54 protein-coding genes and 1 pseudogene (1 of these 55 only partly in view) are annotated in these 53,441 nt (G+C 64.3%); 32 read left to right on the plus strand and 23 right to left on the minus strand.

The window, feature by feature from the left end:
- Both DFO50_RS13140 and DFO50_RS13145 read left to right on the plus strand, forming a co-directional pair.
- A protein-coding gene (locus DFO50_RS13140; protein ID WP_112692696.1) for an ABC transporter ATP-binding protein crosses the window boundary here: on the plus strand, positions 1-824 show its final stretch. The gene continues 976 nt to the left of window position 1, outside the view; 824 of the gene's 1,800 nt are visible here — the last part of the coding sequence; its start codon lies beyond the left edge, outside the window; it ends in the stop codon at positions 822-824.
- A 32-nt stretch (positions 825-856) separates the two neighbouring features.
- The gene (locus DFO50_RS13145; protein WP_146745090.1) at positions 857-1,516 is read left to right on the plus strand and encodes a 4'-phosphopantetheinyl transferase; all 660 of its coding nucleotides are present in this window, start codon (positions 857-859) and stop codon (positions 1,514-1,516) included.
- A 66-nt stretch (positions 1,517-1,582) separates the two neighbouring features.
- Here DFO50_RS13145 and DFO50_RS13150 read toward each other — a convergent pair whose 3' ends face one another.
- The 3 genes from DFO50_RS13150 to DFO50_RS13160 all read right to left on the minus strand — a co-directional run bounded on the left by DFO50_RS13150 (position 1,583) and on the right by DFO50_RS13160 (position 4,436).
- Positions 1,583-2,665, minus strand: coding sequence for a macro domain-containing protein (locus DFO50_RS13150; protein WP_028499365.1), 1,083 nt, complete (start codon positions 2,663-2,665; stop codon positions 1,583-1,585).
- Positions 2,665-3,315, minus strand: coding sequence for a DUF4433 domain-containing protein (locus tag DFO50_RS13155; protein ID WP_028499364.1), 651 nt, complete (start codon positions 3,313-3,315; stop codon positions 2,665-2,667). Before DFO50_RS13155 ends, DFO50_RS13150 begins: the two co-directional genes overlap by 1 nt.
- Before the next feature lie 254 nt (positions 3,316-3,569).
- Positions 3,570-4,436 carry a YicC/YloC family endoribonuclease gene (locus DFO50_RS13160; RefSeq protein ID WP_028499363.1) on the minus strand — a complete coding sequence of 289 codons (867 nt, stop codon included), beginning with the start codon at positions 4,434-4,436 and terminating at the stop codon, positions 3,570-3,572.
- A gap of 318 nt (positions 4,437-4,754) precedes the next feature.
- Between DFO50_RS13160 and rbsK the strand changes: the two genes are divergently transcribed.
- The 5 genes from rbsK to rbsB are packed head-to-tail and all read left to right on the plus strand — an operon-like array spanning position 4,755 to position 9,458.
- Complete coding sequence (rbsK, locus tag DFO50_RS13165; protein WP_028499362.1) at positions 4,755-5,648, plus strand: ribokinase; 894 nt, start codon at positions 4,755-4,757, stop codon at positions 5,646-5,648.
- Between the two features lie 5 nt (positions 5,649-5,653).
- Positions 5,654-6,049, plus strand: coding sequence for a D-ribose pyranase (gene rbsD / locus DFO50_RS13170; RefSeq protein WP_028499361.1), 396 nt, complete (start codon positions 5,654-5,656; stop codon positions 6,047-6,049).
- A gap of 9 nt (positions 6,050-6,058) precedes the next feature.
- Complete coding sequence (locus DFO50_RS13175) at positions 6,059-7,561, plus strand: sugar ABC transporter ATP-binding protein (protein WP_374755040.1); 1,503 nt, start codon at positions 6,059-6,061, stop codon at positions 7,559-7,561.
- Positions 7,555-8,493, plus strand: a complete 939-nt coding sequence (locus DFO50_RS13180; protein ID WP_233495262.1) for an ABC transporter permease — start codon at positions 7,555-7,557, stop codon at positions 8,491-8,493. The genes DFO50_RS13175 and DFO50_RS13180 overlap by 7 nt, the downstream gene beginning before the upstream one ends.
- A gap of 41 nt (positions 8,494-8,534) precedes the next feature.
- The gene (gene rbsB, locus DFO50_RS13185; protein WP_028499358.1) at positions 8,535-9,458 is read left to right on the plus strand and encodes a ribose ABC transporter substrate-binding protein RbsB; all 924 of its coding nucleotides are present in this window, start codon (positions 8,535-8,537) and stop codon (positions 9,456-9,458) included.
- Here the strand turns inward: rbsB and DFO50_RS18940 are convergent.
- The 6 genes from DFO50_RS18940 to DFO50_RS13210 all read right to left on the minus strand — a co-directional run bounded on the left by DFO50_RS18940 (position 9,448) and on the right by DFO50_RS13210 (position 20,429).
- Positions 9,448-9,663 carry a hypothetical protein gene (locus DFO50_RS18940; RefSeq protein WP_146745091.1) on the minus strand — a complete coding sequence of 72 codons (216 nt, stop codon included), beginning with the start codon at positions 9,661-9,663 and terminating at the stop codon, positions 9,448-9,450. The genes rbsB and DFO50_RS18940 overlap by 11 nt on opposite strands.
- 27 nt (positions 9,664-9,690) lie before the next feature.
- Positions 9,691-10,662: a hypothetical protein gene (locus DFO50_RS13190; RefSeq protein ID WP_028499357.1), complete on the minus strand. Its 972-nt coding sequence runs from the start codon at positions 10,660-10,662 to the stop codon at positions 9,691-9,693.
- A gap of 214 nt (positions 10,663-10,876) precedes the next feature.
- A complete protein-coding gene (gene recD / locus DFO50_RS13195; protein ID WP_051528875.1) occupies positions 10,877-12,700 on the minus strand; it encodes an exodeoxyribonuclease V subunit alpha in 1,824 nt (607 codons plus the stop codon).
- Positions 12,697-16,347, minus strand: a complete 3,651-nt coding sequence (locus tag DFO50_RS13200) for a UvrD-helicase domain-containing protein (protein WP_051528874.1) — start codon at positions 16,345-16,347, stop codon at positions 12,697-12,699. The genes recD and DFO50_RS13200 overlap by 4 nt, the downstream gene beginning before the upstream one ends.
- Positions 16,348-16,355: 8 nt before the next feature.
- Complete coding sequence (recC, locus tag DFO50_RS13205) at positions 16,356-19,676, minus strand: exodeoxyribonuclease V subunit gamma (RefSeq protein ID WP_112692699.1); 3,321 nt, start codon at positions 19,674-19,676, stop codon at positions 16,356-16,358.
- Between the two features lie 72 nt (positions 19,677-19,748).
- Positions 19,749-20,429 (minus strand): OmpA family protein, encoded by a 681-nt coding sequence (locus tag DFO50_RS13210; protein ID WP_028499355.1) that lies wholly within the window; start codon positions 20,427-20,429, stop codon positions 19,749-19,751.
- Between the two features lie 35 nt (positions 20,430-20,464).
- Between DFO50_RS13210 and DFO50_RS13215 the strand changes: the two genes are divergently transcribed.
- Positions 20,465-24,859 carry an RHS repeat protein gene (locus DFO50_RS13215; RefSeq protein WP_084300071.1) on the plus strand — a complete coding sequence of 1,465 codons (4,395 nt, stop codon included), beginning with the start codon at positions 20,465-20,467 and terminating at the stop codon, positions 24,857-24,859.
- Between the two features lie 30 nt (positions 24,860-24,889).
- Here DFO50_RS13215 and trpC read toward each other — a convergent pair whose 3' ends face one another.
- The 5 genes from trpC to DFO50_RS13240 all read right to left on the minus strand — a co-directional run bounded on the left by trpC (position 24,890) and on the right by DFO50_RS13240 (position 28,435).
- The gene (trpC, locus tag DFO50_RS13220; RefSeq protein WP_028499353.1) at positions 24,890-25,681 is read right to left on the minus strand and encodes an indole-3-glycerol phosphate synthase TrpC; all 792 of its coding nucleotides are present in this window, start codon (positions 25,679-25,681) and stop codon (positions 24,890-24,892) included.
- A 49-nt stretch (positions 25,682-25,730) separates the two neighbouring features.
- Positions 25,731-26,684 carry a YheT family hydrolase gene (locus tag DFO50_RS13225; protein ID WP_107889956.1) on the minus strand — a complete coding sequence of 318 codons (954 nt, stop codon included), beginning with the start codon at positions 26,682-26,684 and terminating at the stop codon, positions 25,731-25,733.
- Between the two features lie 25 nt (positions 26,685-26,709).
- Complete coding sequence (mog, locus tag DFO50_RS13230; RefSeq protein ID WP_028499351.1) at positions 26,710-27,318, minus strand: molybdopterin adenylyltransferase; 609 nt, start codon at positions 27,316-27,318, stop codon at positions 26,710-26,712.
- Positions 27,296-27,853 carry a ribosome biogenesis factor YjgA gene (gene yjgA / locus DFO50_RS13235; protein ID WP_028499350.1) on the minus strand — a complete coding sequence of 186 codons (558 nt, stop codon included), beginning with the start codon at positions 27,851-27,853 and terminating at the stop codon, positions 27,296-27,298. Before yjgA ends, mog begins: the two co-directional genes overlap by 23 nt.
- A gap of 117 nt (positions 27,854-27,970) precedes the next feature.
- Positions 27,971-28,435, minus strand: coding sequence for a universal stress protein (locus DFO50_RS13240; RefSeq protein WP_028499349.1), 465 nt, complete (start codon positions 28,433-28,435; stop codon positions 27,971-27,973).
- 112 nt (positions 28,436-28,547) lie between these two features.
- Here DFO50_RS13240 and DFO50_RS13245 point away from each other — a divergent pair, with 112 nt between their 5' ends.
- From DFO50_RS13245 to map, 16 genes are all read left to right on the plus strand, one after another.
- Positions 28,548-29,117, plus strand: a complete 570-nt coding sequence (locus DFO50_RS13245) for a thioesterase family protein (protein WP_308417833.1) — start codon at positions 28,548-28,550, stop codon at positions 29,115-29,117.
- Positions 29,095-29,511, plus strand: coding sequence for a hypothetical protein (locus tag DFO50_RS13250; protein WP_028499348.1), 417 nt, complete (start codon positions 29,095-29,097; stop codon positions 29,509-29,511). The genes DFO50_RS13245 and DFO50_RS13250 overlap by 23 nt, the downstream gene beginning before the upstream one ends.
- Positions 29,512-29,694: 183 nt before the next feature.
- Entirely contained in the window at positions 29,695-30,294 is a 600-nt protein-coding gene (gene rpoE / locus DFO50_RS13255) for an RNA polymerase sigma factor RpoE (RefSeq protein ID WP_028499347.1), read from the plus strand.
- A 6-nt stretch (positions 30,295-30,300) separates the two neighbouring features.
- Positions 30,301-30,804 carry a sigma-E factor negative regulatory protein gene (locus DFO50_RS13260; protein ID WP_028499346.1) on the plus strand — a complete coding sequence of 168 codons (504 nt, stop codon included), beginning with the start codon at positions 30,301-30,303 and terminating at the stop codon, positions 30,802-30,804.
- Positions 30,801-31,760: a MucB/RseB C-terminal domain-containing protein gene (locus tag DFO50_RS13265; protein ID WP_107889954.1), complete on the plus strand. Its 960-nt coding sequence runs from the start codon at positions 30,801-30,803 to the stop codon at positions 31,758-31,760. Before DFO50_RS13260 ends, DFO50_RS13265 begins: the two co-directional genes overlap by 4 nt.
- Positions 31,757-32,227, plus strand: a complete 471-nt coding sequence (locus DFO50_RS13270; RefSeq protein WP_028499344.1) for a SoxR reducing system RseC family protein — start codon at positions 31,757-31,759, stop codon at positions 32,225-32,227. The genes DFO50_RS13265 and DFO50_RS13270 overlap by 4 nt, the downstream gene beginning before the upstream one ends.
- 63 nt (positions 32,228-32,290) lie before the next feature.
- On the plus strand, positions 32,291-33,706 hold the full coding sequence (locus DFO50_RS13275; protein ID WP_028499343.1) for a DegQ family serine endoprotease: 1,416 nt from the start codon (positions 32,291-32,293) through the stop codon (positions 33,704-33,706).
- Positions 33,703-33,948 (plus strand): glutaredoxin family protein, encoded by a 246-nt coding sequence (locus tag DFO50_RS13280; RefSeq protein ID WP_028499342.1) that lies wholly within the window; start codon positions 33,703-33,705, stop codon positions 33,946-33,948. The genes DFO50_RS13275 and DFO50_RS13280 overlap by 4 nt, the downstream gene beginning before the upstream one ends.
- A gap of 68 nt (positions 33,949-34,016) precedes the next feature.
- A complete protein-coding gene (gene lepA / locus DFO50_RS13285) occupies positions 34,017-35,810 on the plus strand; it encodes a translation elongation factor 4 (RefSeq protein ID WP_028499341.1) in 1,794 nt (597 codons plus the stop codon).
- 63 nt (positions 35,811-35,873) lie between these two features.
- Complete coding sequence (gene lepB / locus DFO50_RS13290; RefSeq protein ID WP_028499340.1) at positions 35,874-36,836, plus strand: signal peptidase I; 963 nt, start codon at positions 35,874-35,876, stop codon at positions 36,834-36,836.
- A gap of 152 nt (positions 36,837-36,988) precedes the next feature.
- Entirely contained in the window at positions 36,989-37,702 is a 714-nt protein-coding gene (gene rnc, locus DFO50_RS13295; RefSeq protein WP_051528872.1) for a ribonuclease III, read from the plus strand.
- A gap of 4 nt (positions 37,703-37,706) precedes the next feature.
- Positions 37,707-38,612 (plus strand): GTPase Era, encoded by a 906-nt coding sequence (gene era / locus DFO50_RS13300; RefSeq protein WP_107889952.1) that lies wholly within the window; start codon positions 37,707-37,709, stop codon positions 38,610-38,612.
- A 33-nt stretch (positions 38,613-38,645) separates the two neighbouring features.
- A complete protein-coding gene (gene recO, locus DFO50_RS13305; protein WP_028499337.1) occupies positions 38,646-39,365 on the plus strand; it encodes a DNA repair protein RecO in 720 nt (239 codons plus the stop codon).
- A gap of 77 nt (positions 39,366-39,442) precedes the next feature.
- On the plus strand, positions 39,443-40,177 hold the full coding sequence (pdxJ, locus tag DFO50_RS13310; protein ID WP_028499336.1) for a pyridoxine 5'-phosphate synthase: 735 nt from the start codon (positions 39,443-39,445) through the stop codon (positions 40,175-40,177).
- Positions 40,174-40,551, plus strand: coding sequence for a holo-ACP synthase (gene acpS / locus DFO50_RS13315; protein ID WP_028499335.1), 378 nt, complete (start codon positions 40,174-40,176; stop codon positions 40,549-40,551). Before pdxJ ends, acpS begins: the two co-directional genes overlap by 4 nt.
- A complete protein-coding gene (map, locus tag DFO50_RS13320) occupies positions 40,493-41,413 on the plus strand; it encodes a type I methionyl aminopeptidase (protein ID WP_373280116.1) in 921 nt (306 codons plus the stop codon). Before acpS ends, map begins: the two co-directional genes overlap by 59 nt.
- Positions 41,414-41,486: 73 nt before the next feature.
- On the opposite strand, the gene DFO50_RS13325 is transcribed toward map, so the two are convergent.
- The 6 genes and pseudogenes from DFO50_RS13325 to DFO50_RS13350 all read right to left on the minus strand — a co-directional run bounded on the left by DFO50_RS13325 (position 41,487) and on the right by DFO50_RS13350 (position 45,885).
- The gene (locus tag DFO50_RS13325; protein WP_028499333.1) at positions 41,487-42,581 is read right to left on the minus strand and encodes a porin; all 1,095 of its coding nucleotides are present in this window, start codon (positions 42,579-42,581) and stop codon (positions 41,487-41,489) included.
- A 373-nt stretch (positions 42,582-42,954) separates the two neighbouring features.
- Positions 42,955-43,248: pseudogene (locus DFO50_RS13330) on the minus strand (DUF3579 domain-containing protein); the annotation flags it as partial.
- A gap of 142 nt (positions 43,249-43,390) precedes the next feature.
- Entirely contained in the window at positions 43,391-44,200 is an 810-nt protein-coding gene (locus DFO50_RS13335) for an alpha/beta hydrolase (protein ID WP_107889951.1), read from the minus strand.
- A gap of 103 nt (positions 44,201-44,303) precedes the next feature.
- Positions 44,304-44,762, minus strand: a complete 459-nt coding sequence (locus DFO50_RS13340; protein WP_112692700.1) for a cytochrome c — start codon at positions 44,760-44,762, stop codon at positions 44,304-44,306.
- Positions 44,763-44,948: 186 nt separating this feature from the next.
- Positions 44,949-45,404: a cytochrome c gene (locus DFO50_RS13345; RefSeq protein WP_028499330.1), complete on the minus strand. Its 456-nt coding sequence runs from the start codon at positions 45,402-45,404 to the stop codon at positions 44,949-44,951.
- Between the two features lie 136 nt (positions 45,405-45,540).
- Positions 45,541-45,885, minus strand: coding sequence for a hypothetical protein (locus DFO50_RS13350; RefSeq protein WP_051528871.1), 345 nt, complete (start codon positions 45,883-45,885; stop codon positions 45,541-45,543).
- A 116-nt stretch (positions 45,886-46,001) separates the two neighbouring features.
- Here DFO50_RS13350 and DFO50_RS13355 point away from each other — a divergent pair, with 116 nt between their 5' ends.
- From DFO50_RS13355 to DFO50_RS13375, 6 genes are all read left to right on the plus strand, one after another.
- The gene (locus tag DFO50_RS13355) at positions 46,002-46,436 is read left to right on the plus strand and encodes a transcriptional repressor (protein WP_028499328.1); all 435 of its coding nucleotides are present in this window, start codon (positions 46,002-46,004) and stop codon (positions 46,434-46,436) included.
- Positions 46,433-47,362 carry a GTP-binding protein gene (locus DFO50_RS13360; protein WP_112692701.1) on the plus strand — a complete coding sequence of 310 codons (930 nt, stop codon included), beginning with the start codon at positions 46,433-46,435 and terminating at the stop codon, positions 47,360-47,362. Before DFO50_RS13355 ends, DFO50_RS13360 begins: the two co-directional genes overlap by 4 nt.
- Before the next feature lie 35 nt (positions 47,363-47,397).
- The gene (locus DFO50_RS19815) at positions 47,398-47,523 is read left to right on the plus strand and encodes a hypothetical protein (protein WP_255420231.1); all 126 of its coding nucleotides are present in this window, start codon (positions 47,398-47,400) and stop codon (positions 47,521-47,523) included.
- The gene (locus DFO50_RS13365; protein WP_028499326.1) at positions 47,520-48,266 is read left to right on the plus strand and encodes a metal ABC transporter ATP-binding protein; all 747 of its coding nucleotides are present in this window, start codon (positions 47,520-47,522) and stop codon (positions 48,264-48,266) included. The genes DFO50_RS19815 and DFO50_RS13365 overlap by 4 nt, the downstream gene beginning before the upstream one ends.
- Positions 48,263-49,135 carry a metal ABC transporter permease gene (locus DFO50_RS13370; protein ID WP_028499325.1) on the plus strand — a complete coding sequence of 291 codons (873 nt, stop codon included), beginning with the start codon at positions 48,263-48,265 and terminating at the stop codon, positions 49,133-49,135. The genes DFO50_RS13365 and DFO50_RS13370 overlap by 4 nt, the downstream gene beginning before the upstream one ends.
- Before the next feature lie 87 nt (positions 49,136-49,222).
- Positions 49,223-50,128 (plus strand): metal ABC transporter substrate-binding protein, encoded by a 906-nt coding sequence (locus tag DFO50_RS13375; protein ID WP_028499324.1) that lies wholly within the window; start codon positions 49,223-49,225, stop codon positions 50,126-50,128.
- A 57-nt stretch (positions 50,129-50,185) separates the two neighbouring features.
- Here the strand turns inward: DFO50_RS13375 and DFO50_RS13380 are convergent, their stop codons facing one another.
- A complete protein-coding gene (locus DFO50_RS13380; protein WP_051528870.1) occupies positions 50,186-50,518 on the minus strand; it encodes a hypothetical protein in 333 nt (110 codons plus the stop codon).
- A gap of 93 nt (positions 50,519-50,611) precedes the next feature.
- On the opposite strand from DFO50_RS13380, the gene DFO50_RS13385 reads away from it, so the two are divergent.
- Together DFO50_RS13385 and DFO50_RS13390 are read left to right on the plus strand one after the other, a co-directional pair.
- Complete coding sequence (locus tag DFO50_RS13385) at positions 50,612-51,082, plus strand: hypothetical protein (RefSeq protein WP_051528869.1); 471 nt, start codon at positions 50,612-50,614, stop codon at positions 51,080-51,082.
- On the plus strand, positions 51,063-51,479 hold the full coding sequence (locus tag DFO50_RS13390; RefSeq protein WP_028499323.1) for a YchJ family protein: 417 nt from the start codon (positions 51,063-51,065) through the stop codon (positions 51,477-51,479). The genes DFO50_RS13385 and DFO50_RS13390 overlap by 20 nt, the downstream gene beginning before the upstream one ends.
- 6 nt (positions 51,480-51,485) lie before the next feature.
- Here DFO50_RS13390 and DFO50_RS13395 read toward each other — a convergent pair whose 3' ends face one another.
- Together DFO50_RS13395 and DFO50_RS19210 are read right to left on the minus strand one after the other, a co-directional pair.
- Complete coding sequence (locus DFO50_RS13395; protein WP_112692702.1) at positions 51,486-51,905, minus strand: hypothetical protein; 420 nt, start codon at positions 51,903-51,905, stop codon at positions 51,486-51,488.
- 209 nt (positions 51,906-52,114) lie between these two features.
- Positions 52,115-53,441 (minus strand): hypothetical protein (locus DFO50_RS19210; protein WP_158537462.1); only part of this gene is annotated, 1,327 nt, incomplete at its 5' end.

Below are 53,441 nucleotides of genomic sequence, written 5' to 3' on the forward strand. Positions count from 1 at the left end.
CCCTGCTGGCGGTCGAACCGCTGCCGCAGCAGTTGCCGGTCGCCAGACCCGGGGCTTTCGACGTGCACTTCGATGACGTGTCCTTCCAGTACCCCCGGGCGGGCGACAAGACACTGGACCGCTTCAGCGCGACGGTGCCGGCGCGAAGCCTGACCGCCATTGTCGGCCCGTCGGGGGCGGGCAAGAGCACGGTCGTGCGCCTGCTGATGCGCCATTTCGATCCCCAGCAGGGTCGCATTACCCTCGGCGGGGTCGATCTGCGGCAGATCCCGGCAGAAGAACTGAACAGCCTGATCTCGGTGGTGTTCCAGGAGGTCTACCTGTTCGATGACAGCATCCTGGCCAATGTGCGCATGGCCCGTCCGGATGCCAGCGACGAGGCCGTGCAGGCCGCCCTGCACCAGGCGCAGTGCACGGCCTTCATCAAGCGCCTGCCGCAGGGCTGGCATACCCGGCTGGGCGATATCGGTGGTCGCCTGTCCGGTGGCGAGCGGCAGCGGATCTCCATTGCCCGTGCGCTGCTGAAGGAAGCGCCGGTCGTCATCCTCGACGAACCGACTGCCGCACTGGATACGGAAAGCGAGGTCGCCGTGCAGCATGCCATCGATACCCTGGTGCGGGACAAGACCGTCATCGTTATCGCCCATCGCCTGTCCACCATTGCCGGGGCTGACCAGATCCTGGTGCTGGACCCCGGCCTGCCGCCGGTGCAGGGCCGCCACGCCGAGCTGCTGAAACGCTCCGCCCGCTATGCGGCCATGTGGGCGGCCCAGCAGTCGCTCAAGGTCTGGCGAGCCGACGGGGCCCGCCCCGCGCCACAGTGAAACCGGCGCCGGGCGGATTCGTGGACCGGGCGGTGCCGCTGTTGCCCTTGCCGGCCGGCGAGGCCGTGTCGTGGGCCGCGGTGTCGTTTGCCGGCGAGGCGCCGTTCGCCGCATTCGCGGCCCGGTTGCCGGTGGCGCTGCAGGACGCCGTGCCCCGGCGACGCAACGAATTCCTGGCCGGCCGCTATTGCGCCGTGCGTGCCCTGGCCCGTGCCGGCTGCATGGACGCCGCGTGGCCGGCGCGGCGTGATGACGGTCTGCCGGTCTGGCCTGCGGGCTGGCTGGGCAGCATCAGCCATACCGCGGACGGCGCGCTGGCCGCCGTGGCGCCGTGCAGCGCATGCACGGCGCTCGGCGTGGATATCGAGCGGATCATGAGCGCGAACCAGGTGGAAGCGGTCCGTTCGCTGGTGGCAATGCCCGGCGAACTGGAGCAGTTGACGGGGCTGACGCCGGCACAGGCGCTGACGCTGCTGTTTTCGGCCAAGGAGGCACTGTACAAGGCGCTGTATCCGCAACTGCGGCGCTTCGTCGATTTTTCCGCCGCCTGTGTCAGCGGCTGGCAGGGCCACGCGCTGTCGCTGCGGCTGGCGCAGCACTGGGGCCCGGACTGGCCGCAGGGCCGCTGCCTTCCGGTCGCACATGCGTTCGTCGGGCCGCATGTGCATACCGCCGTCTGCGTACCGGCATGAAAAATGCCCTGACCGGAGGGCAGGGCTGAGGGGGGATTGCCGGGGACTGGGGCCGGAATGGAGAACTCAGGTGCATGCCGTAACCGGAGCATGCTGAGTCAGCCGCTCCAGTGCAATGCCCAGCATCCGGTCAGTAAACAGGCGGTTCTTGCGTTCGGCGGCATTGGCGCTGCTCCGCCAGTGCTGCAAGCCTTCCCGCAAGCCCGGCACCGTGGGGGGGGCGGCTTCCCGGGTCAACAACCAGTCAACGGTGGCCAGCAATTCCATGCCGAACGGCGATTCGAAGCCATCGATCAATGCCGAAGTGTATTCCAGCGCAGCAGTGTAGGCCCTGGCGTCCTCCCTCAGATACCTGTGCACACAGTCCTTGCGCGTGTCATCGAACCAGATGATGTCGAGCGGGTCGGCATCGCTGATGTGCTTGTCGCAATGCAAATAGCTGCCATCCAGGTCGTTCAGCAGATGATCCAACCGGTTCGCGTAAGGACCGTACTGGTGTGCCACGAACTGGAGTTTCAGCGGGTTGTCTCCGGGGTTGCAGCGCTCGAGTGCGCGCTCGAGAAACCACGCCAGTTTCTGAATCTCCAGCAGGCTGCATTCCATGCCCAGCACCCAGTAGCGGCGCACCAGCTCGGCAATCAGGGCGCGGGAAGGCGTCAGCTTTTCCACTCCGGCGCGCTTGGCCGCGTTCTGGTACTGCAGGGTTGGCTGGAACACCCGTACCTCGGTATCCAGGTCCGCCAGTATGGCCTCGATCTGTTCACGCACTGCAGCCCACGCCAGACCGCCGTTACCCGCTCCCAGCGGAGGGACGGCAATCGATTTCACTTTGTTTTCGATCAGAAAACGGCGCAGGTCCTGCAGGCCCTCCGTTATCCAGGCCAGTTGCGAAGGGGCGCGCCAATGCTGCTTTGTCGGGAAGTTCACGATCCAGCGCGGACCGTCCAGTTCGTTTACCCCGGTGATGAACATCTTGCCTGTCTGCACTTCACCGGCCTTGCAGGCAGCGGCGTACAGGCGGAAGTTCTCGGCAAACCGTTCCTTGAACATCAGTGCGATGCCCTTGCCCATCACCCCGACGGTATTGACGGTATTGACTAGTGCTTCGGTTCGGGCTTCGAGCAAATTGCCTTGCGTGTAGGTAATCATCAGAAATACCACCCTGTACGGGCATGAACCGGCAGGCTCAGACGGCGAGTCTGAATTTCCTGCTCAATGCGTTGTTTCACTGTGCCGGTGTAACACACGATGCCAAGCAGCCCGGCTACTGGCAACTGCCGGTGAACCAGCGCTTCGGCCTGGTAGCGCTCGAATCTGGCCGGGTCTTCCGGATCGCGCTTGAAGTCCCGTCGCTGCAACAGCGGCCAGTCAATCCGGTCGAGATCAGCCAGGTCCGAATAGAAGTTTGCCCACTGATAGTAGGCATGACTGTCGGTGAACAGAAACGGCACGCCCAGATTCGCCAGATGCGGCAGGCTGGACACCAGAATCACGATTTCCTCGTTTGCCCGTTTCTGGATGCCACCCCAGCCGGTGTGGATATTGCGCAGCATGGGCGAGAATGGCGTGAAATAGAACGGTATATAGTCATTCAGTCTGCCGCCGGGCGGCAGGGGCACCGGATGGCGGGCGCGCCTGTCGCTCAGTTCCGGGTTGCCGATCGTCACCCACCCTGGTGCCTGCATGGCGCTGTTGCCGCAGTGCAGGCCGTTGTCCAGAATCCACGGCAGATTGTTGCAGTGGACGATGCGCCAGATCAGCGCTTTTTGAGGATTCAGGCCGGGGTAATGGCTGGCCATCGATTGCCTCCGTGGTATCGACCTGTGACGGAGCTTTGCCCGTGGGCAGGTCTCGCTGCGGACGGAATCGTCCACTGGCGCCCGGCCCCTTCGCGATGCCACCTGAACGTCGGGTCATGAATGCGCCAGCCGTATTGTCGTGCAGGCTTGCTGCCGATTCCACCACTCCGCCAGCTCACGCAGCATGCGTGTGGCTGGCGGTCGCGGTCACAGACCGAGGGACATGCGCGTCTGGCGAGACGCGTGCGGAACCCTTACTCGATATTCTGAATCTGCTCGCGCATCTGCTCGATCAGCACCTTCAGCTCGACCGAGGCCTGAGTGGTTTCGGTCGATACCGATTTCGAGCCGAGCGTGTTCGCTTCGCGGTTCAGTTCCTGCATCAGGAAGTCCAGTCGCTTGCCGACCTGGCCGCCCTTGCCGAGGATGCGGCGTACTTCGCTGACATGGGTCGACAGCCGGGCGAGTTCCTCGTCGACGTCGATCTTCTGTGCGAACAGCGCGAACTCCTGCTTCAGGCGGTCGTCGTCGATGCTGCCGATGGCTTCGACCAGTCGGGCGGTCAGTTTGTCGCGCCAGCCGGCGAGGATCTCCGGCAGCCGCGGGCGGATGCGGGTGACGATGTCCTCGATCTGGGTCAGCCGGTCGATCAGCACCGCCTTCAGTTTTTCGCCTTCGCGGGCGCGGGTGGCATTGAAGTCGTCCAGCAACTGGCCGACGGCGCCGAGCACCAGGTGCTGCAGGCTTTCGGCGTCGATGTCGTTGGCGGACAGCAGGCCGGGCCAGCGCAGCAGTTCACCGGTGGACAGGTCGCGGATGCCGGGTGCACGCTGCTTCAGCTGGGCGACGGCATCGAGCAGGCCGGTCAGCACGTCCTGGTCGATTTCCATTCGCGGCGCGGTGTTTGCGGCCTGGCTGATGCCGATGCGGCATTCGATCTTGCCCCGGGTCACGCGGGCGGCAATCTGTTCGCGCAACTGCGGTTCGATCACGCGCAGTTCTTCGGGCAGGCGCAGCTGCAGGTCGAGGTAGCGGTGGTTGACCGCGCGCAGTTCCAGCGCGATCAGGCCACCGGGAAATTCGCGGCTGGCAGCGGCGAATCCGGTCATGCTGAGGATCATCGGAGAAGCTCCATGAGGAAGGGAATGCAGGGTCGATGAGCCCGGAATGCTGTGGCTGGCAGACATCCGTGGCCATGGTGGAATATAACACTGCCAGTGGCCTCCCATCCGTACGGGATTTCCCGACTGCTGTATGAGTCAAAACTTATGCGTAGGCGACGAAAAATGTATCAATGCGTCGGATGGTATTGTGTTGGCGACGTCCGTGTGGACAATCGCGCCCTTGATTCCGGTACGCGGGCGCAGCTGCATGGCTGGCGCCCTTGATGTTCTGGGCGGGAAAGACCCCGGTGCCGGATGGATCACTCAGGAGCAGACATGCCGAAAATCGTAGTCGTCGGCAGCATCAACATGGATCTGGTGGTGCTGACGCCGCGCTACCCCGGGCTCGGGGAAACGCTGACCGGCGAACGCTTCGCCAATTTCGCCGGTGGCAAGGGTGCCAACCAGGCGGTCGCCGCCGCACGGCTGGGCGCCGACGTGACACTGATCGGCTGTGTCGGCAACGACGCGTTCGGCCGCGAGCTGTCGGCGCGCCTGCTGGCCGAGAAGGTCGACACCACCTGGATCGACATCGCCGATGACGTGGCGACCGGCGTGGCGGTGATTACCGTTGCCGGCCATGACAACGCCATTGTGGTGGTGCCGGGCGCCAACCATCGCCTGCGGCCCGAGCATGTCGCCGCTGCCGAGCGGGTGATCCGTGATGCCGACGTGGTGCTGTCGCAACTGGAAGTGCCGATGGACACCGTGCTGGCCGCCGCGCGCATGGCACGCAAATACGACAAGCCGTTCATTCTCAATCCGGCACCGGCGCAGCCGCTCGACACCGAATTGCTGGACTGCCTGACCCTGATCACGCCGAACGAGTTCGAGCTGGCCCGCTCGCTGGGCCGGGAACAGGCCGATCTGGCCGAGCTGCTGACGCGGTTGCCGGGCCGGGTGATCATGACCCGCGGCGTCGATGGCGCAAGCTATTGCGATGCGGCCGGCCAGTTGCGCCACCAGCCCAGTTTCAAGGTCGATGCTGTCGACAGCACCGGCGCCGGCGATACCTTCAACGCGGCGCTGGCAACGTTCTGGCACCTCGGCATCGGGGAAGCCGCCCGTCGTGCCTGCGCTGCCTCGGCCCTGTCGGTCACCCGTCTCGGCGCGCAGGGCGGCATGCCCACGCTGGCCGAGCTTGACCAATTCCTCGCCTCAAGGAGCTGAAACAGATGAAAAAGCACGGAACGCTGAATGCCGCGCTGTCTCGGGTCATTGCCGAGCTTGGCCATACCGACTACATCGTCATTGCCGATTGCGGGCTGCCGGTGCCGCCCGGCGTCGAGCGCATCGACCTGGCGCTGAAGCCGGGCATGCCCGGATTTCTCGACACGCTGGCCGTGGTGCTGGAAGACATGCAGGTCGAACGGGCTCTGCTGGCGAATGAAATCAGCCAGCACAACCGGGATCTGGAACATACCGCCACCGCCATGCTGGAGGGCCGTCCGCTTGCCCATGTCCCGCATGGCGAGTTCAAGCAGATCACCCGTGGCGCCCGCGCCATTATCCGCACCGGCGAAGCCACGCCGTATGCGAACGTGATCCTGTACTCCGGCACGACGTTCTAAGGAGTGCGGGTGAGTACAACGCTGGTAGACATGCGCGGGATCTGCAAGTCGTTCGGGCCGGTCGAGGTGCTGCGCGATGTGGCGTTCTCGCTGTATGCGGGCGAGATCCACGCACTGATGGGCGAGAACGGCGCCGGCAAGTCCACGCTGATGAAGATCCTGACCGGGATCCATGCCGCCGACGCCGGCGAGATCCGCATCAATGGCCAGCCGGCCGTCGTGCGCGGCACCCGCCAGGCCGAGAAGCTCGGCATCGCCATCATCCATCAGGAGCTGAACCTGATTCCGGAACTGAGCGTGACCGAGAACCTGTTTCTCGGTCGCGAGCTGACCTTTGCCGGTACCGGCATCCTGCGGCATGGCGAAATGCGCCGCCGGGCGAGCGTGGCGCTGGCACGGCTGAACGTGACCGGCATCGACCCGGACCGCGAGGCCGGCAGCCTGTCCATCGGTCAGCAGCAGATGGTCGAGATCGCACGGGCGCTGTCGCTCGATGCGCGGGTGCTGATCATGGACGAGCCGACGGCAGCACTGACCGAGCGCGAAATCGATGCGCTGTTCCGCCTGATCCGCGAGTTGCGCGCGTCCGGGGTCGGCATCGTCTACGTGTCGCACCGGATGGAAGAGATTTTCGCCCTGTGCGACCGCATTTCGGTGTTGCGCGATGGTCAGTTTGTCGGCTGCGAGGCCATTGCCGATACCGATCTCGACCATGTGGTGCGGATGATGGTCGGGCGCGAGATCGGTGAGCGCTATCCAAAGCGCGAGGTCAGCCATGGCGCAGAGCGGCTGCGGGTCGAACACCTGTCCGACGGCGGCACCATTGCCGACATCAGCTTCTCGGTCCGTTGCGGCGAGGTGCTCGGCATTGCCGGGCTGATGGGCTCGGGCCGGACCGAAATTGTCCGCGCACTGTTCGGCGTGACGCGCAAGAACGGCGGCCGCATCCACCTGGACGGCCAGCCGGTCGACATTGCCTCGCCTGCGGATGCCATCGCGGCCGGTATCGGCTACGTGACCGAGGACCGCAAGAGCCAGGGCCTGGTGCTCGGGCTGTCGGTGCGGGAAAACATGACGCTGACCCATCTGGCCGGCTTCTCGCGCGGCGGGGTGATCACCGCGGCCAGGGAAAAATCCTTTGTCGCGCGGATGATCGAGCGGCTGAACATCCGTACCCGGGACGCCGACCTCGAGGTCAGGGCGCTGTCGGGCGGCAACCAGCAGAAGGTGGTGCTGGCCAAGTGGCTGGCGATCCGTCCGCGGGTGCTGATCCTCGACGAACCGACGCGCGGGGTCGACATCGGCGGCAAGGCCGAGATTTACCACATCATCAATCAACTTGCGTCCGACGGCGTGGCCATTGTCATGATCTCGTCGGAACTGCCCGAGGTGCTGTCGATGTCCGACCGCATCCTGGTCATGCACGAGGGGCGGATCGCCGCCGACCTGGACGCACAGACGGCAACGCAGGAGCGCATCATGCATGCCGCCACCGGAGACACCCAGTGCTGAGTGAAAAGAACCGTAACCTGTTGCAGAAACTGGCGCCGCTGGTCGCGCTGGCGCTGATCAGCGTGGTGCTGTCGGCGTTGTCGCCGAACTTCCTGACCCTGAACAACATCCTCAATGTGATGCGCCAGGTGTCGATCAATGCGCTGATCGCCTTCGGCATGACCTTCGTCATCCTGACCGGCGGCATCGACCTGTCGGTCGGCTCGATCCTGGCGCTGTCGGCCGTGCTCGGCGCCGGCTGGATGTCGGCCGGCATGGACCCGATCCTGGCCACGCTGCTCGGCGTCGGTGCCGGCGCGCTGATGGGACTGGCCAATGGCCTGATCATCTGCCAGGGCCGTGTCGCCCCGTTTATCGCCACGCTGGCGACCATGACCATTTTCCGCGGCCTGGCGCTGGCACAGACCAACGGCACGCCGGTCACCGGCATTTCCAGCCCGTTCTTCGATCTGCTCGGACGCGGCTATGTCGCCCATCTGGTGCCGGTACCGGTGGTGTGGATGCTGCTGTCGTTTGCGGTGCTGTGGTTCATTGCGCGCAAGACCACCTTCGGCCGCCATGTCTATGCCATCGGCGGCAACGAGGAAGCGAGCCGGATCTCCGGCGTCCGCGTGTCCACGGTCAAGACCTCGGTCTATGTGCTGACCGGTGCGCTGTCGGCGATGGCCGGCGTCATCCTGACCTCGCGACTGAATTCGGCCCAGCCGAACGCCGGCATGGGCTACGAGCTGGACGCGATTGCGGCCGTGGTGCTGGGCGGCACGTCGCTGGCCGGTGGTCGCGGCTGGATCGTCGGCACGCTGATCGGTGCGCTGCTGATCGGCGTCCTGAACAACGGGCTGAACCTGCTCGGCGTATCGTCGTTCTATCAACTGGTCATCAAGGGCGCCGTCATCCTGCTGGCCGTACTGCTGGACCGGCGGCACAAATAAGCCACCGGCCGGAACCTTATTCAAACACGAGAAAGATCATCATGAGCAAACTGATGCAATCCCTGCTGGCCGGCGCGTTCGCCGTGGTCGTGGCGGCCTGCTCGCAGCAGGGCCCGGAGGCCGAACAGCCGGCAGCGCCGGCCAGTACCGGCCCGACCATCGGCCTGGCGGTATCGACCCAGTCCAATCCGTTCTTTGTCTCGCTGAAGAGCGGCGCCGAAGCTGAAGCCCGGGCGCTGGGCATGACCCTGATTACCGTCGATGCCCAGGATGATCCGGCCAGACAGATCTCCAGCATCGAAGACCTGATCCAGAAGAAGGTCAAGGTCATTCTGGTCAACCCGACCGACTCGGCCGCCGTGGCCAGCGCGGTGAAGGAAGCCAATGCGGCCGGCATTCCGGTCATCACCCTCGATCGCTCGGTCGATGGCGGCACCGTCGCCAGCCATGTGGCCAGCGACAATGTCGCCGGTGGCAAGATGGCCGGCGAGTACGTGCTGGAAAAAATCGGCGGCAATGGCGCGGTGGTCGAGCTGGAAGGTATTCCGGGCGCCAGCGCCGCACGCGAACGCGGGCAGGGCTTCCATTCGGTGATCGACGCAGCCGGCGGGGTCAAGGTCGTTGCCCGTCAGCCGGCCGACTTCGATCGTGCCAAGGGGCTGTCGGTGATGGAAAACATCCTGCAGGGCCACAAGGACGTGAAGGCGGTGTTCGCCCATAACGACGAAATGGCGCTCGGCGCAGTGCAGGCGCTCGAAGCCGCCGGCCTGAAGGATGTGGTCGTGGTCGGCTTCGATGCGACCGATGACGCGGTCAAGGCGGTCAAGGCCGGCAAGATGAGCGCAACCGTGGCCCAGAAGCCGGAACTGATCGGCAAGACGGCCGTGCAGACCGCCAAGCAGATCATCGACGGTCAGGCGGTCGACAAGGCGATCCCGGTACCGCTGGAACTGATCAAGCAGTAACGCCTACGGACTGCTCATGAAGGTGTGCACCGACGGCCGCAGCGGCGTCGGTGCACACCAGCATCCGGGGAAACCCCGCTTCGTCCGTTCTTCGCCGGTGGGGAGCCTGATGCCGCCGCTTCGCACCAGCAGTTTCACGGCGAACTTGATCACCTTGTCGACGGCTTTGGCGAATGCCGGTGCGCAGGTTGGTGGTGTCGGCCATGCTGTATTTCCTCCGTTGAATGCGTCGCTATTTCCCCGCCAGGGCGACGCTGTCCTGAAACGCCTGAACCGATTTGACATAGGCCTGCAGTTCGGCCAGCGTCTGTGCCAGCCCGGCCGAACTCATGGCCTTGCTGTCCACCGCCCTGACCAGTTCGGCGTGGGCCTTCGCCATGGCCCGGGTGCCCTTGCTGACATCGGCGAACAGGGCCCCGGCGCCCTGTTGCGCGCGATACAGGGTCCGGATCTGCTCCAGCCGTGCCAGCCGGTTGTCGAAGGTGGAATCGGGGCGGGTCCGGTCGCGGTTGTAGGCGATCTGCAGCGCACCGCGCGAGAGGCCGGCGGCATTCTGCGCATACTGGGCCAGTCCCGAGTCCGGCCCCAGATCGGTGGCGATCAGGGCGGCCGCTTTCTGGACGGCCGGGTCGGCGGCCCGCACGACCGCGCGAATGGCGTCGCGCTGCCGGGCCATCGCATAACCCTTGCCTGCGGCATTGACCGCGGTGGCAATCAGGCCGAAATCCGCCGCCGTCAGGCCGATATCGTTGCCGGTGGCGGCCTGATAGGTCTTGCCCAGCGAGACCAGGGCGCCATTGAGTTCTCCGGATGCGCTATCGATGTCCGCAGCGTAATTCGCGGCAGCCAGCGATTGCAGTGCACTGGCATAGCTGGCCAGTCCGGCCAGCAAATCGAGGCGGAGGGCCAGCGCCTGCTTGCGCGGGTCTTTCTGCCCGGTCTGCCGGTCGGGAAGCGTTTCAAAGAAACCGGTGAAGGTACTGTCGGTCGGCCCGTCTTTCGGATCGGACGCCAGCGTATACAGCTTGCGCTGGATTTCGAGCTGGTCGAGATAGGTGAAGGCATGTTTCGCACTGGCCGACAGCGTGGCGCTTTCCGTGCCGAACTGCCGGACTTGGGTGAGGGATGGCGTACTGCAGGCGGTGATCAGAATGACTGCCGAGACGATCACTGCACTGCGGGTCGCGGGACAGGACGGACGCATGGAGGAACCTCCGGTCAAAGGGGCGCGTGGTATTTCCTGACAAGACGGGCAGGGGATTGCGCTGTGACGGACAGGTTTTCATGACCGCCTGTTACGACATTGGCATAGATCATGAGCCAAGACTAGCAGTACCTGTTTCAGGGTAAAGGTGAAAAAAGCGCCGGATGACAGCCGGTCTGTTATCCGGCGCGACCCCCCTGCCGGGGGAGGCGGTTCATGCCGGCCCGGGCGTGACCTGCAGGCGGCGCGCCAGCCCGGACTGTCGCGTCGGTACCTGCATGACCGCGGCCCGCGCGGCGGCCGGGTCGCCCCAGACGCAGACGGCGTGGCGGGCGCGGGTGACGGCGGTATAGAACAGCGCGCGGGTCGCCAGCGGCGAGTCGGCCGGTGGCAGCACGCACAGCACACGGTCGAATTCCGAGCCCTGTGACTTGTGCACTGTCATCGCGAAGGCGGTGTCGTGCGCCGGCAGGCGGGCCGGAGACAGGTGACGCACGCCGCCGTCGGCCTCGGCAAAGTGGGCGCGCAGGCCGGCCGGGGTGTCGAGCAGGATGCCGATATCGCCGTTGAACAGCCCGAGGGCATAGTCGTTCTCGCGCACGATGACTGGCCGGCCGGGGTACTGTGGCCGGTCGGCCGGCAGATGCAGTGCGCGTTCGATGCGGGCATTCAGCTGGGTCACGCCGTCCGGCCCGTCGCGGTGAGCGCTGAGCACGCGGAAACGGTCGAAGGCGGCGAGTACCGCGGCCGGCTCGTCGCCGTGGTGCACGCAGGCCAGATAAGCGCGGTAGCCGTCGGCGGCGATCCGCTCCAGCGCGGCCGGTGTGCCATTGCCGGCGCTCAGCGCGTCGTCGCCACCGGGCGCCGGTGCCGCGGCAAGGCGGCCGGCGACCGCTTCGCCGTTGCCGGTATGGATGTCGCGCGCCAGCTGGCCGATGGCGCTGTCGGCGCCGAAACGATGGCTGTGGGTCAGCACGGCGACCACCTGACCCAGACGCGACGCCGGCAGCGGGCCGTCCGGCGGTGTCTGGCCGGTGACCGTCGCCAGCATGGCCCGGGTGTCGGCCTCCAGGCCACGGCCGGCGCACAGCGCCGGGAACACGCTGCCGGCCTCGACCGCATCGAGCTGGTCCTTGTCGCCAAGCAGGATCAGCCGCGCGTCTGGCGGCAGCGCATCGACTACCCGTGCCAGCAGCGCCAGGTCGACCATCGACGCCTCGTCGATCACCAGCACGTCGAGATCCAGCGGCCGGCCGGCATGGTGGCGGAAACCGCCGCCATTCGGCTGCACGCCGAGCAGGCGGTGCAGGGTCTGGGCGCTGTCCGGCAGTTGTGCGAGCAGGGCCGGCGGCAGGGGCAGGCGCGCCTTCTGCTGGCGAATCGACTCGCTCATCCGCGCGGCGGCCTTGCCGGTCGGCGCTGCCAGGCGCAGGCGCAGCGGCGGCTGACCGCCCAGTTCGACCAGGGCCGCCATCAGCCGGGTGACGGTGGTGGTCTTGCCGGTGCCGGGGCCGCCGGAAATGATCGCGAACGACGATGCCAGCGCGCTGGCCGCCGCCAGCCGCTGCCCATCGTGCGCAGCCGGCGGCGGGCCGAATACGTGGTCGATGGCGGCCCGGGCACGCTGCGGGTCGAAGCCGGCCGGCGGCCGGGCGCGGGCCAGCAACTGTTCGGCCAGCCGCTGCTCGAATTGCTGATAGCGGGCCAGGTACAACCAGCCATGATCGAGGATCAGCGGTGCGACTTCGCCCGGTGCCCCGACCAGTGCGCTGGCGCGCAGCCGGCTCTCGGCATCGGCCGGCCGGTCGGCACGGCTGCCGGGATGCAGGCAGACGTCGCCGTCGTACAGCGCACGCACACAATCGGCCAGCAGTTGTTCGACCCAGCTGTCGCGCTGTGGCGCCAGCGCGCCGAGTGCGGCGGCCAGGTGGCCGGGCAGGCGCGGCATGGCGGTCGGCGCGATCGCTGCCGGGGGCGCGACCGGTTCTGCCGGGGGCGGCAGGTCGGGCAGGTCGTCGAACAGGTCGGGGGTCATCATGCCGGCGTCTCCTCTCGCGGGGTGGCCAGCCGGTCCAGCGCCTCGATCAGTGAACGGGCCGGTCGCCAGCGATGGACGCCGTGCTCGCCGCTGCCGTCGATGCCACGCAGGAACAGGTACAGCACCCCGCCGATATGGCGGTCATAGTCATAGTCGGCCAGCCGCACGCGCAGATGGCGATGCAGTGCCAGCGTGTACAGCAGCGCCTGCAGGTAGTAGTGCGAGCCGGTCATGGCCGCGGTCAGTGTGGCGTGGTCGTAGTCGGCAGGCTGGTGGCCGAGGTGGTTCGATTTGTAGTCGGCCAGCCAGTAGCGGCCGTCATGTTCGAAGACCAGGTCGATAAAGCCGGTAATGAAACCGTCCACGACGCCGAAGTCCAGCTGGGCTGCCGCCGCAATGAAGGCCGGGTCGACCTGATGGACCGGGTCGGCCAGGGTGCGGGCCAGTGCCCGGGCGGCAAAGGTGCGGCTGGAGAAAGTGAAGCCCATTTCCACCAGCCGCCTGTGGCGTGGCAGCGCCGACAGCGTCAGGCCGTCGGCCAGCAGCGGCGTGGCCAGAATCTGCGCCAGCCAGTTGGCCAGCGGCACCTGCCACTGCGCCAGCTCGTCGTCGCTGAACAGTCCGCTGCGGCGCAGTTCGGTGGCGATGATGTCATGGTGTGCGCTGGCCGGCGCGCTGAACTCGATGCGCTCGAACAGCGCATGCAGCAGGTCACCGGCACGCGCGCCGCGCGGAAAGGCGGCCGGCGACAGCGGATCGGGCGCAGCCGGCGCGTCGGCCGGGGCGGGTGCCACTTCACTGCGGTCGCGTTCCGGTGCCACGTCGACCGGTTCGCCGGCATGTGCCAGAGAGGTAAAGCTGGCGCGCCGCCACGAGGGGCGTACCCGGTCGCGCAGGAACGGCTGTGCGGCCAGCGGGACGGTCGTGTCGCGGGTGCGCGGGGCGACGACGACCGGGGCTGGTGCGGCATCAATGTGCTGCTGGCCGACGCCAGGCCAGCTGGCGATGGCCTGATCCAGGTCGGCGGTTTCCAGCGGGCGCCAGACCGTCTCGTACCAGTCCAGCAGGCGCGGAAAATCGAGATCGGCCTGATCGCTGCCGGCCGGTGGCGGATGCAGCAGCCAGGCCAGGGCCGGCGCGAAGGCTTCCGGGGCGCTGTTTTTCGCCGTACCGTGCTTGTCGAGCAGCGACGGTTGCTTGCCGGCCTTGCCCCAGACCAGATGACAGCGATGGCGGGCCCGGGTCAGGGCGACGTACAGCAGGCGCAATTTTTCGGCGAACAGTGTGACCGAGGCCAGCGCCTGCCGTTCCGCCAGCGCATCGCTGCCGTAGTCGTACAGGGTGCCGACGCGCACGGTCGAGCGGGCATGGGCATGCCACAGCGCGCCATTCCAGGCGAACGGCAGGAACACGACCGGGTATTCCAGTCCCTTGGACGCGTGCACGGTGACGATGCGCACGCGCTGGGCATCGCTTTCCAGCCGCAGCAGGGTTGATTCGCCGCCCCGGGCCGCATCGCGTTCGCGCGCCAGCCAGTCGATGACGGCATTCAGTCCGTGCAGGCGTTCGCTTTCGCCGGCAATCAGTTCGCCAAGGTGCAGCCAGTTGGTCAGCCGGCGTTCGCCATTGCCGAGTGCGACCAGACGCGCGGCGTGGCCGGTAGCGAACAGCCAGTCGCGGAACATCGACATGAACCCCTGTTCCTGCCAGCGCGTGCGCCAGTCGGCGTAGCGGGCCAGTTCGGCATCGAGCGCCTCGCCATCCTCGTGCAGGCGGTACAGGCCGCCGGCATCCAGCGCCGAGCCGGTCAGCGCGGCGGCGCGACGCACCTTGCCGGCATTGGCCGGGTCGGCCACGGCCTCCAGCAGCAGCTGCAGTTCACCGGCCTCGGCGCTGGCCAGTACGCTGTCGCGCGTCTGCAGCACGCTGGGCACGCCGCGCACGGCCAGGGCGGCGGCGACCTGGGCGCCCTGCCAGTGGGTATCGACCAGCACGGCGATGTCGCCGGCCTGCAGTGGCCGCGGTCCGACCGTCAACCGGCCGTCGAGACCGGCGGCGACCTGGCGTGCTATCTCGTTGGCGACGGCGGCCACCGCCAGTGCGGTGGCGTCACCCTTGTTCAGCGCGGCATCGTCCGGCAGCGACCAGACCGTCATTGCCGCATGGCCATCGCCGGCCATGCCGTCATCCGCCCCCGGGCGGGCGTGGACCGGCTCGAACGGGATGCCGCGAAAACCGAACGGGTTGCCGGTGCGCGCAAACAGCGCATTGACGGCTTCGATCAGCGCACGGTCCGAGCGCCAGTTGGTATCCAGGTGATGGCGGGCCCGGGCGGTATCGCGCGCCTGCAGATAGGCGTGGATGTCGGCGCCGCGAAAGCCGTAGATCGCCTGCTTCGGGTCACCGACGTAGAACGCTGCGCCGCGCTGGCCGTAGATGGCGTGGAAAATGCGGAACTGGGTGGGGTCGGTGTCCTGAAATTCGTCGATCAGCGCCAGCGGATAGCGCTCGGCCAGCCGTGCCGCCAGCGTATCGCCATGGGCCGGATCGGCCAGCGCCGCATCGAGCTTGCCGAGCAGGTCATCGTAAGACAGCAGCCGGCGCTCGGCCTTCAGCGCCGGCAGCCGGTCGCGGCATTCGCGCGCGGCAGCGGCCAGCAGGCCGGTGCGTGCGTCGTCGAGCCAGTTCCAGTGGCCGAGCAGGCGTTCGACCGCGGCAAAGAATGGATGGGCAGGTACATCAGCGCCGGCCTTGACGCTGGCCGCCAGCACCGCCGGCGTGAAATAGCCGAGTTTGTCGCCGGGCGAGCGGGTCGGGGCGATGCGGCTGGCGAACAGCTGGTCGACGGCAAGCAGGCGCGCTTCAACATAGTCGGCGCGGTAGATATTGGCTTTCAGCGCGCCGCCGAGCAGCAGCGAGCGCACGCTGTCGCGGGTGCCGTCGGCATGCCACAGCTGCCAGGCGGCGTCAAAGTCGGCTTCCAGCGCGGCCAGTGCCTGGCGATTGGCCGGTGCCCGGGTTTCGCCGTCGGCTGGCAGGATCTCCATGTCCGGGCGGGCGACGGCCGGGGCAATCAGCCGCCGCCAGACATCGGCGTTTTCGCCCTGTTCAGCCAGGTAGCGGGCGATCAGCGGATGGCGGTCGACCACGGTGGTCCGCCACGCATCGTCGACCAGCTCGGCGATCAGCGCATTCTCGTCCGGCACCAGCTCGGCGTCGAACGGCATCGCGCACTCGAACGCGCGATCGGTCAGCACGCGCTGGCAGAAGCTGTGAATGGTGTAGACCGCCGCCTCGTCCATGGTGCGGATGGCGTAGGTCAGCCGCCGCAGCGCACGCTCGCGGCTGACGCCGGCCGTGTCCAGTGCGACCGGCAGCCGTGACAGGAAGGCATCGCTGCCGGGTTCGCGCTCGCCGCCGAGCACCGCGTGCGCATCGACCATGCGCTGGCGGATGCGGTCGCGCAGCTCGGCCGTTGCCGCCTTGGTGTAGGTGACGATCAGCAGCTCACTGACCGCATGGCCGTGCTCGGCCACCAGCCGTACCGCCAGCGAACTGAGGGTCCAGGTCTTGCCGGTGCCGGCGCTGGCTTCGATCAGTTGCACGCCCTGCGGCTGCAGGGCGAACAGGTCGAGGGCTTCGGACATGTCGGGGCCTATTTCCATGATTCCAGATGGTCCAGCAAAGGCAGCACGATGCGCCCGGCCCAGTGTTCGAAGCCGTCGGGTGGCGTGTCGCGCTCGCCGAAGGCCGCGCGGGCATACGGGTTGTCGCCGTCGCCGTGCCGGTCGCCATCGCTGTTCCAGCTCTTCTGCGCGACTGCCGCACCGGGCTTGTCGCCCCGGACGGCTTCGCCCCAGGCCAGCGCGGTGCGCGGAAAGAACGGCAGGGCGGACTGCTGGCCTTGCAGAAAGCCGTCGACCAGTTCGCCCAGCCGGGCCCGGGCATCGGCGGCAGCCAGCGGCCGCAACCGGCGCGCATCGACCGCCTCCTTGCCCCGGGCCAGCACGCCGGTGACCGGTGCCGGCAGTGTGTCCGGCCAGCCGGCGCACAGCGCCAGATGCTCGATCCACAAGACAATCAGGTCGGACGGGAACAGCCCGCCCGGGCGCAGCACGGTGCGGTTGGGGCGGCCGTCCGGATGCTGTTCGACATCGCCCAGCCGGCCGCTCAGGCGCAGGGTCTGGCCGGTGCCGGCAGGCAGCGGCAGATTGATGTCGAACGGGGCGGTGTTGCCACCAGCGACTTCCCGGGCCCGGCTTTCCAGTACGTCGACCACGCGCTGTTCCTGGCGCAGCAGCGCGCTGCCGTACTCGCCATGCGGCAGCAGCCCGCCGGCGCGGGCGCGATCGAGCAACTGGTGGCCGTCATCGCCATCGGCAATGGCGGCGAACAGGGTGCGGGTCAGCTGCTGGCGGTCATTGAAGTCCAGGGCGAACGGATCGCGACCGTCCAGCGGGCTGCTGTCGTGGTCCAGCCACAGGCCGAGACGCTGGCGCAGCAGCCAGCGGGCCGGGTGGCGCCAGAAGCGGACCAGTGTGTCGAGTTCGAGCAGGGCCGGGATTTCGACCGCCGGCAGCACGATGCCGTTGGCGAACAGCCCGGCGGCCGGGCGGCCGGCCTGCCCTGCATGCAGCAGGGTGGCCAGCTCGGCGTGGATGGCCAGATGGCCGGGTGGCAGAGGCGGGGCGGCGCCAAAATAGCGCGGGCTGAACGGCTGCAGCGCATGGCGCACACACAGCGCCGGCAGCAGCGGTGCGCCGGACGCCAGCCGGTAGCCGCGTTCGATGACATCCATCAGCTCGGCGACGACCGGCGATGGCGGCAGCTCGGCCAGATCGCGCTCGTTCTGGCCGATATAGCTGATCAGCAACCGTTCGCGTGCGGCAAGCAGGGTTTCGACAAACAGCGAACGGTCATCATGCCGGCGCGAACGGTCGCCAGGACGCGGGTGGCGGGCGATCAGATCGAAACCGGGCGCGCGTGGCTGACGCGGGAAGTCGCCGTCGTTCAGGCCGAGCAGGACGATGACCCGGAACGGCACGCCGCGCAACTGCACCAGCGCACCGACGGTCATGCCGCCGGCCAGGTGGCGGCTGTGTTCGGGTGTACCGCTCAGCCGCGCTTCCAGCCGGGTGCGGGCCAGTGCATACGGCACGGCGGTGCGGTCGCCGGCGGCGCGGCTCTCTTCCTGCAACGCCGCCACTGCCGCCTGCACGCGCTCGAACGGCAGGGCCTCGTCGTCGTCAGCCTGCAGCAGGTCGTCGAGCAGCGCTTGCAGCAGGGCGAACCACTGCGGTGCCGGACGGTCTTCGCGGCAGGCATCGTCGAATGCCGCCAGTCGTGCAAGCAGTTCGCACAGGCGGCCCAGGGTTTCCCCGTCGGCGCCTTCCGGCCCCGGGCTCGGCAGCCAGGCCACGTCGTCGGGCGTGTACAGCGCGGCCTCTTCGCTGCTGGCCGGCGGCAGGGCGAAGCCGAGCAGCAGCCGGGTCAGCCCGAAAGCCCAGGTGTTCTGCTGTTCCGCCGGCTGGCCGAAGCGTTCGCGGTGCGCGGCATCGCGGCCCCAGCGCACGCCGGCTGTCGCCAGCCAGTGGGCGATGCGGTCACCGTCGGCGGCGGACAGACCGAAACGGCGTCGCAGCGCCGGCAGGGCGAGCAGATCGGTGATGCGCTCGACCTCGAAGCGGCTGCCGGGCAGGGCAATCAGGCCGAGTACGGTGGCGTACAGCGGGTGTTCGCGCGCCAGCGCGCGGTCGGCGATCGAGTAGGCCAGTCGCGGCCGCTCGTCGACGCGATCGGTGCCGAACACGGCGTCGATGCATGGTGCATAGCGGTCGATATCGGCCGCCAGCAGCGCGACGTCGCTGGCAGTCAGGGTTGGATCGGCGTCGAACAGGGTCAGCAGGCGGTCATAGACGGCCTCGACCTCGCGCATCGGGCTGGAGGCTGCATGGAATTCGATGCTGCGGTCGTCGTCGGCCACGACCAGGGTATTGTCGTGGGCACGGCTTCGGTCGGTCAGATGCAGCAGGTCGTCCTGCAATTCAAGCAGCAGCGGGCGGGGTGGCTCGTCGGCGTGGCGGTTGCTGATGAACACCGGGGTCGATTCGGCCGGTTCCAGGGTCAGGATCTGGCCGAGAAAATCGCGCCACTGCTTGCCGAGCGAGGCCAGCAGCGGGTGGCCGACATCGAGGTGCAGCGTGTCGGCGTCGTCGGTTTCGGTGATGCCGGCGCGCAGTTGCTCACTGTAGTCGCGCACGTCGCCCCACCATTGCGACGACGGGTCGAGCAAATAGAAATCGACGGTACGGTGGCGGGCGATGGCCTGCAGCAGGCGCTGGTACATCGGCGGCAGGCTGGCCGGGGCGAACACCGACAGCCGGGGCGGCAGATCCTCCGGCAACTGGCCGGCCTCCAGCGCCTGCAGCGCCAGGCCCAGCGATTCGGCCCGGTGCGGCGCTGGTTCATCAGCCACCAGCGTGGCCCACAGCGTGGCCTGCCATTCCTCGTGCGGGCCGAGGTCGCAGCGCTCACCGCGTTCCCAGGCCGCGACCCACAGTGGCCGGTACAGCAGGTACTGGTCGAATACATCGGCAATGCGCGCGGCCAGATCGAAGCGGAACACCGCATCGCCCTGGCCGAGATAATGCGCCAGCAGCGGATCGGCGGCCGCGCCGTTCCCGCGCTCCAGCAGGTCGAATACCCGCCAGCTCAGCACCTCGGGCGTATACGGCGACAACGGCTCGGCCGCATGCCGCTCGGGCCGGGTCAGCTGCCAGGCCAGCCGTGCCGGAAACAGAAACTGGAAATGGGCGGCGATGCCGCACTGGCTGGCGATGCGCTGGGTCAGCCAGCGCTCGACCGCGCGCCCCTGCACCAGCACGACCTCGGGCGCCAGCGGGTCGCCATGACCGAACTGGGCGATCAGGATCTGGGCGAGAACTTCGAGGCGGTTGGAACGATAGAGCGTCAGCATGGGCAGGAGGCAAAAACGACCGGAGCGGCCATCTTACATGGCCGCTCCGGGGGATGCCGGCTTGCCGTCAGCTCAGTTGGCGACGACCGGTTCGATCAGCACTTCCACCCGGCGGTTCATCTGCTTGCCGTATTCGGTGGCATTGCTGGCGCGCGGGCGGCTGGCGCCGACACCCTGGTAGCCGAGGCGCTGGCTGTTGACCTGCTTGCCGAGGAAGTAGTCATACACCGATCTGGCACGGTTCTGCGACAGCGGCACGTTGATGCGGTCGTTGCCGCTGGAGTCGGTATGGCCGGTGATGACCAGCGTGGTCTTGCCGTACTTGTTGACGATGCGCGAGATGGTGTCCAGCGTCGGCATGAAACCCGGCTTCAGTGCCGCCGAATTGGTATCGAAGGCGGTGGCGCTGGTCATGGTGACCATGATGGTGTTGTCGGCACGCTTCTGCACGTCGATGGCCCCGGCCTGGATCTGCGAGGCGAGCTGTTTCTGGAAATCCCTGGCCTGCTGGTCCATGTAGTAGCCGACCCCGGCACCGGCCAGCCCGCCGCCGACCGCACCAATCAGTGCGCCCTTGCCGCGATTCTTGTGATTGATGGCGGCACCGACAGCGGCACCGCCGAGGGTGCCGATGATGGCGCCCATGGTGGTGTCGTTGGTTGGCAGGCGATTGCCGTATTCGTCAGTGGCGCAACCGGTGAGGGTGACGGCCGCGATCAGGGCGGCGAGGAGAGCGGGGCGACGGAACGACATGAAGATCCTTTGGTGCTGAGTCAATACAGCCGGAAATGGTACCACTTCAGCCGGGGCTGGCCCATGCGCCGACAGCAGCTGCCATTCATCCATCCGCTTGCCGCGATGGAGTACCGGAGGCTTATAACGAATGGATACATGAAGCCGAACACCCCTTTCCGTGCCTGGCGGCCCGCGCCTGCCAGCGGCCCTGGCTCATACGATTTTGTGATGGTGCAGGAGGCGTTATGCTTTTCTTTTCCAATGTTTTCAGCCTGATGGACTGGTCGGACGATGGGGTGAATAACTGCACGCTGATGTATCTCAGGAATATAGAGATGGCCCGGTTCTCAGCCAATAAACTGCAGGGGCCGGAAATAACGCTGGTTTTGCGATTCAACCAGTTCAGTGTGCATGATTACGGCTACGGGATCGGCTGGGATTTCAATCTCACCCGCATAGAATCCGAATATGACCAGGGGGCACAGATCAGGACGCTGGTCCTGTCTGATGGCAGCCGGTACCGGATTGACAGTGAAACGGCAGAGACGGTTACACTGAAGTACAAAAAAATCAGCATATTCAAATTTGAGAAAAATGGCAATGAGTATACGGTAACTTACAAAAACGGCATTGTGGAAACGCTGACATTTGGCCGGTTGAGTCGTATCCAGTACCCGAATGGAAAAGGGGTCGGGGTCGCTTCGTATATTGATGGTTCATTCACCATAACCGATGATGATGGCGTCGTAATGGTTGCGACCGAGGCCAAAAACGGAACGCACAGGGTGACAACGCCACGTGCCACCTTTGTTTTCAATTTTGCTGGGGATAATCTGTCTGAACTCGCTTCCATTACTGTTGATGGAAGTTCGTCCGGAGAAAAATTATATCAATTTTCCTACGTGTATCATAATAACGGGCTGTGTCTGGAAATGACGTCATGCGAATCGTGGCTGGATTTCTATCAAAAAGAGTCCATAAGCTATGTGGATTTGCCGGCGCCCGCCGGGCTTGCGGCAACGGTGCGAGCCGTATCCACAGTGGACAGTTATGTCTCGACCGACACAGATGGCACCATCAAATCTGTCCATAAAACATATGGATACCAAAAAGAATCTGGCAGCGGCAAGGAAAGAAATTACCTGGGGTACCCGGATGTGGCTGCCTGGAATAACGAGGCTGATAATCTTGAACTATTGCCGGATGACTATCAGTTTGTCAGCTATGAAAAAGTGGGGGCGGCGAAAAACCCATCAAGAACCACAGAGACTGCATATAATAAATATTATTTAATGACCAGCCTGAAACCATTCTATTCATTGCAGGAAAGAACGATATTTGAAATATACGATTACAATCTTGTTGCTGGCTCGAATATTGATGGGCAGTCAAGCACTTTCATGCTGCCAGTGCAAAAGGAATACAAACAATCCAGCCCAGGTTCCAGTGGGAAAATTATTGAACACTCTGATGTTGAGAATTATGAGTATGATGTCTATGCCAACCTGATTCGCTATACCAATATAGAAGGCATGACAGAGTGGAGTGAATATTATGATGCCGCAGGAGAAAAAGACAGTGCGGGGAATTTGCTTTGCCCGGCAAGTCCGTCCGGCATGGCCGATTATTTAAAAAGAAAAATATTGTCGCCAGGCATGGAAAAGGATAATTACCCGAGAAAAGTCTGGGACTACACCTACGTCCAGCTGGATAAAACACAGTTGATTCTGATTGCAGCAGAATATTTTCATGTCGAGAAGCCGTCGCAATCCACGCCTGCACCGGTGTTGCAAAAAACCGCATACAGTTATGAACCGAATGGGCGACCAGGCACGACGGTGGTCAGTGTTGGTACCATTGGGGACGATGGGGTGGTGAGTTATTTGTCCACCACGAAATCCGCTTCCTATGCCGAGGATGACAGCAATAAACAGCTGACCATGACGGAGACCCTTGCAGGCTACGATGGTGCCGGTTCGCAGAGCCTCACACGGCAGCTGTATGTGACCGCTGACATCGTGCAGACTCAGGATAAAAACAAACTGGTGTCCAGTTATGAGTACGACACTCTGGGGCGAGTCATAAAAACAGACTATGCAGTAGGGGGGCGGTTCCCCGTAACGGAAACGATTGTCTTCAATGCTGCCAAAAATACAGTGACGCGCCAGAAAACATCGGACAAAAAGACATCCATCTCGCTGTATGACGGTCTTGGTCGCCTTGTCAAAGAATCCATTTCCGTAGACGGGGAAAACACGCTCTGGGTAATGGCTGAGCAGGAATATAATGACCTTGGCCAGTTGGTGGTCGAGAATAAATATGATTATGCTGCTGATGGAAATATTATCAGCAAGCAGGTCAACACCTTCGTCTGGAATGTATTTGACGAGATGATCAGCCAGTCCAACTGGGATAAAAGCTCGCAAAAATACGGTTACGATTCTCATGAAAATGCATTGTACAAAAAAAGCATTACCGTGACCAAATATCCTGGCGATATTGCAGAAATCATGTTTTACGATAATCATAACCGGCTCAGACTGAAAGAGCAGCGCAGCCCTTCATCAAATACCTTGCCAGATATAAAGGAAACATTTGACTACGATGCTTTGGGACGATTGATACGTCACACCGAGACAGATAGAGAGGCACTGGTATATTCCTACGATGATTTTGACCGGCAGATAGAGAAGAAAGGGACGTCAAGTGGTACGGTAAAAATGACCTATGCGCCCCATAGCACTGACGAACTGGTAGCGTCAACACAAATTGATGCAGCGCTGATGAGCCTCTATTCATACGATGGTCTGGGCCGTGTAAAAGAGTCAAAAGTTTCTGGCGTGGCTACGCGCTACGATTACACCGGGAGTGCGATACTCACGCGACCGAGTCAGGTCACGGTTGCGGCAGATACGGAGCCTGCTGTCAACAAGGGGCGGGTGTGGAAGTATGAGTACGTGGCAGAAATGGATGATATTTCCCAATTCCAGATATGTGACCTTGCAAGCGGCAAGGCGTATTCAGCTCGAAAATTCAATCATGATGCCACTACCGGATTGCTGACCAGTAGCAGTGCCGAAGCATATTCGAGGACTTTTTCCTATGATGACTACGGGCATTTGCTTACGGAGACCGGGCAGTGGATAGACCTGGTGATGGGAAGCTACAAGACGGTTTTTGTGAGGACAAAGTCGGGGAATATCGAGTCGTTGACAGTGACAATGAAATTTGGTGGTGGAACAGGTTATGTGGTAAGGAAACGTTACCGTTATTACCCGGACGGAAAGATAAAATCGGTCGTCCTCGAATTGAACAATGCCATTGTCAGCCAGTGCAATATGGTGTGGGATGGCGCTTCCGGCAATCTGGTGCAGCAGCATCTTTGGGGGCGCCTGATGTGGGATGAAAAATTTGCGGCTCTCTCCATTTACAAGCACTATGGGAAAAATAATCTGGTCAACAAATTCAGCTACTCTGATAAAAATGGGGAATTTTTAAAATCAAGGGTAACATATGATGCGCATTGCCATGTCAGGGACACACATTATTATTTTGCTGGCAGGCAGCATTTTGTGTGGGGGGAAAATTTTGAAATAAATGACCGGGGGCTGGCCTCGAAGTGGGCGAGAAGAGGGAGCATTGTTTATATGAACGAGTATGAAGACAAGGTCATTTCCCAGTCATTCTCCATCGATTCCATGGGTAATATAAGCGAGAAAAAAAGTGAAACAGAAGGCGGGGAAATTATTGAAAAATACAGCTTTGTCAATAATTGTGTATTGAAAAAAATTGAGAAAACAAAAAAAGGTACCAGCGTGGCAACGGTGGCCTTTGCAACGAGTCCGGAGGGAAACTTTACAGAGAAAACCTATACGGCCGGATCTGATGTTGTCTCTGCTCATTACCAGTATGCCGGAAGTGAAAATTTTTCCAGATTACAGGTAGAGTCGATATTGAGTGGCCGTGTGCCGGAGACGCGCACTGCAGACTATTACTATGATGACTTGATGAGGAATGTGTGGGTCACGACAAGGAGCGAAGCGCTTTCGCTGTCACAGAAAACCGCCAGAATTTATGCTGAGAATGAGCTGCTTGTTGAGCAGTATCAGAATGACAGCACCGGGGGGGAGACCTCTCTGATGCTTTTCCTGCGTGTGCAGGGGCAGGTCCTCTATATCACACATGTTAATGCGAAAGGCAGTTGCAGCACCAACCCCTGCCTGTGTGATATTAATGGCAACCAGATTGCGGAGGGATTTTTCAGCGTGCAGTCCGGTTATTCGGACATGCACACCGTAAAAACGTTGACGTATAAATACTATGATTATGTGTTCAGTGGGCAAAACGCCTACGGTCTGACATTTTCGCTGGCGCGCGGGCAGCGCATTTGCGAGACCCAGCTCCTGAAATTCGCAATTCTCGCCAGGCCTGCTGCGGCAGGCCATTGATGCCGGCAGCAGGGCTGGGCCCTGCTGTCGTCAGGCGAACAGGCCGGCCAGTGCGGCGCCGGGCGACGCTTCGCGCATGAAGGCTTCGCCGACCAGGAAGGTCTGGACATGGGCCGCACGCAGCCGCTGTACGTCGTCGACCGTGGCAATGCCGCTTTCGCTGACCGGAATGCGCCGTTCCGCCAGCAGGGTCGGCAGCAGGGCCAGCGTGGTATCGAGGCTGACGTCGAAGGTATGGAGGTTGCGGTTGTTGACGCCGATCAGCGGCGTGTCGAGACGCAGCGCGCGGTCGAGTTCGGCCGCGTCGTGCACTTCGACCAGCACTGCCATGCCGAGGCCGGCGGCCACGGCTTCGAAGTCGCGCAGTTGCACATCGTCGAGTGCGGCGGCGATCAGCAGCACGCAATCGGCGCCCATCGCGCGCGCTTCATACAGCTGGTAGCTGTCGACCATGAAGTCCTTGCGCAGTACCGGCAGTGAGCAGGCAGCGCGGGCGGCTTCGAGGTAGGCCGGCAGGCCCTGGAAATAATCACGATCGGTCAGGACCGACAGGCAGGCCGCACCATGGCCGGCATAGCTGGCGGCGATATCGGCCGGATCGAAATCCGCGCGGATAATGCCCCGGGACGGGCTGGCCTTCTTGATCTCGGCAATGACGCCGGCCGCGCCGGCAGCATGCTTCGAGCGCAGCGCATCGACAAAGTCGCGGATGTCGCCACGGCTTTCGGCATCGCGGCGGAGCGATTCGAGCGGGCGTGCCTGGCGGGCGGCAGCGACTTCGGTCTGTTTGGTATCGAGGATGCGGGCGAGGATATCGGACATGGGAACGTTTCGTGGGCGTGGGCGGACTGGCCGGAGCGCGCGGTAGGGCTTACCCGCCGTTTTGCTGGAAGAAATCCAGTAACCGTTCCGGCAACCAGTCGATGTTACCCGGAAAGCGGCCGCAGACGAAGCCGACATGGCCGCCATGTTCGGGAAATTCGCGACAGACCCAGCGGCTGACGTCGTGTTCGGCCGGCAGCGCGCGCGCCGGCATGAACGGATCGTTGCGCGCGTTCAGCAGCAGGGTCGGCCGGCCGATGTCCTTCAGCAGCGGCTTGCTGCTGGAACGGGTCCAGTAATCGAGGGCGCCGGCAAAGCCGTGCAGCGGTGCGGTGACCGCATCGTCGAAGTCGCTGAAGGTGCGGCTGTGTTCCATGCGCTGGCGGTCGAACAGGTCCGGATAGCGTGCCAGCGTGATGCGGCTGGTCCGCTTCAGGGTCTTCAGGAACATGCCGGTGTACACGGCGCGGGAAAAACCGCGGTCAAGATTTTCGCTGGCCGCGTGCAGGTCCACCGGCACGCTGATGCCGGCAGCCGCGGCCGGGATGGCGTGGTGGCCGGCCTCGCCGAGGTATTTCAGCAGCATGTTGCCGCCGAGGCTGACGCCAGCGGTGTAGACCGTGGCGTGACGGGCGGCGAGCCGGTCGAGAATCCAGGCGATCTCGGCCGAGTCGCCAGCGTGATAAGCACGCGGCAGCGGATTGTCCACGCCACCGCAGCCGCGGAAATGCGGCACCACGCCATGCCAGCCGCGCGCCCGCACCCGACGCATCAGCGCGCTGGCGTAGTGGCTGGCGCTGGAGCCTTCCAGCCCATGGAACAGCACGACCAGCGGAGCGTCCGGGCTGGCCGCATCGGTAAAATCGAGTGCGATGCGACCGCCGTCCGGCGTGTCCCACAGTTCGCGGCGGTAATGCGGATGGCGATCTTTCAGCACCAGGGCCGGCCAGATGGTCTGGCTGTGGCCTTCAGGCAACCAGCGGGGCGGGCGATAGCGTGGCATGCGGCAGGGCAGGAACAGGGCCGGTTCAGGCGGTGCCGGCCGGGCGGAGGGCCGATTTTGGCCGGAATGCCCTGACGATATCGTCGCGGGTTTCCAGGTACGGACCACCGATCAGGTCGAGGCAGTACGGGATGGCGGCGAAGATGCCGGGCACCACGCTGTGGCCGTCCGCATCGCGCAGGCCTTCCAGCGTTTCGCGGATCGACTTCGGCTGACCGGGCAGGTTCAGGACCAGCGCGCGGCCGCGGATGACGGCCGTCTGCCGCGACAGGATCGCCGTCGGCACGAAGCGCAGGCTGATCTGGCGCATCTGTTCGCCGAAACCGGGCATTTCGCGCTCGCCGATGGCCAGCGTTGCGTCCGGGGTCACATCGCGCGGGGCCGGACCGGTGCCACCGGTGGTCAGCACCAGGTCGCAAGCGGCATTGTCGACCAGGTCGATCAGCGCGGCCTCGATCAGCGGCTGTTCATCGGGAATCAGCCGGGTCTCGAACTCGACCGGATTGCACAGCGCGGCGGCGAGCCAGTCACGCAGCGCAGGGATGCCCTTGTCTTCGTAGACGCCCTGGCTGGCGCGGTCGCTGACCGACACCAGGCCGATGCGGACCGGTTCAGGCGTCCTCGTCGTCGTCACCGTCGCGCTCCTGCTTGTAGTTGACCAGCGGCGGTTCCGGATACAGCGCCTTCAGCGCCTGGAACAGTTCGCGGAACGATTTTGGCGGCCGGCTCTCGGCCTGCTCGCGGCGGGCATTGCGGATCAGCGTGCGCAACTGCTGTACATCGCAGCCCGGGTGCTCGGCGACCAGTTCGGACAGCACCTTGTCGTCGGCCAGCAGCCGGTCGCGCTGGCGTTCGATGCCGTGCAGCCAGTTGTTGTGATGGGTGTTTTCACCGCGCAGGGTGGCAAGCTGGATGCGGATCGGCTCGGGATCGACATTGCGCATGATCCTGCCGATGTACTGGCGCTGGCGGCGCTGGGCGCCGTGCGCATTGAGGCGTTTGTACTCGACGACGGCGCTGCGCAGGTCGTCGGGCAGCACCAGGTGCTTGAGCGTGTCGCGCGACAGCTCCGTCAGCGCCTGGCCGAGTTCCTGCAATTCGTCCATCTCGCGCTTGATCTGCGATTTGGAAGGAATCAGGTCGTCGTCGTTATCGGGGGTGGCTTTCAAGGACTGGCTCTCGGCGGAAATGACAAGGCCGGCGCAGAGGCCGGCAGGGGAATCAGGCCGGATTCTAGCAGACGCCGGCCATTGCGCGCGCGACCCCGCGTCCCGGGGCCGGCGGCATCAGGCCTTCTTGATGTCCTCGGGACGGCCGCGCAGCAGCATGACCGGGATCTCGGTCCGGCGCATGACGCCCTCGGCGACGCTGCCCATGATCAGGGTCATGATCTCGCCCCAGCCATGCGTGCCCATCACGATCAGGTCGGCGTTCCACTTCTTCGCGTCCTCGATCAGCACTTCGGCGATCTTGTCGCCCCAGCTTTCCAGCATTGCCGTCTCGCAACTGGCGCCATGTTCGGCCAGCACCTCGATCGCGTCCTTGAGTACATGTTCGCCGGCTTCGCGAATATTCTTTTGCAACTCGGTCGCATCAAGAAATTCCGCGCCGCCCCAGCCGTACTGGGCCAGGTCGACCACATGGACCACTTTCAGGCTGGCGCCGCTTTCCCGGGCAAAGCGCGAGGCTTCTTCCAGTGCGCGCCGGGCCGTATTGCTGTCGTCGACCGGTACATAGAGTCGCTTGTACATGATCTCTCCTATCCGGGGGTTTCTAAACTATAGACTTCTGCCGTCACCAAATGTGCAGCTAGTGGCTTGCCGTTGCCGCGAACGCAAAAAATGTCCGCGAACCGGCGCCGCCATGACCGGCGCAGTGTATCGCGCCGCACCATTGGCACTGATTGATTTGGCGCAGGGTAGTGAATACACTCGATCGAACTTTATCGCGTATCTGGCCATCATGTCGCGTCTGTCCATCGAATTGCCGTCGCATTTCCCGTTCTCCACCACGCTGACCATCGGCATCGGCGACATCAACTATGGTGGCCACATGGGCAATGATGCCGTGCTGCGCCTGGCGCACGAGGCGCGGCTGCGCTTCCTGAAATCGCTCGGCCACACGGAAATGGACGTTCATGGCTGCGGGATCATCATGAGCGATGCCGCAGTGGTGTATCGTGCCGAAGCCTTCCACGGTGACGAACTCGTCGTCAGCGTGGCCGTGGCGGATTTCAACAAATATGGCTGTGACCTGCTGTATGCGATGGTGCGCAAGCGTGATGGCACCGAGATCGCCAGGGTCAAGACCGGGATCGTGTTCTTCGACTATCAGGCGCGCAAGGTTGCCCGCGCCCCCTCCGCCTTCGTCTCCCGCTTCCAGCCGACAACCGATACCGATGGAGAACGTCATGAGGGATTACCCACCGAATAGCCCGGAGGCCATCGCCCGCCTGCTGACCATGTTCATGCTGGGCGACGGCGAGGCGCACGATCACGAATTCGACGTCCTCGACCAGTTGCATGTCTATGACCTCGTCGGCATTGGACGCAAGCAGTTCATTGACGTGTTCCGGACCTACTGCAACGACATCAGCGATGACGCCGACCAGGATGGCGCCATCCACCTGATCGACCGCCAGCGCGTCGACCGCCTGCTCGAAGATGTGACCGAACGCCACCTGCGCGTGCTGGTGTGCGCGCTGGCCATCGACCTGTGCAAGGCGGACGAGGCGATGGGCGACGGCGAAGTGGCCTTGCTGCAGCACATGATGCGAAGCTGGAACCTGACGCTGGCCAATATCGAGGGCGAGTTCGTTCGCTCCTGACCTGGCAGCGCTGACAAAAAAACTGCCGTTGCTGCCGAACTTCCGCCCCTGTCGCCTGTCCATGGCAACAGGTACCCCTGATACGGGTGGGGTCTCCCGCCGGTCGCTGCTGGCAGAGCAGGGCCCGGGCGGAAGCTACACTCAGACAGTGGCATTGCGGCCGCACAGGGGGTTGTTCAACACATGAGCGAAAGGGATGCGGATCTGGAGCTGGTCCGGCGGGCGCAGCGCGGGGACCGGCATGCATTCGACTTGCTCGTGCTCAAGTACCAGCGCAGGCTGGCGAGACTGCTGTCGCGCTTCATACGCGACCCGGCTGAAATCGAGGATGTCACCCAGGAGGCCTTCGTCAAGGCGTATCGCGCACTGGCCAATTTCCGCGGCGACAGCGCGTTCTATACCTGGCTGTACCGTATCGGCATCAATACCGCCAAGAATCACCTGAGCGTCAGTGGCCGGCACGTCGTGCTGCACACGGACAATCACGATGAGGACGGGGAACCGTACGATCCGGCCGGACAGATTGCCGACAACAACACGCCGGAAACCGAAATGGCATCGCGGCAGATTATCGCCACTGTCAATGCGGCGGTTGAAGCGCTGCCCGAAGAGTTGCGGACGGCCATTACCTTGCGGGAACTCGAGGGATTGTCGTACGAAGATATTGCCGTGGCCATGCAGTGCCCGGTGGGGACAGTGCGTTCCCGCATTTTCCGCGCACGGGAAGCGATCGCGGCCCAGCTCAAGCCATTACTGGATACACCGAAGAACAAAAGGTGGTGAATCAAGATGGACAAACAACAGTTATCCGCGTTTCTCGATGGAGAATGGCCGGACGGCAAGGGCACTGTGCCCTGGAATGACCCGGACGGCGCATCCGAGCGGTGTGATGACTGGCAGTGCTGGCATGTAATCGGCGACGCCATGCGCCAATCGCGCTGCCTCGATGTCGACGTGGCCGACCGCGTGCGTCAGCGACTGGCAGAGGACGCGCCGGTTGCGGCACCGGTGTCGGGCCGGCAGGTGCGGCGCTCGCACCGCTATGCCGGCTGGGCCGTGGCCGCCAGCCTGCTCCTGGCCGGCATCATTGGCTGGAGCCCGCTCGACTCCGATAGCCCGGATACCGGCAAGATCCCGCTGAAAGTGGCTGACGGCGGGCCGGCGACGGTCATGCCGGTGGCGCGACCGCTGGCGACCGCTGGCGATGCCAATCCGTATATCGCCGCTCACCATGAGCTTGCATTCGAATCCGGTATCCAGACCGTCGCCATGGCGACGGAGGGGAAGCCATGAGCGGCTGGCGTGCCGCTTTGTGCGTTCTTGTGGTGCCGGTCTGCGCGGCGGCGGTACCGCTGGGCGGCAAGCAGGCGGTCGCACTGCTCGACCGTGTGGCCGCTGCTGCCTATCGCCAGTCGTACAGCGGCATCTATCAGCATCAGTATGCGCGCAGCCTGATGACCTATCGGCTGGCCCACGCTTCCGGCCTGGGCAATCCGCTGGAAAAACGCGAGTCGCTGGATGATCCGCCGTGGGAGGTGGTGCGCGACAACCAGTCGCTGACCGTCTACGCACCGGACCGTCAGGCGCTGAAGGCGGCCCGGACCGGCGCGTTCCAGACCTTTCCGTCGCTGTTCGGCGACAACCGGGCCGAGATCGCCCGCCACTATGCGGTCGAGCGCATCGGCAAGGACCGGGCTGCCGGGCGCGACTGTGTCTGGTGGCAGCTGACGCCGCGCGATGCGCAGCGCTATCCGCGTCGTTTCTGTGCCGACATCCGCACTTCGCTGATCCTGAAATCGGCCATCCTGACGGCAGACCGCCAGATCATCGACCGGCTGAGCTTCAGCGAGCTGAAACTGGGCAAGCTGGGTGACCTCGGCCAGTTGCAGCCGCAATACCGCGACGGCGCCGTCTGGCGGATGCCGGTTGCCGCCGGCGACCGGGGCGATGGCGGTCGCGGCATCCAGATTCCGGGCCTGCCCGAAGGCTTTTCCCTGCAGCGCGACGTCAGCCGTCGCCTGCTGTCCGGCCAGCAGGCGGTCAGGCACCTGGTGTACAGCGACGGCGTCGCCTCGCTGTCGGTCTTTATCGAGCGGGTGCCGGACGCGGTCCAGCCGACGGCGATGCAGAACGGCGCCATTACCCTGCGCAGTCGCAAGATGGGCGATATCCTGGTGACCGTGGTCGGCGATCTGCCGGATAATGCCGTCCAGTCCGTTTCCCACTCCATCATCCTGCTCCGCCCATGATAGAAACCGAAGCCAGCGTCCTGTCCGTCGAGCATGACGGCGCCCATGCGTGGGTCGAAACCCGGCCGCACGGCAGTTGCGGCGCGTGCGCCGGCAGCGGCGGTTGCCACTCCGTGTCGATTTCGCGGCTGTTTTCCGTCGGCCGCCAGCATTACCGGGTCGCGAACCCGGTCGGCGCGCAGGCCGGCGACAAGGTGATCGTCGCCGTGGCCGAGCGCGCGCTGCTGCACGGCTCGCTGCTGATGTACCTGGTGCCGGTGGCGGCCCTGTTTGCCGGTGCGTCGCTGGGGGCGCTGGCGGGCGAGACCGCGTCCGTCGTCGGCGGCGCGGCGGCTTTTGCCTTGTCGCTGTTGATCATTCGTCGCCTTGCCACCAGATACGCCGGACGGGCCGACTACCAGCCGGCCATTGTTCGCCGCCGCGCCGCCTGTGCCGGCGGCCACTGTTCCGGGCACAATAAAACATAGCATTCTTGCCGCGCCGGGCATTGACCGGGCGCGACCGTTACGCATTCAGGGGGATTCCTAACGATGAAAAAATCGATTGTCGCCGTTTCTCTGGCGCTGGGGCTGGCGCTTGGCCAGGCGCCGGTGCTGGCCGCATCGCTCGCCAACCTGCCGGACTTCACCCAGCTGGTGAAGAAAGAGGGCAGGGCGGTCGTCAACATCTCCACCAAGCAGACCGTGCGCCAGAATGTCAGCCCGATACCGGACGACATGGCAGGCGACCCGTTCTTCGAGTTCTTCCGCCGCTTTGCCCCGCCGCAACAGCGCGAGTTCCAGGCCGCCTCGCTCGGCTCGGGCTTCATTCTGTCGCCGGACGGCTACATCATGACCAACGCACACGTGGTGGCCCGTGCCGACGAGATCACCGTCACGCTGACCGACAAGCGCAGCTACAAGGCCAGGCTGGTCGGCGCCGACGCCCGCACCGACGTGGCACTGCTGAAGATCGACGGCAAGGACCTGCCGGTCATCGATCTTGGCGACCCCTCGTCGCTGGAAGTCGGTGAGTGGGTGGTGGCGATCGGCTCGCCGTTCGGCTTCGACAACTCGGTGACCGCCGGCATCGTATCGGCCAAGGGCCGCCAGCTGCCGGATGAAAACTATGTGCCGTTCATCCAGACCGACGTGGCGGTGAATCCGGGCAACTCCGGGGGCCCGCTGTTCAACATGCAGGGGCAGGTGGTCGGCATCAACTCGCAGATCTACAGCCGCTCCGGCGGCTTCATGGGCATCAGCTTCGCCATCCCGATCGATGTGGCGGTCAAGGTCTCCGACCAGCTGAAGGCCTCGGGCCGGGTCAGTCGCGGCCGCATCGGCGTGCAGATCCAGGAACTGACCAAGGAACTGGCGGCCTCGTTCGGCCTGCCGCGTGCGTCCGGCGCCCTGGTCAATGCGGTCGAGCCCGGCGGTCCGGCCGAAAAGGCCGGCCTGAAGGCCGGCGACATCATCCTGAAGGTCAACGGCTCGGCCATCAATTCGACCTCGGACCTGCCGCGGCTGATCGGCAGCATCAAGCCGGGCCAGGCAACGGCAGTCGAGGTGTGGCGCAACCGCGGTGCGCAGAGCGTGACCGTGGTGCCGGACGAGCTGAGGGAAAGCGACGATACCCAGGCCGAACGTGCACCGGCCAGGCCGCGCGAAGCCGCGCCGAAGAGCCAGCCGGTCACCTCGCTCGGACTGGTGCTGGCCGATGCGCCGCCGGCCCTGCTCGGACATCTCGGCGTGCGCTTCGCGCTGGTCGTCCAGCGTGCGACCGGGGCGGCCGCCCGGGCCGGCCTGGTGCCGGGCGATGCCATTGTCGGCATCGGCAATGACAATCTGACCTCGTTCGCGCAGCTGAAGGGCCGCGTCGACAGTGCGCCGTCCGGTTCGGCGCTGCCGCTGCGCATCGTGCGCAATGGCGCGACGCTGTTCCTGGCACTGCCGATCAGCAAGCCGTGACCCGGCTGACACTGTATTTCCGCGAATACTGCAGCCTGTGCCACGCCATGCGCGCGGCACTGGCGCCGTATGTGGAACGCGGGGCGGTCGAACTGACCGTGATCGAGGTCGATGACGACCCGGCGCTGGTGGACAAGTATGACGAGCTGGTGCCGGTCCTGTGCGGTCCGGACGGGCGCGAAGTCTGCCACTGGCATTTCGATCAGGCCAAGCTCGCTGCCTGTCTCGCGGAATTCGGGTAGAATCCGCGCGATATTCCGAACTCCAGTAGGGCGCGACGTGCGCCCTTCTTTATTGCTTGCAGGAACGAATGAAGCACATCCGCAATTTTTCGATCATTGCCCATATCGACCATGGCAAATCCACGCTCGCCGACCGGTTCATCCAGTTCTGCGGCGGCCTCGACATGCGGGAGATGTCCGCACAGGTGCTCGACTCGATGGACATCGAGAAAGAGCGGGGCATCACCATCAAGGCGCAGACCGCGTCGCTGACCTACAAGGCGCGTGACGGCCAAGTGTACAACCTGAACCTGATCGACACCCCGGGGCACGTCGACTTCAGCTATGAAGTCTCGCGCTCGCTGTCCGCCTGCGAAGGCGCGCTGCTGGTGGTCGACGCGTCACAGGGGGTCGAGGCGCAGACTGTCGCCAACTGCTATACCGCGATCGACCTCGGGGTCGAAGTGGTGCCGGTGCTGAACAAGATCGACCTGCCGGCCGCCGAACCCGAACGCGTCAGCCAGGAAATCGAGGACATCATCGGCATCGAGGCGATCGATGCCGTGCGCGCCTCGGCCAAGTCCGGCATCGGCATCGAGGACATCCTCGAAGTCGTGGTCCGGCGCATCCCGGCGCCGACCGGCGACCCGACCGCGCCGCTGAAGGCGCTGATCGTCGACTCGTGGTTCGACAACTACGTGGGCGTGGTCATGCTGGTGCGGGTGATCGACGGCGCACTGAAGCCGAAGGACAAGATCAGGTTCATGGCCACCGGCGCCGAGCACCTGTGCGAGCAGGTCGGCGTGTTTACGCCGAAGTCGGTGCAGCGGACCCAGCTGAGTGCGGGTGAGGTCGGTTTCGTCATCGCCGGCATCAAGGAACTGAAGTCGGCCAAGGTCGGCGACACCATCACCCTGACCTCGCGTCCGGCCGCCGCCGCGCTGCCGGGTTTCAAGGAAGTGAAGTCGCAGGTGTTCGCCGGGCTGTATCCGGTCGAAAGCCATGACTACGAGTCGCTGCGCGATGCGCTGGACAAGCTCCAGCTGAACGACGCGTCGCTGAACTTCGAGCCGGAAGTCTCGCAGGCGCTGGGCTTCGGCTTCCGCTGCGGCTTCCTCGGCCTGCTGCATCTGGAAATCGTCCAGGAACGTCTCGAACGCGAGTTCGACATGGACCTGATCACCACCGCGCCGACGGTGGAGTACGAACTGCTGCTGAAGGATGGCACGGTGGTCGAAGTGGCCAACCCGTCCAAGCTGCCCGACCTGAGCAAGGTCGACGAGATTCGCGAGCCGATCATCACCTCGACCATCCTGGTGCCGCAGGACTATGTCGGCGCGGTGATGACGCTGTGCAACCAGAAGCGCGGCGTGCAACGCAACATGCAGTACATGGGCCGGCAGGTGATGCTGACCTACGAAATGCCGATGAACGAAGTGGTGATGGACTTCTTCGACAAGCTGAAGTCGACCAGTCGCGGCTATGCGTCGCTGGACTACGAGTTCAAGGAATTCCAGGCGGCCGACCTGGTCAAGCTCGACGTGATGGTCAATGGTGAAAAGGTCGATGCGCTGAGCCTGATCGTCCACCGCCAGAACGCGATCTACCGTGGCCGCGAGCTGGTGTCGAAGATGCGCGAGCTGATTCCGCGCCAGATGTTCGACATTGCCGTGCAGGCGGCGATCGGCAACAACATCATTGCCCGCGAGACGGTCAAGGCGCTGCGCAAGAACGTGCTGGCCAAGTGCTACGGCGGTGACATCACCCGCAAGAAGAAGCTGCTGGAGAAGCAGAAGGCCGGCAAGAAGCGCATGAAGCAGGTCGGCAATGTCGAGATTCCGCAGGAAGCGTTCCTCGCCATCCTGCAGGTCAGCGACAAGTAAGGCCCGAAGCCGGCCGCGGCCGGCTTCCCGTCGCCCCGAATAAAAAAACCGGAAGGAAAAACAATGAACTGGCTGTGGATTTTCGCCGTGCTGCTCGTACTCGGCATCGTGCTGATACTGGCGGCACCGAAAAAGAAGCCGGAAGACAAGGATCAGCCGATCCTGAACCAGACCGGCTACCTGGCGCTGGTCATCGGCGTGTTCGGACTGCTGGCCCAGTTCATGAGCTTTACCGCGGTCATGCTGGTCTTCGTGCTGGTGACCGGCCTGATTGCCGCACTGAACCGCTTCGTGCTGGTGAAATCGCGCCCGGCCGAACAGCTGGAACCGTCCTGGATCGAGTATGCCCGCGGATTCTTCCCGGTCATCCTCGCCGTGTTCGTGCTGCGCTCCTTCCTGGTCGAACCGTTCCAGATCCCGTCATCGTCGATGCGGCCGGGCCTGGTGGTCGGCGACTTCATTCTGGTCAACAAGTTCGCCTACGGCATCCGCACGCCGGTGCTCAACAATGTGCTGGTGCCGGTCGGCACGGTGCAGCACGGTGACGTGGTGGTGTTCAACTTCCCGCCGAACCCGCAGGTCAACTTCATCAAGCGCATTATCGGCCTGCCGGGCGATACCGTCGAATACCGCAACAAGCAGTTGCTGGTGAACGGCAAGCCGGTCACCGACAAGCCGGTCGGCAGCTACGAGTACAGCGAAAGCAATCTGCAGTTCGTGGCCACCCAGCGCTACCGCGAAACCTTCGGCAGCAAGGAATACGACGTGGCCAGGGTCGAAAATTCGCCGACCCTGTACCTGGCGGCCGTGCGTTCGTTCCCGGGGCGCGAGAACTGCAACTACGACGATGACGGTTTTGTCTGCAAGGTGCCGGCCGGGCAGTACTTCGCCATGGGCGACAACCGCGACAACAGTGACGACAGCCGTTACTGGGGCTTCGTGCCGGACAATATGCTGGTCGGCAAGGCCTTCCTGATCTGGATGAACTTCGGCGATTTCGGCCGGGTCGGCAGCAAGATCCACTGATCCGTGCGGCGTGCGGACTGCGGTATCGCGCCGGGATGCGTAGAATAGAAGCGTAGCGGGCGCCCGGCGCCCATCTTTCCTCGCGTGGGCCCCGGCCCGCGCGATCTCCGACTTTCCCCGGTCGCGCGTTGCGCGGCCGCCTCTGCGACGCTGTGAAAACACCTTTACCCATTACCAGGCTGACGCAACGCATCGGCCACGACTTCTCCGACACGGCGCCGCTCAAGGAAGCGCTGACCCATCGCAGCTATGGGCAGCCGAACAATGAGCGGCTGGAATTCGTCGGTGACGGCATCCTCAACTACACCGTGGCACGCATGCTGTTCGACAGTTTTCCGGAACTGCCGGAAGGCAAGCTGTCGCGGCTGCGCGCCAATCTGGTCAACCAGAGCACGCTGGCCGAAATCGCGCGCGAGCTGAACATGGGCGACTGCCTGTTCCTCGGCGACGGCGAGCGCAAGAGCGGCGGCCACGACCGGCCGTCCATTCTCGCCGACGCGATGGAAGCGCTGTTTGCCGCGGTCAGCGTCGACGCCGGCTTTGCCGCCGCCGAGGGCGTGGTCCGCCGGCTGTATGCGTCGCGCATCGCCGGCATCGACCTGAACCGGCAGGCGAAGGATGCCAAGACCCATCTGCAGGAAGTGCTGCAGGCAAGGCGCCTGCCACTGCCGGCCTACCGGATCGTCAACCAGACCGGCGACGCCCACCTGTCGCACTTCGACGTGGCCTGCGACATTCCTGCCCTTGGCATTGCCAGCCGCGGCGAGGGCGCCAGCCGCCGCGCCGCCGAGCAACTCGCGGCCGAACGTGCGCTCGACCTGATCGCCGCGCACGATGATGCCGCCAAACCCCGACACAAACTGTGACCGCATGACCGATCTTACTGAAAACCTGCCCGACAACTTCCGCTGCGGCTTCGTCGCGATTGTCGGCCGCCCGAACGTCGGCAAGTCGACGCTGATGAACCACATGATCGGACAGAAAATCTCGATCACGTCGGAAAAGGCACAGACCACGCGGCTGCGGGTGACCGGCATCGAGACGCGCCGGGACGTGCAGTACATCTTCGTCGACACCCCGGGCTTCCAGACCCGCCACCGCAATGCGCTGAACGATGCGCTGAACCAGAGCGTGCGCAGCACGCTGTCCGACGTCGATTGCGTGCTGTTCGTGCTCGAGGCCGGCAAGTTCGGCCCGGCCGACCTCGAAGTCATGGCGCTGCTGCCGAAACACCGGCCGGTGATCTGCGTGATCAACAAGGCCGACCAGCTGAAGGACAAGGCGGAAATGGCCGGCTTCCTGGTCAAGATCAGCGAAGCGCATCCGTTCGTCGACATCATTCCGGTCAGCGCCAAGCATGGTCAGCGGCTGGACGAACTGATGGACCTGATCACGCCGCACCTGCCGGTCGGCGTGCCGCTGTACCCGATCGACATGGTCACCGACAAGAACGAACGCTTCCTCGCCGCCGAAATCGTGCGCGAAAAGCTGTTCCGCTACCTCGGCGAGGAACTGCCGTACGCGATGAACGTCGAGACCGAGGCCTTCGAGCTTGACGGTGCGATGCGTCGCATCCACGTACAGGTGCTGGTCGACAAGCCGGGACAGAAAGCGATCGTCATCGGCAAGAACGGCGAAAAGCTGAAGAAGATCTCGACCGAGGCGCGGATGGACATGGAACGGCTGTTCGACGGCAAGGTGTTCCTGCAGGTCTGGGTCAAGGTCAAGGGCGGCTGGGCCGACGACGTCCGCTTCCTCAAGCAGTTCGAACTCTGATCGTGCCCCGCCGTTTCGTCAGTGGCTGACACCATGTCCAGCCCGGGAAAAGTCACCCGCCAGCCGGCCTATGTACTGCATGCCATGCCGTACAAGGAAACCAGCCTGCTGGTCGAAGTGCTGACGCGCGACTACGGCCGGCTCGGGCTGGTGGCACGCGGCGCCCGCCGCCCGCGGGCGGCAATCCGTGGCGTGCTGCTGCCGTTTGCACCGCTGGAAATCGGCTGGTTCGGCAAGGGCGAGGTCAAGACCCTGGCCGACGCCGACTGGCTGGGCGGGCTGCCGCAACTGGCGGGCGGCCGGCTGATGGCCGGTTTCTACCTGAACGAGCTGTTGCTGAAGCTGCTGGCGCGCGAGGACCCGCATGAAACGGTGTATGCCGACTATGCGGCGACGGTACGCGAACTGGCCGCTGCCGATGCCCGGCTGGCGCCGGCGCTGCGCCGCTTCGAGCTGCGGCTGATCGCCGCGCTCGGCTATGCGCCGCAGCTGGATGCCGACCGCGACGGCCAGCCGCTGGACCCGGAGGCCGAATACGGCTTCGTGGCCGGCGAGGGCGCCTGTCTGGATGGCGACGCCGGTTGTCGCATCAGCGGCGCGACGCTGCTGGCGCTGGCGGTGGAAACCTTCTCCGATCCGCGCGTGCTGCGCGAAGCGCGGCAGCTGAACCGGCATTTGCTGGGCCATATCCTCGGCGAGACCGAACTGGCCACCCGGCTGCTGCTGAACGAAGTCACCGCGCTCGGCGACTGAGCCGGCGGGTGGATCGAAAACGTCGCCCGGCTTCGGTACAATCGGGGCCGTCATCCAATCCTGTCCGGGACCGCAACATGCTTCTCCTCGGTGTCAACATCGACCACGTCGCCACGCTTCGCAACGCCCGCGGTACCCGCTATCCGAGTCCGGTCGAGGCGGCCCTGGTCGCCGAGACGGCCGGCGCCGACCTGATCACCCTGCATCTGCGCGAAGACCGCCGCCATATCCGCGATGCCGATCTGGCCGTGATCCGCGCCTCGATCAAGACGCGCATGAATCTCGAAATGGCGCTGACCGACGAAATGCTCGACAACGCACTGCGGGTCGCCCCGCAGGACGTCTGTCTGGTGCCGGAAAAGCGCGAGGAACTGACCACCGAGGGCGGGCTGGACGTGATCCGCTACTTCGAGACCATCCGCCACTACACCCGCCAGCTGCAGGCCAACGGCACCCGCGTGTCGCTGTTTATCGATCCCGACGACGAACAGATCAAGGCCGCACAGGAAACCGGCGCCACGGTGATCGAGCTGCATACCGGCCGCTACGCCGATGCCGAGGGCGAGGCGGTCCATCAGGCCGAACTGGTCCGCATCCGTCATGCCGCGCTGTATGGCGACGAGCTGGGTCTGGTGGTCAACGCCGGCCACGGGCTGAACTACCACAACGTCAAACCGATCGCGGCCATCCGCGAAATCCGCGAACTCAATATCGGCCATGCCATCATCGCCCAGGCGCTGATGACCGGGCTGGCGCCGGCAGTGCGCGAGATGAAGACGCTGATGCTCGAAGGCCGGCACGACGCGCGATGATTGTCGGCATCGGGACCGACCTGGTCGAGATTGTCCGTTTCGACGCGCTGCTGGCGCGGCATGGCGCGCGCGCGGGCCAGCGCATCCTCGCACCGGAGGAACGCGACGAATGGGCGCGTGCGGCGCTGCCGGCGCGCTTTCTGGCCAAACGCTTCGCCGCCAAGGAAGCGTTTGCCAAAGCCGTCGGCACCGGCGTGCGTGCGCCGGTTCTGCTGACCGCCATCCGCATCGGTCACGATGCGCTTGGCAAGCCGGAACTGGCATTCGAGCCGGTACTGGCCGCGTGGCTGACCGCGCGCGGCATCCGCCGTACCCATCTGTCGATCAGCGACGAACGCAGCCTGTGCTCGGCCTTTGTCGTGCTGGAAGGGTGAGCGGCGGCCGACCGCCGCCGGACGTGATACCATTCATGGTTTGACACAGAACAAGTTTTCCGCCATGAGCATTGTCATCAAGCAGGGCGACGACATCGCCAAGATGCGCGTCGCCTGCAGACTCGCGTCCGAAGTTCTCGACTACATCACCCCGTTCGTCCAGCCCGGTGTCACCACCGGCGAACTCGACCGCCTGTGCCACGAGTACATGACCCAGGTGCAGGGCACGATTCCGGCGCCGCTGAACTACGCGCCGGACGGCGGCACGCCGTATCCGAAGTCGATCTGCACGTCGGTCAACCAGGTGATCTGCCACGGCATCCCCGGAGACAGGGTGCTGAAGAACGGCGACGTGATGAATATCGACATCACCGTGATCAAGGATGGCTGGCATGGCGATACCAGCCGCATGTTCCTGATCGGCAACAAGGTCACGCCGCAGGCGAAACGGCTCAGCGACATTACCTATGAATGCATGTGGAAGGGCATCGACATCGTCCGCCCGGGCATTCACCTTGGCGATATCGGCCATGTGATCCAGCGTCATGCCGAGAACGCCGGCTACACCATCGTCCAGGAGTTCTGCGGCCATGGCGTCGGCGAGAAGTTTCACGAAGACCCGCAGGTGCTGCATTATGGTCAGCCCGGTACCGGCGTGGAAATCCTGCCCGGCATGATCTTCACCATCGAACCGATGCTGAACGCCGGCAAGCGCCATATCCGCATCAAGCCGGACGGCTGGACCGTGGAGACCAAGGATCGCAGCCTTTCGGCGCAGTGGGAACACACGATCCTGGTGACTGAAGACGGCCATGAGGTGCTGACGGTCTCGGCCGGCACGCCGCCGCGTCCGGTGTTCTGAACGAGACGCGACAGCGGCAATGAAAAACGGGCAGCGAAAGCTGCCCGTTTGCGTTACCGGCCGGAAAGTCCGGTCAGAACGAGTGCTTCAGTGCCAGGCCGTAGGCTTGCGGGTCGGCACCGGCAGCGATCGTCGGGTTGTTCACGCCGAAGTTGGCAGTGGCAGCCTTCTTGTTGTCGATCTGGGTGGCGTAGGCAAGGATCTGCGTACGCTTGGACAGGTCGTAGGTTGCACCCAGCACCCACTGGTTGGCCTTGTAGTCGCCACCGTTGGTCTTGCCGTCAGCCTTGCCGACCATCGTGTACGAAGCCTTCAGGCCAAAGGCGCCGAACTGGTAGCCACCGACCAGGGTCCAGCTGTCCTGATTGTAGGTATCGTAGTCGACATATTCGTAGCCGGCGCCGAGCATGGCATTGCCAAACTTGTAGCTGACCGCGGCCAGGTAGCCGTCGAGCTTGTTGTCGACAATGATCGTCGGCGTCAGCGAGTTGGTGAAGTTGCTGCGGTCGGTGGCGTGGTTGTAACCCAGCGAAGCGGTCAGGCCGTTTGCCGAGTACTTGACGGCGGCGCCGTACACGCTGGCATCCGTGCGATCTTCACCCACGTAGGTGCGGTCTTCGTCTGCCGAGTAGCTGGCTGCAAACTGGACGCCGCTGAATACCGGCGACAGATACAAGGCGGTATTGGCGCGACGCGCACCGGCGCGGCCGAAGGTGGTGTCCTTGCTCCAGGCGTTGTCGGCCGAGGTGTTGGTCATGATGTTCAGGCCAACGCTGTCGCCGATAACCTTGTATGCATCATCATGACGGCCGAGGCGTACTTCGCCGAAGCCACCTTGCAGGCCAACGAACGAGTTGCGGGTTGCCCAGTTCGAGGTGGTGTCACCATCAACCGACAGGCCTTGTTCAACCTGCCATACCGCCTTGAGACCGTTGCCCAGATCTTCGCCGCCCTTGAAGCCGATGCGGGAGTTTTCGTTCTGGATGCGAATGCGGCCCTTGTACTGCTGGGCATCCGGCAGGGTCGCGCCGGTCGTGTTGTTCTTGGCACCGGTAGCCTGAACGTATTCCACGCCCGCGCTGATGAAGCCGTAGATAGTCGTATCGGCCATGGCGACCGGGGCAGCAAATGCGCCGGCGAGGGCGGCGGCAATCAGTTTCTTGTTCATCAAAGCATCACTCCACTGGGGTCTTGAATCTTGTCCATCGTTCGTTGACGACGTGCCGGTGACTATACCGTGGGGGTATGGCATTCGGATGACAAAACTGTTGCATGCAGCGTGTTTCAGGGGATTTATGTTGTCATAAAACAACAGAAAATTAGGATGGGTTTGTTTTATGTTGCTTTCTTGCAGCGCAACATGAAGGCGGGATGCTGATGGCGTAAATTCTGCAGGGCGGCATGCATGGCTTTCATGCCGCCCTGAGCGCAGCCCTGGTGCCGGCAGCGCGACGGATAAAACAACAAAAAACCGGGCAAAGCCCGGCTGGTGTTGTTTTTTCGCCGCAGTCGGGTCAGGCCAGGAAGCGGCTCGGGTACACCTCGTCGATCAACTGGCGGCAGTCGATCACCCGCAGATCGTTGTCGCGGGCGAACGACATCAGAAACTGGAACACGCGCGGGTCGATTTTCTCCAGCTTCTTGTCCACGGCGACGCAGCGGACGTTTTCCAGCAGCAGCGGCCGGACGTAAGCATGGTATTCGAGTTTTTTCTGGTCGGATTCGAACGAGGCCAGAATGCCGGACAGACGCTCGGCCCAGTCGCTGGGACGGAAAGTCCTGCCCTCGTTGGTAATGCCCTGGATGACGATTTCGTACGGATTGCAGATCATGATGTGGCCAGGCGGACTGGCAAGCCCTCTTATTTTTTGCGCTCGATCAAAAAGTTGCGCATGGCGATTTTACTTGAAGCGGGAGCGCGACCCAAGCATCGTCCGTGCTGCGCTGCCGCATTTGCGCCCGCTGCCGGCGCCGGTCTCAACCGAATCGGGTGTGCAGCCACTCCAGCAGGCGCTGGGCCGCTGCGCGTTCCCGCGTATCCAGCATCAGCATATGGCCGGTGCCGGGCAGGATTTCCGCCGCCACCCCGAAGTGGGTGGCGGTTGCCAGCAGGTCGGTGCTGCCGATAATGCGGTCGTCGGCACCGCCCATCACCAGCGCCGGCAGGCGGTCATGCATCGGCGGCAGTGACAGGATGCCGACAAGCATCATGTCGAATACGGCGCGCATCGATTCCGGCTGGAAGCGTCCCAGCCACTGTGCGAGCCGCTCATCCGGCATATCGGCACTGAACAGCAATTCCTTTGCCTTGCCGAGGCTCGGATGATAATCGGGGCCGCTCTGGAACAACTGCACGGCAGCCAGCAGGTCGGGGGTGTGCCACAGCATGGCCAGCGAGGCATGGGTCATGCCGGTCGGCGGTACCGATGCCAGCATGGCCACACCGGCCGCCGGATGGCCCTGTTCCAGATAGCGCTGGATCACATACCCGCCCATCGAATGGCCGATCAGCACCGGTGGTGCCGGCAGCGTGGCGGCGATCTGCGCCACATTGCGCACGTAGTCGTCGATGCCGATGGCGGCGAGCCAGCTGTGACCATCGCTGTCGCCATGTCCTTCCAGGCTCAGCGCGTGCGCGCTCCAGCCGTTGGCGGCAAACCAGGGCAGCCAGAACTCGTCCCAGACCCAGGCGCTGGAGTAGGCGCCGTGAACGAACAGCAGCGGCGGTCGCGTGTCGGCGGCTGCCGGCAGACGGGAAATCAGTTCCAGCTTCAGGGGAGGGGTCATGGCAGGCGCTGTCGTGTCGTGAGGGGCTATGGTGATGGCATGGCGGTGACTTGCCAAGCAGGAGTGTGAAAAGGATGTTGTCGTGCGCGGTGGCGCACGACGATCACTCGGTCACGGTACGGCGGAAAGCGTCATGGCAGCTCTTGCAGCTTTGCGCCAGCTGGCCATAGGCCGGGCTGACATCGGCAAGCTTCAGTGCCGGCTTGCCGGCGGTCACTGCCGCCAGCTGGTCGGCGTGCTGGTAGAAGGTGTCGCGGGCTTTGGCGAAACGGGCCGGCTCGCTCCAGATTTCCGGACGGGCCTTGCTGCTGCCGGTCGGGGTGGTGGAGAAGTGGGCGAAAGGCTTGCGTGATTCGTCCTTCAGCTGCGCGGCCAGCTCGGCGAAGCGGATCGGATCGAACGGCTGCTTCTCGCGGACCATCAGCCCCAGCGGCTCGAAGGTGTTCAATACCGACTTGAACGCCTGTACCCGGTCGCGGGTTTCGGGGTCCTGCGGTTTTTCACTGGAACAGGCGCTCAGGGCGACAAGGGCGGCAAGGCAGACAGACAGGGACGGCTTCATGAGTTCTTCGGCGCAGGGCGGAATCAAAACGACGGCGGATTATGGACCGGGTCGCGGCTTTTTTCATCTGCCATGAGCCCGGAAGCGAAATGCCGCCCCGTAGGGCGGCATCAGACTGCTCATCAAGGTGGGTGCCGGCAGTTGCAGAGGCGCCGGTGCCGACGCTGTCGAGAGCAGGGCGGAGACTCAGTCCTTCTTGAACTGGTCGTGGCAAGCCTTACAGGTCTGGCCTGCCGCGCCGAAGGCCGGCTTCACGTCGGCCAGCGTGGTGGCGGTGGCGGCAACCTTGGCCAGTTCGGCAATCTTGGCCTGATGGCTGTCGGCCTGCTTCTTGAACTCGGCCGGCTTGGTCCAGATTTCCGCACGGGCTTCGGTCTTGCCCTTGTCGCTGCCGGCCGGGAAGTACTGCCACGGCTGGCTCGACAGGGTTTCCATATTGGCGGCGTACTTGGCGAACTCGTCCTTGTTCCAGGCGGTCTTGCCCTTGACCATGTCGCCCATGGCGCCGAACGACTTCTTGTATTCCTTGAACACGTGCTTGCGCGCCTGGATCGGGTCCTTGGCGGGGGCGGCGGTGGCAGCGTGGGCGGTCAGGCTGAGGCCAGCCAGCAGAATGGCGGCAAGCGTAAGCGGCTTGTTCATGTGAGGAGCTCCTGGAAGCGTGGAAAAAAATGTATTCGGGCTATTTAGCGGGCGGGGAGTTAACGCTGACTTAAATCCATGCGCCCGCCATGGGAATGAGCGCGGTCACGCGCATTCCGCATGGGGCGGGAGCGGCTCAGTACGGCATCGGCTTGTTGTCGTTCAGGAACAGGAAGCCCTTGACCACCCGGTAGATGTACCAGATCCAGGCCACGCCGCCGATGACCAGGCCAAGGCCGAACCAGAAAGTCAGCCCGGCCAGCACGCCCCACAGTACGGAAAACCAGAATGTGCGCATCTGCCAGCGGAAGTGGCTCTCGTACAGGGTGCCGGCGACATCCTCGCGCTTGATGTAATTGACGACGATGGCAACGATGGCGGTGACGCCGATAAACAGCGACAACCCGTACAGGCCGTAGACGACCAGGGTCAGCGTGCGCAGCGAGTCGTCACCCGGGCGGTGAATCTGCAAGTCGGTCATGGAGAACTCCGGGATGCCATGAAAAATGAAACCCTACCACAGCCCCGGGATTGCCGATGGTGATGTTATAAAGTAACATTCGTCCGGTTTTCACTTTCCCTGCTGCTGGAGTTGTCGTGCCGCATCCCGATTTTCTGCTGGCTGCCGACCGCCATTGCGTCGCCCACGGTGCCCGCCTGACCGATACCCGGCGCCGCGTGCTGGAACTGGCGCTGGCACGCGAAGGCGTGGTCAAGGCCTACGATCTGCTGGCGGACCTGCAGACCGAACGCGGCCAGGTCGCGCCGCCGACGGTCTACCGTGCGCTGGAGTTTCTGGTCGACCAGGGCCTGCTGCACCGGGTCGAGGCCCTGAACGGTTACATCGTCTGCCATCACTTCGACTGCCCGCACGAGAGCCTGCTGCTGGTGTGCGAGGCCTGTGGTGGCGTCACGGAGCTGGATGGCAGTCCGGCGCTGGTTGCACTGCGCGCAGCGGCCTCGGAGGCCGGTTTTGCCCCGCGTCGCGATGACGTGATGCTGTCCGGTCGTTGCCGGGAGTGCCGCGCATGAACCCGACCCGTACCCCGGTCAACCTGATTACCGGCTTTCTCGGTACCGGCAAGACCAGCACCATCCTGAAACTGCTTGAACAGAAGCCGGTCGACGAAATCTGGGGCGTGATCGTCAACGAGTTCGGCGACATCGGCATCGATGGCGCCGTGCTCGGCGATCGCGACGGCATGGACGTGCGCGAAATCGCTGGCGGCTGCCTGTGCTGCGTGACCGGCCCGCAGCTGACGACGACCGTGGTCAGGCTGATCCGCGAACGGCGGCCGGCCCGGCTGCTGATCGAGGCCAGCGGACTGGCCCATGCATCCAATCTGGTCGACGACCTGCGCCGTGCGCCGCTGGGCGACGCACTGGACGTGCAGGCAACGCTGACCCTGGTCGATCCGCGCCAGTTCGTTGTACTCAACTATCGCAACCACCCGATCTACGGTGACCAGGTCGCCTGCGCTGACGTGCTGGTCGCCACCAAGTGCGATCTGGCCGATGACGGGGTGATGACCCGCTTCCGTGCCCAGACCGCCGATCTGTTCCCGCCGAAGACCGCCGTGGCTCAGGCTGACCATGGCGCCATCGACCTGTCGCTGCTCGATCTGCCGGCCCGGCCGGCCGGCCGCTATCGCGTCAGACGCGATACGCCGGACAGCGGCTTCGTCACCAGCGGCGTGACCTGGCCGGCCGACGTCGTGTTCGATGCCGACCGGCTGTGCGCAGTCTTCGACCGCATCACCGGACAGGTACCCGGCCTGGTGCGCGCCAAGGCGGTGATGAACCTCGGCCGCGACTATGCGTGGTTCAACTGGGTCGAGGGCGTCTGGGGCGCGCAGACCGTCGCCTGGCGCCGCGAAAGCCGCTTTGAACTGATCGCGCCGCAGGATGCGCCCGACACCCTGACCGATGCGCTGGCGGCCTGCATCATCGCCGCCTGATCCCTGTTGCCATTACGGAAAACGAATCCGAATCCATGAACTTGTCCCGTCTTTTTCCCGTGAGCCTGCTGGCCGCCTCGGTCTGGCACCGGCTCGCGCTGGCCGCCGTCGCCGCCGTCCTGCTGTGGCTCGCCGTCGGCTGGGCGCTGGAGTCCGCATGACCATCGCGCTCAAGAATGTTACCGTCTCCTACCGGCGCCGCCCGGCCATCCATCACGTGTCGGCCGAGTTCGCCAGCCACCATGCCACGGCGATCTTCGGCCCGAATGGCGCCGGCAAGTCGACCATCCTCAAGACCCTGATGGGGTTTCTGAAACCCGATACCGGTCACGTCGAACTGGACGGACTGCGGCGTGCGCAGATCGCCTACATGCCGCAGGCGGCGCAGATCGACCGCACGCTGCCGGTCACGGTGCTGGACACCGTACTGACCGGTGCCTGGTGCACCACCGGTGCTTTTGGCGGCGTCGGCCGCGCCGGCCTGCAGCGCGCGGCGCAGGCGCTGGCCGACGTCGGCCTGCACGGCTTCGAGCGGCGCAGCATCGGCGAGCTGTCCGGCGGCCAGTTCCAGCGCGTGCTGTTCGCCCGCATCCTGATGCAGGACGCACCGCTGATCCTGCTCGACGAGCCGTTTGCCTCGGTCGACGCCAAGACCACCTTCGACCTGCTGGCCTTTGTGCGGCGCTGGGAAGCGGAAGGGCGCACCGTCATTGCCGTGCTGCACGACTACGAGCAGGTACGCGCCTATTTCGACACCACGCTGCTGCTGGCGCGCGAAGTCATCGCCTTCGGTCCGACCGAAACCGTGCTGACCGAAGCCAATCTGGCGCGTGCCAACCATATCGCCACCCACTGGCAGGCTCATCCGCCGGTGTGCGTGGTGCCGGAACAGGAGGCCGCATGACCGTCACCGGCCTGTTGTTGTCACCTTTCATCGAATTCGGCTTCATGCGCCGGGCGCTGGTGGGCTGCTTTGCCCTTGCGCTGGGCTGCGGCCCGATCGGTCTGTTCCTGGTCATGCGCCGCATGAGCCTGATGGGCGATGCCATGAGCCATGCCGTGCTGCCCGGGGCGGCGGTGGGCTTTATCCTGGCCGGGCTGAGCCTGCCGGCGATGTCGATCGGCGGCTTTGCCGCCGGCGTGCTGGTGGTCATCGCCGCCGGCGTGGTGACCCGCTACACCACGATCAAGGAGGATGCGAGCCTGGCCGCGTTCTACCTGATGTCGCTCGGCCTTGGCGTGCTGCTGGTATCGCACTTCGGCAGCAATATCGACCTGATCCACATCCTGTTCGGCAGTGTGCTGGCGGTCGACGACGGTGCGCTGCTGCTGGTGACCGCCATCGCCACGCTGTCGATGTTCGGCCTGGCGGTCATCTACCGGCCGCTGCTGCTGGACAGCTTCGATCCGATGTTCCTGCAGTCAGTAGGTGCACGCAGCAATGTGTACTACCTGCTGTTCATGGTCCTGGTGGTGCTGAATCTGGTCGCCGGCTTCCAGGCGCTGGGTACGCTGATGGCGGTCGGCCTGATGATGATTCCGGCAGTGACCGCGCGGCTGTGGGCCAATTCCATCGGCCGCATGCTGGCAGTGGCAGTCGGCGTCGCCATGCTGGCCGGCTACGTCGGGCTGCTGGCGTCCTATCATCTGGACCTGCCGTCCGGGCCGGCCATCGTGCTGTCGGCCGGGCTTATCTATCTGCTGTCGCTGTTTGTCGCGCCGCAGGGCGGCGTGCTGCCGCGCTTCATCCGCGGTCGCCATCTGAGCGGCTGACCCCCTTTCCCTTTCTGCCTTAATTCGACCCTGACTCCGTCCTTCGGGATGGCGTCCGGGTCCGTGCAACCTCATGGAGTCGGAATCATGCAAAAAAAGCTTATTTTCGCCCTGCTGGCGACGCTGCCGATGCTGGCCCACGCGGCGCAGAAACTGCCGGTGGTCGCGAGTTTCAGCATCCTCGGCGACGTCGTGCAGCAGATCGGCGGCGACCGGGTCGAGGTCAGGACCCTGGTCGGTCCGGACCAGGACGCCCATGTATTCCAGCCGCGTCCGCAGGACGTGAAAACACTGGCGGCTGCCCGCCTGTTCGTCGTCAACGGGCTCGGCTTCGAGGGCTGGATGCCGCGCATGAGCAAGGCGACCGGCTACAAGGGCACCACCCTGGTAGCCAGTGAGGGCATCAAGCCGCTGAAGAGCGAGGAAGAAGAGAAAGATCATGATCACGCCGGCCACGACCACGGCAACTTCGACCCGCATGTCTGGAACAACCCGCAGAACGTGCGGGTGTGGACGCGCAATATTGCCGCCTCGCTGAGCAAGCTCGACCCGGAAGGGCGCGACTACTATGCGCAGCGCGCTGCCGCCTACGACAAGCAACTGGCCGACCTCGACCGCTGGGCCGCGCAGACCTTCGGCCAGCTGCCGGTGGCCAAGCGCAAGGTCATTACCGGCCATGATGCGTTCGGCTATCTGGCACGCCGTTACCAGATCACCTTCCATGCGCCGCAGGGGCTGTCGACCGAATCGGAAGCCTCGGCGAAGCAGGTGGCCGGGCTGATCCGCCAGATCAAGGCCTCCGGCATCAAGGCGGTGTTCGTCGAGAACATTTCCGACCGGCGTCTGGTCGACCAGATTGCGCGCGAAAGCGGTGCCAGCGTCGATGGCAAGCTGTACTCGGACGCCCTGTCGCGTGACGCCGCTGCCCGCAGCTATACCAGCCTGTTCCGCCACAATGTCGAACAGCTGTCCGCCGGGATGAAAAAGAACTGAACCGGCGTTTCTCCTCCGTGCAGACAGCCCGCCGGCCCCCTGGCGGGCTGTGTCGCGTCAGGGATGGAAATGCACCCGCTCATCGAATCCGGGCTGGTCGCTGGCGGCGCGCGCCTCGACCTCCAGCGCGTTGTGCCGGTAGCCGTGGCGCAGGGTCTGCCATGCATAGCGCAGCAGAAAGCCGGCCAGGCCGTAGCGGTGGTATTGCAGCACATGGCAGGCTTCGTGCCGGCGCCAGCGCACGTCATCCAGGAACGCCTGTGCCGGCACCCCCCACAGCAGCAGGCGACGGCCAATCACCATCGCCGCCGCCCGGCCGCCCAGCACCCGGGCGGCGAGACGGGCGAGGAGGGCGTTTTCGATGATGCGGCAGTCGATCGGGCGGGACATGGACGGGCAGAAGGGCGGCAACAAGGTTGTCAGTATCGCATCCACACCGGACAATGCCGACTCCGGTCAAGCTGTCCTGCGGAGTCACTGCACATGAATCGATCCGTTTTCCGTCCGGCCCTCGCCGCCCCGCTGTTGCTGGCACTGTCGCTGACCGCCTGCGTGGCTCCCGGTCCCACCGGCAAGAGTGGCGACGGCTGGTCGCTGCCGACCTTCGGCGGGCTGGGACACAATGAAGAAGACCAGTTGCTGGCCGAAGCCAATGCCCTGGCCGGGCAGGTCGGCAATGGCCAGCTGACCCGGCTGCAGGCCGCTGACCGGCTCGACCAGAAGCGCCTGGCGCTGGTGGGTCACAATGCCATCGACGATGCGCTGTTCAAGGCCTATCGCGATCAGACCGTGCTGCTGCAGCGCGGCCAGATTGCCCAGGCCGACCTGCGCACGCGACTGGTCAGGGAAATTGACCGCGCCCGCCGCAACTGGAATGCCATGCCCTTGCCGCAGCGGCCCAATGCCGCCTTTACCCGTTTCCTGATAAGGATCTATGACCAAGCACCGCTCTGAACCCCGCTTCGACCCCGAGTCGCCTTGCCCGTGTGGCCGCCCGGCCGCACTGGTCGAATGCTGCTGGCCGCGCCTGGCCGGCCGGCTGCCCGCACCGACCGCCGAAGCGCTGATGCGCTCGCGCTATACCGCCTACGTGCTGGAGCACGCCGAGTACCTGCTGCTGAGCTGGCACCCGGATACCCGCCCGGATGCACTGGACTTCGATGAACCGCTGAAGTGGACCGGATTGCAGATCGAGTCCACCGAGGCAGGCGGCGAAAACGACAGCGAAGGTACCGTGACCTACGTTGCCCGCTACAAGCTGGGCGGGCGGGCGCGCAAGATCCGCGAAAAAAGCCGCTTCACCCGCGTCGACGGGCGCTGGGTCTATGTCGATGGGGATATCGACGACTGACGCCGCTCAGGCGCGTGGCCGCTGGCCATCATCTTCCACCCCGACCCGGCTGGCCGCCTGATAGGCGCTGACCGCCCGGATGCGCTGGGCATGGATCGGCTCGGCCGCGCGCGCAGCCGGCTGCAGCGGGGCCGAGGCCATCACCCCGTACAGGCCGCTGGTCAGCGTGTCCTCCAGCTGGCGCGCAGCGGTCGAGATGGTCACGCTGGTTGCGGTCGTCTCTGCAATCCGCTCGGCGGCGGCGGCCTTGATCGTGCCGGTCAGGGCGTCGCTGCGATCAGCCTGCCGCAGCTTGCCCGTCACTTCAGCCTGGTTCAGTGCCTCGGCCACCGAGCGGGCACTGTCCTGATTGGCCACCAGATTGCTGCGCACCGTATTGATGTACGAGGCGGCCTGGGTGGCGCGAAGCATGTCTGTCGTGCTCATCGTGTCGTCTCCTGTTCTCTCTGGCCACTGCCACTGCTGGCAGTGTTGCGATCACCGGCTTCATATTGTCCGAGTCTGTTTCGAGCCAATAGTTCATTACGGGCAAGTGCCGTATTGTCATTCTTTCATATACGTTCTGGTATGTATATATAAAAATGCCTTCCTGCCTGGCAGGAGAGTCGCGTGGAAATGGAGCGGGTCACATTGCCTTACGAGGAAAAGTAGAGGTGAGGATGCTTCAGATACACGGCCGGGCGGATGGCACTGGAGATGAAACTGTTGGCAATGGTGGTCCGCAGCGCCTTGAAACCGGCCTGGGGCTGGAAGACTGACAGGCTGGATCCGGGAGCAACATTCTGTCCCAGGGGCTGTGCGGCGACCCGATAGTGATAGCCGGTCACCTGCCGTTGCAGCGTGTTGGCAAGGCGCTGTGCCTGTGCCCCCATTTTTCCGCCCACTGCACTGTAGCAGGACACCAGACGTATTTTCTGCCCGGGCAAAAGCGGAATATTTTGCAACTGCCTGCCCAGTGTGCCACCCGAAATCAGTCTGGTACTCAAGGTCGTACCTGGTGCGCCGTGTGCGTTGACTGCCGCGACCAAGGGGTCGGTGAGGTCCACGGTCATATCGCCAAGCAAGTAGATCTTTCCGCTTGCCGATACCGACCATGTGAGTCTGGAGCTGGAATAGGCAGCCAGAATGCGCGGGGTGCCGAGACCAAGCAGCGTGGCGCCGATACCCAGTCCCAGCGAGACCCATCCCAGAATGCGTGAGGTTTCGGGGTCCGACTTTTCCAGGAGCGCAGAGGCGATGGCGGTTGATCCGGCCGCCAGTCCCAGCAGCGTGCCCGTTGCGACGAGACACAGGGCCAGGCCAGTCGTCAATGGTGCGGCAAAGCAGACGGTGAGCAGGGTGAGCACGATGCCAAGAGCGCCCAGAATGACCCCCACCGTGCTGTTGCTGGCGAGTGGCTTTCTGCTGTACGGGGAGGGCATCATGTAGTGCCAGAACGGGATGAATTGCATATACAGCTGAATTTCCGGTGCGTAGCTGTATGTCCCGTCCTTCGGCAGGTACAACTGACTGCGCGGGCCAATCCAGTCAATGCGCTCGCCATGCATGCCGATCTTTGGCCGGGTATCGCCACTCCCCGCCGGCGCCTGCAGGCCGTCGCTGTCCGGTTCGGGCTCAGGATCCGGCTCCGGTTCGCTCTCCCCCTGATAACTGTCGTTCTCGTCCTGCCCGACCACATACCACGGGCACGGCCGCTGCAGCCGGTAGTTGCCGTCGCCACGCTGGGTCAGCACCGGCTTCAATGTCGCATCCCGGTATTGCTGCGCAAACGGCAGCGGCGGCGCCTCGCGTGCCGGCCGGCTGCGGTCCACGCAGTAGCCCGGATACTGCAGCAGCGCCAGCCCGCCCGCGCTGCACTCGTCTCCCGCCGCCACCTGCCAGCGCACCGTCAGCGGTCCGCTGACCGCTTCCCCGCTTTCGTCGTAGACAAAGTCGCCGTTTTCGCTCAGCCGGTAGCCGTCT

Source organism: Microvirgula sp. AG722 (assembly GCF_003269145.1).
Lineage (GTDB): Bacteria > Pseudomonadota > Gammaproteobacteria > Burkholderiales > Aquaspirillaceae > Microvirgula > Microvirgula aerodenitrificans.

What these genes read in the sequence shown, in the direction of transcription:
- DFO50_RS13150 (WP_028499365.1), bottom strand. Translation starts at nt 2,665, where the DNA reads ATGATTACCTACACGCAAGGCAATTTGCTCGAAGCCCGAACCGAAGCA.
- DFO50_RS13155 (WP_028499364.1), bottom strand. Translation starts at nt 3,315, where the DNA reads ATGGCCAGCCATTACCCCGGCCTGAATCCTCAAAAAGCGCTGATCTGG.
- DFO50_RS13160 (WP_028499363.1), bottom strand. Translation starts at nt 4,436, where the DNA reads ATGATCCTCAGCATGACCGGATTCGCCGCTGCCAGCCGCGAATTTCCC.
- rbsK (WP_028499362.1), top strand. Translation starts at nt 4,755, where the DNA reads ATGCCGAAAATCGTAGTCGTCGGCAGCATCAACATGGATCTGGTGGTG.
- rbsD (WP_028499361.1), top strand. Translation starts at nt 5,654, where the DNA reads ATGAAAAAGCACGGAACGCTGAATGCCGCGCTGTCTCGGGTCATTGCC.
- rbsB (WP_028499358.1), top strand. Translation starts at nt 8,535, where the DNA reads ATGAGCAAACTGATGCAATCCCTGCTGGCCGGCGCGTTCGCCGTGGTC.
- DFO50_RS18940 (WP_146745091.1), bottom strand. Translation starts at nt 9,663, where the DNA reads ATGGCCGACACCACCAACCTGCGCACCGGCATTCGCCAAAGCCGTCGA.
- DFO50_RS13190 (WP_028499357.1), bottom strand. Translation starts at nt 10,662, where the DNA reads ATGCGTCCGTCCTGTCCCGCGACCCGCAGTGCAGTGATCGTCTCGGCA.
- recD (WP_051528875.1), bottom strand. Translation starts at nt 12,700, where the DNA reads ATGATGACCCCCGACCTGTTCGACGACCTGCCCGACCTGCCGCCCCCG.
- DFO50_RS13200 (WP_051528874.1), bottom strand. Translation starts at nt 16,347, where the DNA reads ATGTCCGAAGCCCTCGACCTGTTCGCCCTGCAGCCGCAGGGCGTGCAA.
- recC (WP_112692699.1), bottom strand. Translation starts at nt 19,676, where the DNA reads ATGCTGACGCTCTATCGTTCCAACCGCCTCGAAGTTCTCGCCCAGATC.
- DFO50_RS13210 (WP_028499355.1), bottom strand. Translation starts at nt 20,429, where the DNA reads ATGTCGTTCCGTCGCCCCGCTCTCCTCGCCGCCCTGATCGCGGCCGTC.
- DFO50_RS13215 (WP_084300071.1), top strand. Translation starts at nt 20,465, where the DNA reads ATGGTACCACTTCAGCCGGGGCTGGCCCATGCGCCGACAGCAGCTGCC.
- trpC (WP_028499353.1), bottom strand. Translation starts at nt 25,681, where the DNA reads ATGTCCGATATCCTCGCCCGCATCCTCGATACCAAACAGACCGAAGTC.
- DFO50_RS13225 (WP_107889956.1), bottom strand. Translation starts at nt 26,684, where the DNA reads ATGCCACGCTATCGCCCGCCCCGCTGGTTGCCTGAAGGCCACAGCCAG.
- DFO50_RS13240 (WP_028499349.1), bottom strand. Translation starts at nt 28,435, where the DNA reads ATGTACAAGCGACTCTATGTACCGGTCGACGACAGCAATACGGCCCGG.
- DFO50_RS13245 (WP_308417833.1), top strand. Translation starts at nt 28,548, where the DNA reads ATGACCGGCGCAGTGTATCGCGCCGCACCATTGGCACTGATTGATTTG.
- DFO50_RS13250 (WP_028499348.1), top strand. Translation starts at nt 29,095, where the DNA reads ATGAGGGATTACCCACCGAATAGCCCGGAGGCCATCGCCCGCCTGCTG.
- rpoE (WP_028499347.1), top strand. Translation starts at nt 29,695, where the DNA reads ATGAGCGAAAGGGATGCGGATCTGGAGCTGGTCCGGCGGGCGCAGCGC.
- DFO50_RS13260 (WP_028499346.1), top strand. Translation starts at nt 30,301, where the DNA reads ATGGACAAACAACAGTTATCCGCGTTTCTCGATGGAGAATGGCCGGAC.
- DFO50_RS13265 (WP_107889954.1), top strand. Translation starts at nt 30,801, where the DNA reads ATGAGCGGCTGGCGTGCCGCTTTGTGCGTTCTTGTGGTGCCGGTCTGC.
- DFO50_RS13270 (WP_028499344.1), top strand. Translation starts at nt 31,757, where the DNA reads ATGATAGAAACCGAAGCCAGCGTCCTGTCCGTCGAGCATGACGGCGCC.
- DFO50_RS13275 (WP_028499343.1), top strand. Translation starts at nt 32,291, where the DNA reads ATGAAAAAATCGATTGTCGCCGTTTCTCTGGCGCTGGGGCTGGCGCTT.
- lepA (WP_028499341.1), top strand. Translation starts at nt 34,017, where the DNA reads ATGAAGCACATCCGCAATTTTTCGATCATTGCCCATATCGACCATGGC.
- lepB (WP_028499340.1), top strand. Translation starts at nt 35,874, where the DNA reads ATGAACTGGCTGTGGATTTTCGCCGTGCTGCTCGTACTCGGCATCGTG.
- era (WP_107889952.1), top strand. Translation starts at nt 37,707, where the DNA reads ATGACCGATCTTACTGAAAACCTGCCCGACAACTTCCGCTGCGGCTTC.
- recO (WP_028499337.1), top strand. Translation starts at nt 38,646, where the DNA reads ATGTCCAGCCCGGGAAAAGTCACCCGCCAGCCGGCCTATGTACTGCAT.
- pdxJ (WP_028499336.1), top strand. Translation starts at nt 39,443, where the DNA reads ATGCTTCTCCTCGGTGTCAACATCGACCACGTCGCCACGCTTCGCAAC.
- acpS (WP_028499335.1), top strand. Translation starts at nt 40,174, where the DNA reads ATGATTGTCGGCATCGGGACCGACCTGGTCGAGATTGTCCGTTTCGAC.
- DFO50_RS13325 (WP_028499333.1), bottom strand. Translation starts at nt 42,581, where the DNA reads ATGAACAAGAAACTGATTGCCGCCGCCCTCGCCGGCGCATTTGCTGCC.
- DFO50_RS13335 (WP_107889951.1), bottom strand. Translation starts at nt 44,200, where the DNA reads ATGACCCCTCCCCTGAAGCTGGAACTGATTTCCCGTCTGCCGGCAGCC.
- DFO50_RS13340 (WP_112692700.1), bottom strand. Translation starts at nt 44,762, where the DNA reads ATGAAGCCGTCCCTGTCTGTCTGCCTTGCCGCCCTTGTCGCCCTGAGC.
- DFO50_RS13345 (WP_028499330.1), bottom strand. Translation starts at nt 45,404, where the DNA reads ATGAACAAGCCGCTTACGCTTGCCGCCATTCTGCTGGCTGGCCTCAGC.
- DFO50_RS13350 (WP_051528871.1), bottom strand. Translation starts at nt 45,885, where the DNA reads ATGACCGACTTGCAGATTCACCGCCCGGGTGACGACTCGCTGCGCACG.
- DFO50_RS13360 (WP_112692701.1), top strand. Translation starts at nt 46,433, where the DNA reads ATGAACCCGACCCGTACCCCGGTCAACCTGATTACCGGCTTTCTCGGT.
- DFO50_RS19815 (WP_255420231.1), top strand. Translation starts at nt 47,398, where the DNA reads ATGAACTTGTCCCGTCTTTTTCCCGTGAGCCTGCTGGCCGCCTCGGTC.
- DFO50_RS13365 (WP_028499326.1), top strand. Translation starts at nt 47,520, where the DNA reads ATGACCATCGCGCTCAAGAATGTTACCGTCTCCTACCGGCGCCGCCCG.
- DFO50_RS13370 (WP_028499325.1), top strand. Translation starts at nt 48,263, where the DNA reads ATGACCGTCACCGGCCTGTTGTTGTCACCTTTCATCGAATTCGGCTTC.
- DFO50_RS13375 (WP_028499324.1), top strand. Translation starts at nt 49,223, where the DNA reads ATGCAAAAAAAGCTTATTTTCGCCCTGCTGGCGACGCTGCCGATGCTG.
- DFO50_RS13380 (WP_051528870.1), bottom strand. Translation starts at nt 50,518, where the DNA reads ATGTCCCGCCCGATCGACTGCCGCATCATCGAAAACGCCCTCCTCGCC.
- DFO50_RS13385 (WP_051528869.1), top strand. Translation starts at nt 50,612, where the DNA reads ATGAATCGATCCGTTTTCCGTCCGGCCCTCGCCGCCCCGCTGTTGCTG.
- DFO50_RS13390 (WP_028499323.1), top strand. Translation starts at nt 51,063, where the DNA reads ATGACCAAGCACCGCTCTGAACCCCGCTTCGACCCCGAGTCGCCTTGC.
- DFO50_RS13395 (WP_112692702.1), bottom strand. Translation starts at nt 51,905, where the DNA reads ATGAGCACGACAGACATGCTTCGCGCCACCCAGGCCGCCTCGTACATC.